This window comes from Bradyrhizobium sp. 45 (assembly GCF_023073155.1).
Classification (GTDB): domain Bacteria; phylum Pseudomonadota; class Alphaproteobacteria; order Rhizobiales; family Xanthobacteraceae; genus Bradyrhizobium; species Bradyrhizobium canariense_D.
Genome location: NZ_JADPIX010000100.1, coordinates 279,827 through 328,371 on the forward strand (window position 1 = coordinate 279,827; position 48,545 = coordinate 328,371).

49 protein-coding genes and 1 tRNA gene (1 of these 50 cut by a window edge) are annotated in these 48,545 nt (G+C 63.8%); 14 read left to right on the forward strand and 36 right to left on the reverse strand.

The window, feature by feature from the left end:
- Window positions 1–465 carry the 5' end (the start) of a polysaccharide deacetylase family protein gene (locus tag IVB42_RS16270; protein ID WP_018455127.1) on the reverse strand. Its footprint begins 579 nt before the window's first position, so 465 of the gene's 1,044 nt are visible here — the first part of the coding sequence; it begins with the start codon at window positions 463–465; its stop codon lies beyond the left edge, outside the window.
- Between the two features lie 126 nt (window positions 466–591).
- Between IVB42_RS16270 and IVB42_RS16275 the strand changes: the two genes are divergently transcribed.
- Window positions 592–1,773 carry a GNAT family N-acetyltransferase gene (locus IVB42_RS16275; protein WP_018455128.1) on the forward strand — a complete coding sequence of 394 codons (1,182 nt, stop codon included), beginning with the start codon at window positions 592–594 and terminating at the stop codon, window positions 1,771–1,773.
- A 183-nt stretch (window positions 1,774–1,956) separates the two neighbouring features.
- On the opposite strand, the gene IVB42_RS16280 is transcribed toward IVB42_RS16275, so the two are convergent.
- On the reverse strand, window positions 1,957–4,233 hold the full coding sequence (locus tag IVB42_RS16280) for an exopolysaccharide transport family protein (protein ID WP_018455129.1): 2,277 nt from the start codon (window positions 4,231–4,233) through the stop codon (window positions 1,957–1,959).
- A 203-nt stretch (window positions 4,234–4,436) separates the two neighbouring features.
- Here IVB42_RS16280 and IVB42_RS16285 point away from each other — a divergent pair, with 203 nt between their 5' ends.
- From IVB42_RS16285 to IVB42_RS16295, 3 genes are all read left to right on the forward strand, one after another.
- On the forward strand, window positions 4,437–5,570 hold the full coding sequence (locus tag IVB42_RS16285; protein WP_026232882.1) for a glycosyltransferase family 4 protein: 1,134 nt from the start codon (window positions 4,437–4,439) through the stop codon (window positions 5,568–5,570).
- Between the two features lie 120 nt (window positions 5,571–5,690).
- Entirely contained in the window at window positions 5,691–7,241 is a 1,551-nt protein-coding gene (locus tag IVB42_RS16290) for an undecaprenyl-phosphate glucose phosphotransferase (protein WP_018455131.1), read from the forward strand.
- 180 nt (window positions 7,242–7,421) lie between these two features.
- On the forward strand, window positions 7,422–8,678 hold the full coding sequence (locus IVB42_RS16295; RefSeq protein WP_026232883.1) for an O-antigen ligase family protein: 1,257 nt from the start codon (window positions 7,422–7,424) through the stop codon (window positions 8,676–8,678).
- On the opposite strand, the gene IVB42_RS16300 is transcribed toward IVB42_RS16295, so the two are convergent.
- Window positions 8,647–9,123 carry a MarR family transcriptional regulator gene (locus IVB42_RS16300; RefSeq protein ID WP_051112981.1) on the reverse strand — a complete coding sequence of 159 codons (477 nt, stop codon included), beginning with the start codon at window positions 9,121–9,123 and terminating at the stop codon, window positions 8,647–8,649. The genes IVB42_RS16295 and IVB42_RS16300 overlap by 32 nt on opposite strands.
- Before the next feature lie 146 nt (window positions 9,124–9,269).
- Here IVB42_RS16300 and IVB42_RS16305 point away from each other — a divergent pair, with 146 nt between their 5' ends.
- Complete coding sequence (locus tag IVB42_RS16305) at window positions 9,270–10,466, forward strand: FAD-dependent monooxygenase (RefSeq protein WP_018455134.1); 1,197 nt, start codon at window positions 9,270–9,272, stop codon at window positions 10,464–10,466.
- A gap of 158 nt (window positions 10,467–10,624) precedes the next feature.
- On the opposite strand, the gene IVB42_RS16310 is transcribed toward IVB42_RS16305, so the two are convergent.
- Genes IVB42_RS16310 through IVB42_RS16320 form a run of 3 tightly spaced genes read right to left on the reverse strand, consistent with a single transcriptional unit; the run spans window position 10,625 to window position 13,404 of the window.
- Window positions 10,625–11,803 carry a saccharopine dehydrogenase NADP-binding domain-containing protein gene (locus IVB42_RS16310; protein WP_018455135.1) on the reverse strand — a complete coding sequence of 393 codons (1,179 nt, stop codon included), beginning with the start codon at window positions 11,801–11,803 and terminating at the stop codon, window positions 10,625–10,627.
- Between the two features lie 14 nt (window positions 11,804–11,817).
- Complete coding sequence (locus IVB42_RS16315; protein ID WP_018455136.1) at window positions 11,818–12,600, reverse strand: DUF169 domain-containing protein; 783 nt, start codon at window positions 12,598–12,600, stop codon at window positions 11,818–11,820.
- A gap of 54 nt (window positions 12,601–12,654) precedes the next feature.
- On the reverse strand, window positions 12,655–13,404 hold the full coding sequence (locus IVB42_RS16320; RefSeq protein WP_245288410.1) for a YdcF family protein: 750 nt from the start codon (window positions 13,402–13,404) through the stop codon (window positions 12,655–12,657).
- A gap of 182 nt (window positions 13,405–13,586) precedes the next feature.
- Here IVB42_RS16320 and IVB42_RS16325 point away from each other — a divergent pair, with 182 nt between their 5' ends.
- From IVB42_RS16325 to IVB42_RS16335, 3 genes are all read left to right on the forward strand, one after another.
- On the forward strand, window positions 13,587–14,528 hold the full coding sequence (locus tag IVB42_RS16325; RefSeq protein WP_018455138.1) for an acetamidase/formamidase family protein: 942 nt from the start codon (window positions 13,587–13,589) through the stop codon (window positions 14,526–14,528).
- Window positions 14,529–14,728: 200 nt separating this feature from the next.
- On the forward strand, window positions 14,729–14,926 hold the full coding sequence (locus tag IVB42_RS16330; RefSeq protein ID WP_007603456.1) for a hypothetical protein: 198 nt from the start codon (window positions 14,729–14,731) through the stop codon (window positions 14,924–14,926).
- A gap of 73 nt (window positions 14,927–14,999) precedes the next feature.
- Entirely contained in the window at window positions 15,000–15,479 is a 480-nt protein-coding gene (locus IVB42_RS16335) for a GcrA family cell cycle regulator (RefSeq protein ID WP_018455139.1), read from the forward strand.
- Between the two features lie 304 nt (window positions 15,480–15,783).
- Here IVB42_RS16335 and IVB42_RS16340 read toward each other — a convergent pair whose 3' ends face one another.
- Window positions 15,784–17,340: a porin gene (locus tag IVB42_RS16340; RefSeq protein ID WP_247404835.1), complete on the reverse strand. Its 1,557-nt coding sequence runs from the start codon at window positions 17,338–17,340 to the stop codon at window positions 15,784–15,786.
- A gap of 406 nt (window positions 17,341–17,746) precedes the next feature.
- Between IVB42_RS16340 and IVB42_RS16345 the strand changes: the two genes are divergently transcribed.
- Window positions 17,747–18,253: a MarR family transcriptional regulator gene (locus IVB42_RS16345; RefSeq protein ID WP_007611061.1), complete on the forward strand. Its 507-nt coding sequence runs from the start codon at window positions 17,747–17,749 to the stop codon at window positions 18,251–18,253.
- Window positions 18,254–18,263: 10 nt separating this feature from the next.
- On the opposite strand, the gene IVB42_RS16350 is transcribed toward IVB42_RS16345, so the two are convergent.
- The 3 genes from IVB42_RS16350 to IVB42_RS16360 form a co-directional block, all read right to left on the reverse strand.
- On the reverse strand, window positions 18,264–19,382 hold the full coding sequence (locus IVB42_RS16350; RefSeq protein WP_018455141.1) for an alpha/beta hydrolase: 1,119 nt from the start codon (window positions 19,380–19,382) through the stop codon (window positions 18,264–18,266).
- A 275-nt stretch (window positions 19,383–19,657) separates the two neighbouring features.
- Window positions 19,658–20,629 (reverse strand): SDR family NAD(P)-dependent oxidoreductase, encoded by a 972-nt coding sequence (locus IVB42_RS16355; RefSeq protein ID WP_085353399.1) that lies wholly within the window; start codon window positions 20,627–20,629, stop codon window positions 19,658–19,660.
- 142 nt (window positions 20,630–20,771) lie between these two features.
- Window positions 20,772–21,680 (reverse strand): dihydrodipicolinate synthase family protein, encoded by a 909-nt coding sequence (locus tag IVB42_RS16360; protein WP_026232886.1) that lies wholly within the window; start codon window positions 21,678–21,680, stop codon window positions 20,772–20,774.
- Between the two features lie 331 nt (window positions 21,681–22,011).
- On the opposite strand from IVB42_RS16360, the gene IVB42_RS16365 reads away from it, so the two are divergent.
- On the forward strand, window positions 22,012–22,251 hold the full coding sequence (locus IVB42_RS16365) for a hypothetical protein (RefSeq protein WP_007603449.1): 240 nt from the start codon (window positions 22,012–22,014) through the stop codon (window positions 22,249–22,251).
- A gap of 330 nt (window positions 22,252–22,581) precedes the next feature.
- Here the strand turns inward: IVB42_RS16365 and IVB42_RS16370 are convergent, their stop codons facing one another.
- The 3 genes from IVB42_RS16370 to IVB42_RS16380 form a co-directional block, all read right to left on the reverse strand.
- The gene (locus tag IVB42_RS16370) at window positions 22,582–22,968 is read right to left on the reverse strand and encodes a hypothetical protein (protein ID WP_157642930.1); all 387 of its coding nucleotides are present in this window, start codon (window positions 22,966–22,968) and stop codon (window positions 22,582–22,584) included.
- Window positions 22,969–23,202: 234 nt separating this feature from the next.
- Window positions 23,203–23,550 carry a hypothetical protein gene (locus IVB42_RS16375; RefSeq protein ID WP_018455146.1) on the reverse strand — a complete coding sequence of 116 codons (348 nt, stop codon included), beginning with the start codon at window positions 23,548–23,550 and terminating at the stop codon, window positions 23,203–23,205.
- Between the two features lie 665 nt (window positions 23,551–24,215).
- The gene (locus tag IVB42_RS16380; RefSeq protein WP_247298245.1) at window positions 24,216–24,689 is read right to left on the reverse strand and encodes a hypothetical protein; all 474 of its coding nucleotides are present in this window, start codon (window positions 24,687–24,689) and stop codon (window positions 24,216–24,218) included.
- Window positions 24,690–24,725: 36 nt separating this feature from the next.
- On the opposite strand from IVB42_RS16380, the gene IVB42_RS16385 reads away from it, so the two are divergent.
- The gene (locus IVB42_RS16385; protein WP_018456779.1) at window positions 24,726–25,154 is read left to right on the forward strand and encodes a hypothetical protein; all 429 of its coding nucleotides are present in this window, start codon (window positions 24,726–24,728) and stop codon (window positions 25,152–25,154) included.
- Between the two features lie 61 nt (window positions 25,155–25,215).
- Here the strand turns inward: IVB42_RS16385 and IVB42_RS16390 are convergent.
- The 7 genes from IVB42_RS16390 to IVB42_RS16420 form a co-directional block, all read right to left on the reverse strand.
- Window positions 25,216–25,293: transfer RNA gene (locus tag IVB42_RS16390), tRNA-Pro, on the reverse strand.
- Between the two features lie 110 nt (window positions 25,294–25,403).
- Entirely contained in the window at window positions 25,404–25,982 is a 579-nt protein-coding gene (locus IVB42_RS16395; RefSeq protein WP_018456840.1) for a MerR family transcriptional regulator, read from the reverse strand.
- A gap of 27 nt (window positions 25,983–26,009) precedes the next feature.
- Window positions 26,010–26,351: an integration host factor subunit alpha gene (locus IVB42_RS16400; RefSeq protein WP_018456841.1), complete on the reverse strand. Its 342-nt coding sequence runs from the start codon at window positions 26,349–26,351 to the stop codon at window positions 26,010–26,012.
- A 133-nt stretch (window positions 26,352–26,484) separates the two neighbouring features.
- Window positions 26,485–27,465, reverse strand: a complete 981-nt coding sequence (locus tag IVB42_RS16405; protein ID WP_026233249.1) for a beta-ketoacyl-ACP synthase III — start codon at window positions 27,463–27,465, stop codon at window positions 26,485–26,487.
- Window positions 27,462–28,523 (reverse strand): phosphate acyltransferase PlsX, encoded by a 1,062-nt coding sequence (gene plsX / locus IVB42_RS16410; protein WP_247397072.1) that lies wholly within the window; start codon window positions 28,521–28,523, stop codon window positions 27,462–27,464. Before plsX ends, IVB42_RS16405 begins: the two co-directional genes overlap by 4 nt.
- Before the next feature lie 297 nt (window positions 28,524–28,820).
- Complete coding sequence (locus IVB42_RS16415) at window positions 28,821–29,384, reverse strand: DUF177 domain-containing protein (protein ID WP_247397069.1); 564 nt, start codon at window positions 29,382–29,384, stop codon at window positions 28,821–28,823.
- Window positions 29,381–29,932 carry a ubiquinol-cytochrome C chaperone family protein gene (locus tag IVB42_RS16420; RefSeq protein WP_026233251.1) on the reverse strand — a complete coding sequence of 184 codons (552 nt, stop codon included), beginning with the start codon at window positions 29,930–29,932 and terminating at the stop codon, window positions 29,381–29,383. Before IVB42_RS16420 ends, IVB42_RS16415 begins: the two co-directional genes overlap by 4 nt.
- A 98-nt stretch (window positions 29,933–30,030) precedes the next feature.
- Between IVB42_RS16420 and bamE the strand changes: the two genes are divergently transcribed.
- On the forward strand, window positions 30,031–30,516 hold the full coding sequence (gene bamE, locus IVB42_RS16425) for an outer membrane protein assembly factor BamE (RefSeq protein WP_018456846.1): 486 nt from the start codon (window positions 30,031–30,033) through the stop codon (window positions 30,514–30,516).
- An 85-nt stretch (window positions 30,517–30,601) separates the two neighbouring features.
- Window positions 30,602–31,603 carry a tripartite tricarboxylate transporter substrate binding protein gene (locus IVB42_RS16430; protein ID WP_026233252.1) on the forward strand — a complete coding sequence of 334 codons (1,002 nt, stop codon included), beginning with the start codon at window positions 30,602–30,604 and terminating at the stop codon, window positions 31,601–31,603.
- Window positions 31,604–31,681: 78 nt separating this feature from the next.
- Here the strand turns inward: IVB42_RS16430 and IVB42_RS16435 are convergent, their stop codons facing one another.
- From IVB42_RS16435 to IVB42_RS16510, 16 genes are all read right to left on the reverse strand, one after another.
- Window positions 31,682–31,954, reverse strand: coding sequence for an acyl carrier protein (locus IVB42_RS16435; RefSeq protein WP_007603436.1), 273 nt, complete (start codon window positions 31,952–31,954; stop codon window positions 31,682–31,684).
- Window positions 31,951–33,429, reverse strand: coding sequence for a hypothetical protein (locus IVB42_RS16440; RefSeq protein WP_026233253.1), 1,479 nt, complete (start codon window positions 33,427–33,429; stop codon window positions 31,951–31,953). The genes IVB42_RS16435 and IVB42_RS16440 overlap by 4 nt, the downstream gene beginning before the upstream one ends.
- A gap of 35 nt (window positions 33,430–33,464) precedes the next feature.
- Complete coding sequence (locus IVB42_RS16445) at window positions 33,465–35,015, reverse strand: amino acid adenylation domain-containing protein (protein WP_018456849.1); 1,551 nt, start codon at window positions 35,013–35,015, stop codon at window positions 33,465–33,467.
- Window positions 35,012–35,920, reverse strand: a complete 909-nt coding sequence (locus tag IVB42_RS16450) for a class I SAM-dependent methyltransferase (RefSeq protein WP_245288454.1) — start codon at window positions 35,918–35,920, stop codon at window positions 35,012–35,014. The genes IVB42_RS16445 and IVB42_RS16450 overlap by 4 nt, the downstream gene beginning before the upstream one ends.
- Window positions 35,921–36,570: 650 nt before the next feature.
- A complete protein-coding gene (locus IVB42_RS16455; protein WP_026233254.1) occupies window positions 36,571–38,691 on the reverse strand; it encodes a sodium-translocating pyrophosphatase in 2,121 nt (706 codons plus the stop codon).
- A 235-nt stretch (window positions 38,692–38,926) separates the two neighbouring features.
- Window positions 38,927–39,925: a thiamine-phosphate kinase gene (thiL, locus tag IVB42_RS16460; protein ID WP_026233255.1), complete on the reverse strand. Its 999-nt coding sequence runs from the start codon at window positions 39,923–39,925 to the stop codon at window positions 38,927–38,929.
- Window positions 39,926–40,101: 176 nt separating this feature from the next.
- Window positions 40,102–40,599 carry a transcription antitermination factor NusB gene (nusB, locus tag IVB42_RS16465; RefSeq protein ID WP_007611091.1) on the reverse strand — a complete coding sequence of 166 codons (498 nt, stop codon included), beginning with the start codon at window positions 40,597–40,599 and terminating at the stop codon, window positions 40,102–40,104.
- 2 nt (window positions 40,600–40,601) lie between these two features.
- Complete coding sequence (gene ribH / locus IVB42_RS16470) at window positions 40,602–41,093, reverse strand: 6,7-dimethyl-8-ribityllumazine synthase (protein ID WP_018456854.1); 492 nt, start codon at window positions 41,091–41,093, stop codon at window positions 40,602–40,604.
- Window positions 41,094–41,165: 72 nt separating this feature from the next.
- The gene (locus IVB42_RS16475) at window positions 41,166–41,789 is read right to left on the reverse strand and encodes a riboflavin synthase (RefSeq protein ID WP_018456855.1); all 624 of its coding nucleotides are present in this window, start codon (window positions 41,787–41,789) and stop codon (window positions 41,166–41,168) included.
- The gene (gene ribD, locus IVB42_RS16480) at window positions 41,789–42,937 is read right to left on the reverse strand and encodes a bifunctional diaminohydroxyphosphoribosylaminopyrimidine deaminase/5-amino-6-(5-phosphoribosylamino)uracil reductase RibD (protein WP_018456856.1); all 1,149 of its coding nucleotides are present in this window, start codon (window positions 42,935–42,937) and stop codon (window positions 41,789–41,791) included. Before ribD ends, IVB42_RS16475 begins: the two co-directional genes overlap by 1 nt.
- On the reverse strand, window positions 42,934–43,416 hold the full coding sequence (gene nrdR / locus IVB42_RS16485) for a transcriptional regulator NrdR (RefSeq protein WP_007603426.1): 483 nt from the start codon (window positions 43,414–43,416) through the stop codon (window positions 42,934–42,936). The genes ribD and nrdR overlap by 4 nt, the downstream gene beginning before the upstream one ends.
- A gap of 29 nt (window positions 43,417–43,445) precedes the next feature.
- On the reverse strand, window positions 43,446–44,744 hold the full coding sequence (glyA, locus tag IVB42_RS16490; protein WP_247470566.1) for a serine hydroxymethyltransferase: 1,299 nt from the start codon (window positions 44,742–44,744) through the stop codon (window positions 43,446–43,448).
- A gap of 247 nt (window positions 44,745–44,991) precedes the next feature.
- Window positions 44,992–45,213 (reverse strand): hypothetical protein, encoded by a 222-nt coding sequence (locus IVB42_RS16495; RefSeq protein ID WP_018456859.1) that lies wholly within the window; start codon window positions 45,211–45,213, stop codon window positions 44,992–44,994.
- Window positions 45,214–45,250: 37 nt separating this feature from the next.
- Entirely contained in the window at window positions 45,251–45,487 is a 237-nt protein-coding gene (locus IVB42_RS16500; RefSeq protein ID WP_026233256.1) for a hypothetical protein, read from the reverse strand.
- Window positions 45,488–45,690: 203 nt separating this feature from the next.
- A complete protein-coding gene (locus IVB42_RS16505) occupies window positions 45,691–46,209 on the reverse strand; it encodes a MarR family winged helix-turn-helix transcriptional regulator (RefSeq protein ID WP_018456861.1) in 519 nt (172 codons plus the stop codon).
- Between the two features lie 406 nt (window positions 46,210–46,615).
- Window positions 46,616–47,113 (reverse strand): DUF6163 family protein, encoded by a 498-nt coding sequence (locus tag IVB42_RS16510; RefSeq protein ID WP_007611119.1) that lies wholly within the window; start codon window positions 47,111–47,113, stop codon window positions 46,616–46,618.
- A 122-nt stretch (window positions 47,114–47,235) separates the two neighbouring features.
- Between IVB42_RS16510 and hemB the strand changes: the two genes are divergently transcribed.
- The gene (gene hemB / locus IVB42_RS16515) at window positions 47,236–48,297 is read left to right on the forward strand and encodes a porphobilinogen synthase (protein WP_018456862.1); all 1,062 of its coding nucleotides are present in this window, start codon (window positions 47,236–47,238) and stop codon (window positions 48,295–48,297) included.
- The last annotated feature ends 248 nt before the right edge of the window (window positions 48,298–48,545 follow it).

Consider the following 48,545-nt stretch of genomic DNA (forward strand, 5'->3'; position numbering starts at 1 on the left):
CTCGCCCATCAAGAGACTGACACGGCTCTCGCGCGCGATCACCTGTTCGAGTCCGAGCCACCAGGCCTCACCGACGCCGTCGGGAAACGCCGTGGGCACATAGATCGTGAAGGGCACGGCGTGGCGCGCCAGCACCGGATAGGCAAAGTCGATCAGATCCTTGCCGGCGCCGTCGAAGGTGAGTGCCACGAAGCGCCGCTGTTCCGACAGCGTCACCGCGCGCCGGCAGACCTCGTCCATGCCGACGAAATCATAGTTCCACCGCTTCAGCGCGCGAATGGCGCGATCGAGGAAATGCGGCGTGATCTCGTTCTCGCGCAGCGGCTGAAACCCGCCGCGCCGGCGCGACCGCACATGCGCAAAGCGCAGGATGGCGCCGGCTCCACGACTGCGCAGCGCAGCCTGGCCCGTGAACCAGGTCAGCTCAAGTCGCAGCCGTTCCAGCCATCTGTCGTCGGATGCCAATGTCCCACCTCGCGCCCGTCGGCGGCCGGTCCCCTCTTGTAGTCATTACCCTTTGTTGACATTTCTTTGCAAAGGTCGGCCACAGGCCGAATTACGCATATTTTTGATTTCTCGACAGGTTCGCGAATGACCATGGCTGCGGCGATGCAAAGCCGGACGGCAGAATTGCCAGCGCAGTCGAAAGCGGGCCGCATCGCGCATGTCGATATCGTGACCGATCTCGGCGCGGCCGAGGCCGTCTGGCGCGCCTTCGAGCAGCCCGGTCATCTCTTCACGCCCTATCAGCGATTTGATCTGCTCAGTCCCTGGCAGCGTCTGGTCGGCGAGCAGGAACGCGCCCGCCCCTTTATCGTCATTGCCCGCGACTCCGAGCATCGGCCGCTGCTGCTGCTGCCGCTCTCGCTGCGCCAAAGCCACGGCGTGCGCACCGCCTGCTTCATGGGCGGCAAGCATACGACCTTCAACATGGGCTTGTGGAACGCCGAATTTGCAGCGCAGGTCGCCAGCGGTGATCTCGACGCGCTGCTTGCGCCGCTCAACGAACATGCCGACGTGCTCGCACTGACGCAGCAGCCGCTGCACTGGAACGACCAGCAGAACCCGTTCGCGCATTTGCCACGCCAAAGCGCGATCAACGGCTGCCCGCTGCTCACGATGGAACCGGGCGGTCCGCCGGCATCGCGGATCAGCAACTCCTTCCGCCGCCGCCTCAAGAGCAAGGAGAAGAAGCTCCAGGCGCTCGCCGGCCATCGCTATCATTTGGCGACCACCGATGCGGACATCACCCGCCTGCTCGACTGGTTCTTCCGTATCAAGCCGGCTCGGATGGCCGAACAGAAGCTGCCCAACGTCTTCGCAGAGCCCGGCGTCGAGCAATTCGTCCGCAGCGCCTGCCTTGCACCACGCGGCGACGGCCGCGTCATCGACATCCACGCGCTCGAATGCGACGACGAGGTGATCGCAATCTTCGCTGGCGTCGCCGACGGCCAGCGCTTCTCGATGATGTTCAACACCTACACGATGTCCGAGCACGCCCGCTACAGCCCCGGGCTGATCCTGATGCGCTACATCATCGACCGCTGCGCCGAGCGCGGCTACCGCTCGCTCGACCTCGGCATCGGCTCGGACGAGTACAAGCGGATGTTCTGCAAGGACGACCAGGACATCTTCGACAGTTTCGTTCCGCTGACGTCACGCGGAAAGCTCGCGGCCATGGCGATGTCCTCGCTGAGCCACGGCAAGCGGCTGGTGAAACAGAACCAGATGTTGTTCGACCTGGCGCAGCGGCTGCGGCGAGCGTTCGGGTAGCTCTCGCCATTGCACGACTGCCCACCTTCTCCCCTTGTGGGAGAAGGTGGCGCGAAGCGCCGGATGAGGGGTTGTATCAGCAAGTCAAAATGCGAGAGGCACGCGCGGAGAGAGACCCCTCACCCGTCTCGCCGCTATCGCGGCGAGCCACCCTCTCCCACAGGGGGAGAGGGTAAGAAACGCCTACGCCGCCACGACGCGCGGCGCGTCCCTCGCATCCGACGGCTGCACGGACCTGCTCAGCATCGTCACTTCATTGAATCCGACGGCGCTGAGCTGCTCGCACATCAGTGCGCGCGCATCCGGCGCCATCGACGCGTCGGGCACGACGACGGCGCGGGCATTCGCCGTCAGGAGCTCCGCAGGAAGGTCGGAGGCACTGCCGGCATCGAGCAGCACGTGGTCGTAGGCGCGCAGCAGCGCGTCGATCGCGAGCGTCACGCGGGGCGACTGCAACAGGCTGCGATCGAAGCCGGGGCGGCCTGCCATGACCAGATGCAGCCGCGAGAGCTTGTCCCGGGTGATGATCTGCGCGAACGACGCCTCGCCCTGCATCAGTTCGGCGAGGCCGCGTGCCGAGGCATCGACGGACACGGCGGCCATGGTCGGCGAGGACGCGGCGAGATCGACCACGACGACCCGCGCATCGCGCGCCAGGTGCCGGGCCAATGTCAGGGTCGACAGCGTGATGGCTTCGCCGCTCGCAGTGCCGAGCACCGTGACCTTCTTCGCCATGGCTCCGGCGGCGCGCAGGCTGTCGGCCAGATGCTCGATCTCCGCGAATTCGGCGACATCGGCATCGGCCGTCATCTCCGGCTGCAGCGGCGCGGGTTCTGCCATGACGGGATCGACGACCGGATCGGCGAAGGGCTCGACGACCTCCGGTTGGACGATTTGTTCCTGGCGAGCCGACGCCCGCGTCAGGGCTGGCGTGAACACCGCCACCGCACGGGGCGCGGTCTGGCGCAACAACTCTCCGGTGACGACGACGCCGGACGAGAGCAGCAGTGTCGCGATCGTCGCGATCAGCACGATCGGCAGCTTCTTCGGATAGGCCGGCGTGTTCGAGACGACGGCGCGCGAGATGATGCGGCCATCCGTCGGCGCGGTGTCGATGGTCTCGCGGGTGTTGGCCTCACGGTACTTCGCGAGATAGGTTTCGAGCAGGTCGCGCTGCGCCTTGGCCTCACGCTCGAGGGCGCGGAGCTGCACGTCCTGGCCGTTGGTGGCCGTCGCCTGCTTCTTGAGCTGCTCGAGGCTCGCCGACAATTCCTGAACGCGCCCGCTGGCGGCGCGCGCATCGTTTTCGAGCGTGCGGGCGAGCTTGGCGGCCTCGTCGCGGATCTGGGTGTCGAGGTCGGCGAGCTGCGCCTTCAACTCCTTGATGCGCGGATGGTTGCCGAGCAACGTCGACGATTGCTCGGCCAGCTGGGCCCGCAACGCCACGCGCTGCTGCGAAGGCGTGCGCATCGATTCCGAGTTCAAGATTTCCGACGATTCGATCGGTTTGCCGCTCTGGATCATCTCGCGGATCAGGCGCGCCTTGGACTCGGCATCGGCCTTGAGCGCGCGCGCATTGTTGAGCTGGGTGTTGACCTCGCCCATCTGCTGGTTCGATAGCGTCGTGTTGTTGGTGCCGACGAACAGGCTCGACTTGGAGCGGAAGTCCTCGGCCTTCGCTTCGGCCTCGGAGACATTCCGTCGCAGCTCGTCGATCCTGCCGGCATACCACTGGCTGGCGTTTCGGGCCTGGTCCTGGCGCGCATCCTGCTGGAGCACGAGATAGCCGTCGGCGATCGAATTGGCGACGCGCACGGCGAGATCGGGATCGGCAGACTGGAATTCGATCACGATGACGCGTGACTTGTCGACAGCGTAGGCCTGGAGGCGCTCGTAATAGGCGTCCAGCACCCGCTCTTCCGGCGTCATCGAGAACGGATCGCGGCCGATGCCGACCAGCGCCGCAAGAGACTTCAGCGGCGAAACGCCTTGCAGCACCGGATCGAACTCGGGCCGCTCCGCAAGCTTGTTCTTCTTGATGATCTCGCGCGCGAGATCGCGCGACAGCACGAGCTGCACCTGGCTGGTGACGGCTTCGGCGTCGAGCGCCTGCCGTTCCTCGGCGCGATCGCTATTGGGCCGCAGAAACACGTTCTCACGGCCGTCGATCAGGATACGGGATTCAGACTTGTAGCGCGGCGTGATGAGATTGACGATTGCGATGGATGCGACGAGCGCCAGCACCGTCGGAACGATGATCCAGCCGCGCTTGCGCGCCAATGCCGCGCCGAGCGCGTGCAGGTCGATGTCGCCGGATTCGACTGGCGCCGGCCGCGGAGCAACGGGCGCAGGCTTTGCTTCAAAGCTGGACTCGAGTTCAGCCCGCTTGGCTGCTGCCTTCGAGACAGCCCGCTTGACCACCGCCTTGTCCTTGCCGGCACGCCAGAACGCTAAACGCATCGAACACTCCCGCAGGCGCAACGCCACGAACCTACCTCAACCAGGGCGATTACACTCCATTAAGGTTGCCGCTGGGTTAATCGCAGCGTCGGGCGGCTCGCGCAGGTGCGTCCGTCACCGTTTGTTAACCACGAGGCCTCTTAATCCGTCTCGATATTTCGTCAGATTGTTCGAGCATTCGCCGTCGAGCGCTGGTTTTGATCATGCCCCCCTCTCCCGACCAGCCGCTTCGCATCCTGCACGCCGTGCGCGCTCCGGTCGGCGGCATCTTCCGCCACATCCTCGACGTCGCCAACGGCCAGGTCGATCGTGGCCATCATGTCGGCATCCTCGCCGACAGTCTCACCGGCGGTGAGCGCGCCGACAAGGCCCTTGCCGAGCTCGCACCGCGGCTGAAGCTCGGCGTGCACCGGATGGCGATCCGCCGCGAACCGTCGCCCGACGATGTGCTGGTCTGGTTCCGCTTGCGGCGCCTGATCGCCACGCTCAAGCCCGACGTCATGCATGGCCACGGCGCCAAGGCCGGCGCTTTCATCCGCATGCGGCGGCGATCCGACGACACCATCCGCATCTACACCCCGCATGGCGGCTCGCTGCATTATCCCCTCAACACCCTCAAGGGCGAGTTTTACGCGCGGCTCGAGCGTGCGCTGATGGACGCGACCGACCTGTTCCTGTTCGAAAGCGCGTTTGCCCGCGACACCTATCAGCGCATCGTCGGCAAGCCGAAGGGCGTGGTGCATTGCGTCTTCAACGGCGTGACGCCGGAGGAATTCGAACCTGTCGTCATGGCCGACGACGCCACCGACCTCGCTTATGTCGGTGAGTTCAGGCACATCAAGGGCGCCGATCTGCTGGTCGACGCGGTGGCGCGCCTGCACGAGGGCGGTAAGAAGGTCACGCTGACGCTCGGCGGTGACGGCGAGGAGACCGCGGCGCTCAAAGCGCAAGTCGAGAGGCTCGGCCTCTCCAGCGCCATCCGCTTCATCGGTCACGTCAAGGCACGCTACGGCTTTTCCAAGGGGCGGCTGCTGGTCGTTCCCTCGCGTGGCGATTCCATGCCCTATGTCGTGATCGAGGCCGGTGCCGCCGGGATACCGATGATTGCGTCCAAGATCGGCGGCATTCCCGAGATTTTCGGCGCGGAGAACCCGGCTCTGTTTGCGCCGAGCAACGCGGAAGCCATGGCGGAGGCGATCGCGGCCGCGCTCGACAATCCGCTGGGAACAGCGCAGCGCGCCTTGTCGCTTCGCGAGCGCATCTCCGCGCATTTCTCGCAGCAGGCGATGGTCGAGGGCGTGCTCGCGGGCTATCGCGACGCATTTACCAATCACTAACCATTCTTAAGACCCGCTTTAGAGAATCTTCCGATTTGTCCGATAACCCAAGCGCCAGGGGATGCTCGCCCGGGACGCAAGGACGTGGCCCGCGGGTTTTTGGAATGGACGTGGACGCCCGTGGAACCGCTCAACGCACGCTCGATGCTCGATGCCGCGACCAGCGCCGCGGCGAAGCCGGCTGACCGGCCCTTTGTGGAGCGGCGTCAACGGCTCTCGGCCGCCGCGCTCGACGTCGTCAACCAGAAGGTCGCCCGCGCCTATTCGCCGATCGTGATCACCGGCTTCGTGCGCCTCGCCGATTTCGCGCTGCTGAGCCTCGTCGGCATTGTACTCTATCTCGGCTATGTCATGCCGCACGCCGGCTCGTTCAGCTGGATCTATCCCGCGCAGATCATCGCCGTCGCGGTCTCCGCCGTGGTCTGTTTCCAAGCCGCCGACATCTATCAGGTGCAGTTGTTCCGCGGTCAGCTCCGGCAGATGACGCGGATGATCTCGTCCTGGTCGTTCGTCTTCCTGTTGTTCATCGGCATCTCCTTCTTCGCCAAGTTCGGCAGCGAAATATCGCGGCTCTGGCTTGCCGCCTTTTACGTCCTCGGGCTCGCCGCGCTCCTCTGCGAGCGTCTGGTGCTGCGCTCGCTGGTGCGCGCCTGGGGGCGCGAGGGCCGGCTCGACCGCCGCACCATCATCGTCGGCTCCGACCGCAACGGCGAACAATTGGTCGAGGCGCTGAAGCAGCAGGAGGATTCCGACATCCATGTGCTCGGCGTGTTCGACGACCGCAACGACAGCCGCGCGCTCGACACCTGTGCCGGCGCGCGCAAGCTCGGCAAGGTCGACGACATCGTCGAATTCGCCCGCCGCACCCGCGTCGATCTCGTGCTGTTCGCGCTGCCGATCTCCGCCGAGACGCGCATCCTGGAGATGCTGAAGAAGCTCTGGGTGCTGCCGGTGGACATCCGCCTCTCCGCACACACCAACAAGCTGCGCTTCCGCCCCCGCTCCTATTCCTATATCGGCGAGGTGCCGACGCTGGACGTGTTCGAGGCGCCGATCACCGACTGGGACCTGGTGATGAAATGGCTGTTCGACCGCGTGGTCGGCACCCTCGCGCTGCTCGTGGCCTTGCCGGTGATGGGATTGGTGGCGCTGGCCGTGAAGCTCGACAGCCCCGGACCCGTGCTGTTCCGCCAAAAGCGCTTCGGCTTCAACAACGAGCGCATCGACGTCTACAAGTTCCGCTCAATGTACCATCATCAGGCCGATCCGACGGCCTCGAAGGTCGTGACCAAGAACGACTCGCGCGTCACCCGCGTCGGCCGCTTCATCCGCAAGACCAGCCTCGACGAGCTGCCGCAGCTCTTCAACGTGGTCTTCTCCGGCGATCTCTCTTTGGTCGGCCCGCGTCCGCATGCGGTGCAGGGCAAGCTGCAGAGCCGCCTGTTCGACGAAGCCGTCGACGGCTATTTCGCCCGCCACCGGGTCAAGCCCGGCATCACCGGCTGGGCCCAGATCAACGGCTGGCGCGGTGAGATCGACAACGAAGAGAAGATCCAGAAGCGCGTCGAGTTCGACCTCTATTACATCGAGAACTGGTCGGTGCTGTTCGATCTCGTCATTCTGCTGAAGACGCCGATCTCGCTGCTGACCAAGAACGAGAACGCGTATTGAGTTGAATTTTTCCGTCATGCCCCTCCTTGTGCGCTGTTGCGCACTGGGGCGGGGCATCCGGTACTCCGCGGCGCCGGCCGCTTCCGCAATAGACGCCGCGGAGTACTGGATCGCCCGGTCAAGCCGGGCGATGACAGCGGTATTTGTGGCGTACCAGTTGCGTAAACGTATGAGCGTGTGATGGCGTATGCGGCAACAGCCGGGGAGATGAATGCAGCGGTTCGGGCTGCGCCCGGCGTGTTGGCGCTCCAGCGCGCGCTGGTATGGCTGGTCGGCGCCTCCGGCGCGATCGTGTTCATCGAGCCGAGCCCCTACGAGATCGTGACGCTGCTGGCCACCGTCACCTTCTTCGCCACCGGACTGCGTCTGCGGCTCGCTTTGATGCCGCTGGTGCTGATGCTGGTCCTGCTCAATATCGGCTATACGATCAGCGCGATCCCGCTGTTCGAGCAGTCCGAGGTGGTGAGCTGGATTGCGACCTCCTGGTACATGGCGGTCACAGTCGTGTTCTTCGCCATGGTCACGTCGGAGGACACCGCCGCCCGGCTCGATATGCTCCGCCGCGGGCTCGTGATCGGCGCGATGGTCGCCTCGCTGTCGGCGGTCGCCGGCTACTTCCACCTGGTTCCCGGCGGCGACGACCTCCTCACGCTGTACGGACGCGCGCGCGGCACCTTCAAGGATCCGAACGTGCTCGGCGCCTTCCTGATCCTGCCGGCACTGTTCTCGCTGCAGAGCGTCGTCTCCGACAAGTTCGGCAAGGCGTTTCGCAACGTCATCGCCTTCGGCATCATGTCGCTGGCGATCCTGCTCGCTTTCTCCCGCGCCGCCTGGGGCGGGCTGGTGCTGACATCCGCCTTCATGCTGGCGCTGATGGTGCTGACCAGCCGCACCAACGCGCAACGCTCGCGTATCATCGTCATGGCGATCCTGGCCGCGGTGCTGGGCCTTGCGCTGATCGCGGTGTTGATGTCGTTCGATTCCACCGCCGAGATGTTCAAGCAGCGCGCGAGCTTCGATCAGAGCTATGACGAAGGCCGCTTCGGCCGGTTCGGGCGGCACATCCTGGGAGCGGAGATGGCGCTCGACCTGCCGTTCGGCATCGGCCCTCTGCAATTCCACCGCTTCTTCCCCGAGGACACCCACAACTCCTATCTCAACGCCTTCATGTCCGGCGGCTGGCTGTCAGGCATCTGCTATCCCGCGCTGGTCTTCACGACCGTCATCATGGGTGTCAGGCACATCTTCGTGCCCGTGCCCTGGCAGCGCGCTTATCTGGCGGTGTTCTCCGCCTTCGTCGGCACCGTCGGCGAAAGCTTCGTGATCGACACCGACCACTGGCGGCACTTCTGGATGATGCTGGGCGCGATGTGGGGCATGATCGCGGCTGCACAGATCTACAAGGCTAGGTCTGGCGACGAAGCTTCTTCAGCTTGAGATCGGGGCGTTTCTCCGGCGGCGTGTCGAGCAGGCCCTTCAGCGCCGCGGTCGCCGCGAGCACGCCCTTGTAGCCCTCATTGGCGAAGCGCAGCAGCAGGCGCAATTCCTGGTCGGAATAGCCGCCAAAAACCTTCTCCATCGCCTGCTGCATCGGCACGTAGAACTGGCCGAGCCTTTCGATCGCCTCCGGCACGACGGCAATGAAGACCTTGCGACGATCGGCATCGTCGCGCTCACGACGGACCAGGCCCGCCTTTTCGAGCCGGTCGACCACGCCGGTGATGGCGCCGGTCGTGAGCCCCGTGACTTCGGCGAGCCGGCCGGCGGTGACGCGGCCTTCGAGGTACAGGATGTCCATGCATTCGAGGTCGGAATTGGCGATTCCGGCAACGTTCGCAACGGTCTGGCCATAAAGCACGCCCTGCGCGGACGACCTGCGCATCGCCTCCTCGAGCTCCTGCAGCAGCGCGGCGCGCGCCTTCGTCCTTGACAAGGCAAACCTCGTATCTTAGTCGATATATATCTTAGTCACTAAGAGATTTAGCGACTGTAATTCTCCTAGCACCACGGAAACGTCGGGAGCAAGCCATGTCCTATCGTCCTCGCAAGGCCCTGATCATCGGCGCCGGCATCGCCGGCCCCGTCGCGGCGGTCCTGCTGCGCCGCGCCGGCATCGAGTCCGCGATCTACGAAGGCTGGCCCTATTCGAAAGGCATCGGCGGCGGCCTTCAGATCGCGCCGAACGGCATGCAAGTCATGGACGAGATTGGCCTTTCCAATGAGCTGATCAGCCGCGGCTCGATCGCGGAATCGTTCGACTTCTATTCGCAAGCCGGAGAGAGGCTCGGCTCGATCAATCGCGACATGGCGCGGCGCTTCGGCCAGCCCGCGGTCAATGTCTGCCGCGCCACGCTGAACGAGATGCTGATCGACAAGGCCTGGTGCGCATGCGTTTCGCTCTATTTCGAGAAGCGCCTGATCAAGATCGAGGATCGCGCCGACCAGCCGATCATCGCCTACTTCGCCGACGGTACCACGGCCGAAGGCGACTTCGTGATCGGCGCCGACGGCGTGCACTCGGTGACGCGGCGCCAAGTCGTCCCGGACGGGCCGCAGCCGTTCGATACCGGACTGATCGGCTTCGGCGGCTTCGTACCGCACGCCGTCCTCGATGGCCGGCCGATCGGCCGGCACGTCGAAACCACGTTCGGACAGAGCGGCTTCTTCGGCTACGGCTATTGCAGCCCCGATCCGAACGACGGCGTGATGTGGTGGAGCACGCAACCCGCGCACGGCATGGACGCGGCGATGTTTCGCGCGCTCGACCATGCAACGCTGAAGCAGCACCTGCGCGGCTTCCACCGCGGCTGGCACGATCCGATCCCTGGCATCATCGAGGCAGCCGAGAACATCGTGGTCACCGACACGCTCGACGTCGCCACCCTGCCGACCTGGTCGCGCAAGCGCTCGTTGCTGATCGGCGATGCCGCCCATGCGACCAGCCCCCATGCCGGCCAGGGCGCCTCGCTCGCGCTGGAGGATGCGATGCGCCTCGCCCGGTTGATGCAGCAAGGCCGGGAGCTCGGCGCCACCTTCCAGGCCTTCGAGGCCGAACGGCGCCCGCGCACGGAAAAGATCGTCGCCATGGCCCGCCGCAACGGCAACAACAAGCGCGAGTTCAGCGCCACCGGCGCGTGGATCCGCAATCAGATGATGAAGTGGCTGCTGCCGCTGGGCGCGAAAAGCATGGAGTTCATGTACGCCTACGACGCGCGGGCGGTGTAGTGGCACGAACGCTGTCATGCCCGCCTTATGCGCACTTGCGCACTGGGGTGGGCGTCCAGTACGCCGCGGCCTCTCGATTCGATCAGAGCCGTCTCTGGAATACTGGATCGTCCGGTCGAGCCGGACGATGACACCGTGATTGCGGCAAGTGAGCGCCTCTACTTCTCCACAGCGAACGTCAGCCCTGCATTCTCCTGAAGCCGCTTGATCAGCTTGTGCTGCATCGCCGCGCCCGGCGTCCAGAAGCCGGCTGCGACGTCGGTCGTGTCCCGCAGCATGCAGATGGCGCATTCGGAGATCATCTTCGAGGTCGAGCCGTAGCCGGGATCGCGGTCGCCGGTGACGCCGGCGCGAACCATGCGGCCATCGGGTGCGATCGCGACATAGAGCAGATCGAACAGACCGTTTTCACGCTCTTCCTTCGACGGCCCCTCGCCCGGCTTCGGTGCGTCGGGGCCGGTCTTGCCCGCATTGGCAGCCATCACGAGCTTGGCGTTGGCCTCGCCCTTCTCGCCGGGACCGGTCAGGACCATCTCGTCGTAGACGAAGTCCTGGCCGTAGGGGAATCCCATCAGCATGTTGGAGCGGTGAACGTTGCGCGTGTTGATCAGCGCCATCGTGAACGGCGCGGCCCAGGATTGCAGATCCTCCTCGAAGGCGGCCCTGTTGCCTTTCGGCTGCTTCGGGCCGGTGAAGCCGGGCGTCAGCGCAAAATGATCGTTGAGAATGGCGACAAGGCTGAGATCCTTGGCCACCGCATCGAAGGTCGCCTTAGCGCTGGCGGCGGTGCCGCCCGAGAGCGTGCCCCGCATGTCGCGCACACGCCCTTTCACCCGCGGGGCCGGCGCGCCGAAGACACGTTTAGCCTCTTCCTGGACGAAGAATGTACCGAGCTCGAACGGCACGGAATCGTAGCCGCACGACAACACGATCCGCGCGCCGCTCTCTTTTGCAGCCGCCTCGTACTTGTCGATCATCTGGCGCATCCAGATCGGCTCGCCGCAGAGATCGAAATAATCCGTGCCCGTGGCCACGCAGGCCGCGAGCAACTCCTCGCCGTAGAGCTGATACGGGCCGACGGTGGTGATCACCGACATGGTCTGCTCCGCCATCGCCTTCAGCGAAGCCGCATCCGACGCATCCGCGACAATCAACGCCGTATTCCCGGGCGCGCCGATCGCATCGCGGACCGATTTCAGCTTGCCGAGGCTGCGGCCTGCCATCGCCCATTTGAGCGCGTGGTCGCTCTTGTAACGCTGGGTCAGGTATTCGGCGACGAGCTGGCCGGTAAAACCGGTCGCGCCATAAACGACGATGTCGAATTTCGCAGAGCTCATGATCCGCCTTTGCTTTACTTCTTCGCGTAGCTCACGCCCATGCCGGCACGGACGTCGCTTTGAATACCATAGGGCGGGATCGGATAACGCAGGCCGTTCTTGGCCAGCGCCTTCATGCCCACAACCGCCTTGGCGAGATGTTCCGGCTTCAGGGCCATCAGCATCTCCTCGTCCGGCACGCCGCCATAGCGCCGTTCGGCGTAGCATGGCAAGGACAGGCTGGGCTCACCGCTCTTGAGCGCCCTGCCCCAGGAATCGGCGCAAGCGGTCTCGCCGACCACGCCCCATTCGAACTTCTTGTAGCCGGTGTATTGCAGCCCGTTGATTAGGATGATCATCTGCCCCGGCGTGGCATAGACGAGACAAATGTCCGGCGGATCGAGCCGGCCGCTCGCCAGCGGACTGACCGCGAGCGCCTGATATTGCCCGAACGGAACCACGTCCAGCGCCTCCTGGCGCTTGCGTGCGTCCTCCGCCGTGCCGTGCCAGACCCCGACATAGTTTTCGCCGGCGAGCCATTTTTCGTCCTGCGGTGCAAGGCCGATCACCGCGCGGCATTGCGCGCCGACGAGATCATCGGCCGTGATGCCCACGGTCCAGCCCAGACGCGCGGCCATGCTGACGATCTGGTCGGTGGTGTGGACCGCGTTCGGCCGCCGGACTTTCGGGATTGCCTCCATGTCCGCGGTCCGCGCGAACAGCTTCATGCCGATCACCGTGGTCTTCAGTCGCAACAGGCTGTTGAGATCGGCGACGAGGCCGGCAAGATCGATGCTGTCTGCACTCTGCTGTTGCATGGCGTCCTCCCGGCCGGCAGTGGCGCGCCGGCTGTTATTGCTTCTTGAACGGTTCTAGTCCTTCGCCGGTCCCGGGAGCAACTCGCCAGTCCGGCCCATCAGGCGGTAGGCGACGAGCCCGATCCATTCGCGCACGGCGACCTCGGTTCGGCCGAGCCCGTCCGTGCCGACATTGGTGAAAGAGAAGAGATCGTCACGCCCGCCCATTCGCCAGTCAACCGGATAGGCTTCGACGTCAAATCCCGCCTTGCGAAAGATCCCCATCGAACGCGGCATGTGAAAGGCCGACGTGACCAGGAGCCAGCGTTCGCCCGCCTTGGGCGCCACCAATTGTTTGGTGAAGATGGCATTCTCGTAGGTGTTGCGGGAGTCCCGCTCGAGGATCAGGCGCTGCTTCGCGATGCCCAGATTCTCCAGGATGGGCGCGGAGTAGTCGGCCTCCCGGGAGTCCGTCGAAACCAGGTTCGCGGTGCCCCCGGTGAAGACAATGCGCGTGTTCGGATAGCGGCGCGCGAGCTCGGCCGGCGCAAACAGGCGATCGGCCGCGTGCGCGACGACCGGCGTGCGGTGCGCCGCCGACAGATCGGTGTCGATCGAGCCGCCGAGCACGATGATGCCATCGGGCGCACCGCGCGACGGATCCCACGGCGGAAAACGCGACTCCAGCGGATAGAGCAAGAGGTTGCCGAGCGGCGAAAACGCGGCGAGCGCCAGCAGGATCAGCGTGGCCGCGGCGAGCTTGCGGCCGAAGGCGGCAAAGCGCGTCGCCATCAGGACGACCGAGACGATTCCGAGCTCGATCATCAAGTTGATCGGCAGCACCGCTGCGCCGAGGGTCTTGGACAGGACAAAAAGCAGGGGAGCCTCGCTGGAATGATCGTGCCTGTTGCGCGCGGGCTTGACCCGCCCGTCGATCTTCAGAAAGCTTCTTGGAAGAGGATCGATTGCCTGGTCAAGCCCGGGCCTGTGAAACGGACGGACGCCACATGACCCATCACCACCTGCATTCCAGCCCCGAGACCTGCCATTGGGGGTTCTTCGAGGCTGCGCTCAAGCCCGTCCTCACCATCGCGAGCGGTGACGAGGTCACGGTCGACACCATCAGTGGCGGTCCGGACATGCTGCCCGACCGCAGCAAATTTCACATTCCGCCCGAGATGCACGAGGTTCATGCCCAGAACGAGCGCATGCTGCCCGGCCACATCCTCACCGGCCCGATCGCGCTCGAGGGCGCCGAGCCCGGCGACGTGCTCGCGGTCGAGATCCTCGACGTCCAGCTCCGGCAGGATTGGGGCTGGAACATGATCAAGCCGCTGTCCGGCACCCTGCCCGACGATTTCCACGAGACGCGCATTCTGAACATCCCGCTCGACCGTTCCCGGATGGTCGCCCGCATGCCGTGGGGGCTGGACCTGCCGCTCAAGCCGTTCTTCGGCGTGATGGGCGTTTCGCCGCCGCCGGCCTGGGGCCGCATCTCCTCGCTCGTTCCTCGCGCCATGGGCGGCAATCTCGACAACAAGGAGCTTGGCGCCGGGGCGACGCTGTATCTGCCGGTGTTCGTCCCGGGCGCGCTGTTCTCCTGCGGTGACGGCCATGGCGTGCAGGGCGACGGCGAGGTTTGCGTCACCGCGATCGAGACCGCGCTTCAGGGCCGCTTTCGCCTGACGCTGCGCAAGGACCTCAGGCTCGATTATCCCCGTGGCGAGACGGCGACGCATTACATGACCATGGCGATGGACCCCGATCTGGACCAGTGCGTGGTGCGGGCGCTGCGCGACATGATCGTGCTGCTCGGCGAGAGGCGCAATTTGTCGCGCGAGGACGCCTATACGCTGTGCAGCCTGGCGGCCGATCTGCGGGTGACCCAGACCGTCAACGGCTCCAAGGGCATCCATTGCATGATCGAAAAGACGATCGTGCACGGCTGAGCCGACCAGCCCACTCCTGACCGGTCGAAGCCACGCCGCCGCCGGCCTGCCGCGCGGCGTGCCTTGTCATGCCTAAATTTCCCTCGCGATTCCAACGGGCTGACCAGGCGCCGCAGCCTGCATTTGACTTCTGCCTCCAAACCTAAATAGAGTCTTAATCGTAACTTTTATGTACCTGAGTAAGAGGCTAGCGTTCGGCCATGGCCACCGAAAAAGCCGAGACTGACCGCATTCCTGTAACCTTGGCGCTCTCGACCATCACCTATCTGGAGAAGCTGGTGAGACAGGGCACCCACGGCACCAGCGTTCCCGGCGTCGCACGTACCTTGATCGAGGAAGGCATCCGTCTCGCCATCAAGGACGGGCTTTTGTCGATTCGCGACAATGGCAGGACGTGAGCGCGCGCCGAACGTGAGGCGGACGGATCTCGAGAGGCGGATGGCCGACATCTGCAACCTGGGACCGTTACACATGCCTGTTCTCTCACCCACCTGGACCGACGAACGCATCGAACTTCTGAGGCAGCATTTCGAGGCCGGGCTCTCCTGCCGCGAGATCGCCGCCGACATTGGCGTCAGCCGCAACGCCGTGATCGGCAAGCTGTCTCGCCTCAATCTCACGCGCGGCCGAACCATCGACGATCGCAAGGTTCACGACAGGGGCCTGGCGCCGGCGCGCGCGCCGCGGACCGTGCCGCGGCTGCAATATGAGATGCTCGCCACGATCTACGGCGAGACCGGTGCGCCGATGGTCACCGGTCCGATCGACGATGCCAATCGCTGCTCGCTACTCGAGCTTGCCGAGAACCGCTGCCGCTGGCCGATCTCGACGCCTGGCGCGGACGATTTCTGCTTCTGCGGCAACTCCGCACCCGACGGCCAGTCCTATTGCGCCGGCCACAGCCGCCTCGCCTACCGGCCGAATTCCCGCGCGCGCGTCATGCGCGGCTAGAGCCAAGTCCTGGAGGCGAGTCCTGGAGCCATGCCCAAAACGAAAAACCTCCGGCAGGGCATTGCCGGAGGTTTCTGGAGGTTTAGCATCAAGTCAGAGCCGCAACTTTCGTCATCGGCTGGGAGCTATATAGCTTAGTAGCTCAGGTAAGTAAATAAAGTTGGGCCGATCGATTCGCATGGCTCGTCTTCGTCGCCCGCACGTGCCGCCGGATTTCCGAACGCCCGCTCGCAAAGAAGCCCACCTCATAAAAAAGCCCCGGCGGTGTCCCGCCGGGGCTGCGTCCTATCCGAAGGTCTTGAGCTTACCAGTTGCGCTGGGCGCGAACCAACAGGCTGTAGGTGTCCTGGTCCTTCAGCTCATAGGTCGCCGCGGGCTTGGCAACGCTGGTGAGCGCCGGCGTGGTGATCACGCCCGAGTACTTCTGGTCAAGATGGCTGTAGGTGAAGTCAGCCGAGAAGGTCAGGTTCTTGACCGGGGTCCAGCGGGTGATGACACCGATCTGGCCGATGTTGAAGTCCGGGTTGCAGGTGCCGGTCAGGGTCGCGAACGCGGCGCTGCCGCAGATCATGCCCTTGGCGGTGCCGCTGTAGTTGACGGCAGCCCACGCACCATAAAGCGCCGAATTCCAGTACGGGCTCCAGTTGTGAGTGTAGGCACCACGGAAGCCGTAGGTCTTAGTCAGCTCGAGGCCGCTGCCGGGTGCGAACACCGCGTCAGACACGCCGGCGAAGCCGATGCTCTGATACGCGCCGCCCGAACCGCCGAACATCGAGTAGCTGGTCGCTGCCAGCTCCTGGAAGTTGTAGCGGCTCGCGCCGTCGGTGTAGACGCCCGAGATGTTGATCACGTCGCCTGCACCGGTCGGGATGTTCTTGATCGACAGCGCCAGCTGGACGGCCCAGCCCCACTTGTCTTCAGGATGACCGGTTACTTCGCTCGCGCCGTAATAGCCGACGTGGTTGTCGTGCGCAGCGACCGAGGCCTGGAACAGGCCCCAGGCCTGGTCGACACGGAGCGTGCCGACGAGATCGGGGGAGCGGGTGCCGCCGAGATCGTTGGAGCCGTAGGCACCGCCGAGGACGCCGGCGGTGGACATGCCGGCCGTATTCCAGAGCGCGGTCTGGAACACCTGCGTCTGGTCCTGGGCCGAGACGATCGCCGTCACGCCCTGGCCGAGATCGGCAGTGTAGGTGAACTGGGCAACACCGTTGGTGGTGCCGCTGCCGCCGACGAGCTGGTCGAAGTTGTTGCCGGGATAGTTGATCCAGGGCGCGTCGAACTGCGACACGGCCTTACCCATGGTGAAGCCGGCGAACTGGATGAAGGCGTAGTAGACGCCGAGCGCGCCGCCCGAGATCGTGCCGTCGGTGCCGTTGACGGCGCCGCCGCTGGAGCCGATCAGGCTCGTGCCTGCGGCGTTGAGGCCGAGCGTACCGCTGTACTGGGTCGCACCCGTTCCCGAACCGGCGCCGACATAGTTGCCGGTCGTCCAGGTGAAGACCGCATCGAAATAGGTGCGGACCACGCCGTACTCGGTTGCGGTGCGGGTGTCGATGTTGAGATCTTCACGAGCGCGCATCGAGTAATAGTTGGTCAGGCGGTTGTTGGCCGCGAAGACGTTGTTGTACTGGGCGCTGTAATTGCCGCCGGCATTGAGCGCCACTTCGGCACGCAGATAGCCGCCCAGCTTGATGCAGGTGTCGCTGCCCGGGATGTAATAGAAACCCGCGCCGTAGAGCGAGCAGACCTTCACATACTCGACCGCCTTGGCCTTGACCGGAAGATCAGCCGCCTGAGCTCCACCGACGGCGATCAGACCCGCCGCAGTGCCGAGCAAAAGGCTCTTCACCACTTTCATATTAAAACCTCCAAGTTGCTCATTTTACGAAGACCGGACCGTGAGGCCCCCCAAGATCCCCGTCTTTGAAATCCGCTCGGCCGCTTTGCGCTTCGGACACACCCTCTTTCGACGCGAGGGACGTGAGCAAACCACCTGCAACGGGACGATCGAGTACCCCCCACCGCCACGAAGCAATATGCCTGCGCCTTTCGGTAATCAAAATACCTTATTTAGTCAGCTTTGTTGGTTTTGCTAAACCTGTGCCCCGTTCGCAACACCATTGCGAACCGATTCCGTGAGCTGATCATCTTTGTAGTTTTACTGACAAAATTACCCTGCTCTGCACTTGCGTCAGAGCAGGCTTGCGTGGACTATGGCTTGCACGACACCGGCCGCATACAAATCAGATCACGGGAGTGACGCTGTGTCAGCGACGAGGAAAGAAGGGGCGCGCCTCCGCACCATCGGCAATCTGGATATCATCAGGCGCTTCACCTGGGAGATATCGTCGATCAACATGTATCTGGAGGAGCTGCGTCAGTTCTGGGCGAGAACGCTCGGCATCAGCGGCCCGCAATGGCTGATCCTGATGGCGATCTCCGACCTCGACAAGGACGACGGCATTCCGGTCAACGTCGTCTCGAAACTGCTCCACGTCGATCCGTCGTTCGTCACCACCCAGTCCAAGCTGCTCGAGAAGAAGGGCCTGTTGCGCCGGCGCCCCTCGCCGACCGACGCAAGGGTGGTCCGACTATCACTGACCGAGAAGACGCAAAAGCACCTGGCGAGCCTCAACGAGCAGTACAAGACGATCAAGGAATTCGTCTTCCAGGAGTTCGACGAGAAAGAGCTGACGGAATTCACCACCAAGCTCGCGATGTTGAAGACCCGTCTCGAAAAGGCCTGCGTCCGCCTGACCCTCGACTTCTGAGGCGACGTCCTCAGATGCGCCCCGCGGCGCCGAGCCGCGATTCCAGCCAATCGAAGATATATTCATTGGCAAGGCTCGGATTGTCCGCATGGGCCTGCGCCGCGCCAGTTTCGGCCGCGGTGAACACCTTCAACATGACATCCGAACTGCCGAGCCGGGAGGTCTGGACGATCTGACGCGCCCGATCGGCCTTGAGCCAGCCGTCCTCGCCGAGCGTGATCAGCACCGGACAGTCGGCGCTGGAGGCCATCAGCGGAGCATGCGGCACCGGAACGATGCTGACGTCGCTCATCGCGAATCGGCTGGCAAAGAAGGCCCGCTCGTGCAGGTCCCATAGGCCGCCATCGCAGACGGCGGCGGCAAGCCGCGGCTCCTGCAGCACCGCGCGCGCCACGAAGGAAGAGCCCCAGCCATCGGCGACGATCGCGACGCGCTCGAAATCGACCTCGCTGCACGTCTCCAGATAGTCCATGACGCACGGAATCGCACTCTCGAGATCCCGGCGCCGCAACAGCGCGTCGAGATAATCGTCGCGCTGGTCGCCGAACAGGTCCAGCGCCAGCAGCGAAAAGCCGCGCTCGCGCGCGTGCGGCGCGAGCTTGAACAGAAACTCTTCCTTGCGATGGCCGGGCTCGCCGATGCAGATCACGGTCGGGGCTCGCACGCGTCCCAACGGCGCGTGCGCGGGCAGGAAATAGCCCTGCAACGAATGTCCGTCGAGCCAGGGTATCGTCACGACTTCCCCGGCAGGGTCGCGCGCGGCGAGGAAGCGGCGGGCGCAATCCTGCATCGCGAGGACCGCGACCCAGCGGCGCTCGTCCGCCTGATCGAGCGGCATTGCGGCCGCGCTGTAGTAATTCATGGCGCGGAGCCAATTGCGCTGCGCGGTCGCCCTGTGACCTTCCGCGAACGCGGCCTCGGCACGATGGCGATTGGCCTGCGCCAGCTTCTTCCACTCGCGATGCCAGGACTGGTCGTCGCCCCGCTTCAGCTGCCGCGCGATCATCAGGCATTCGGCGATCGTGGCGCCGCCGTCCTGGGCCGCGGTGAGGAGCCGCGTGAACTCAGCGGAGATGTCCTCTCGCTCCGGGCAAAGGATCCAGTCGTCGGAGAGGCATGCGGGTATCATCGGGAGCTACGCTCTGGTCATCGCCTTACACGTGACTGAATAAACTATTTTGGTTCCCTGACCAAGCTGCGGCGCGCCCAATGAGAGCCGTTCGAGATCACCATCGCTTGAACGCAGGGATGTGTCGCATGCGTGACATTCCAATGCGTCAGGAGTGGCCGACACGGCCAAGAAACGCCGGCAGCGAACTGGCAAGAGGTGGCACGTGAAATTGCCTGCGCGCCTCTTGCCATGATGCGCATCATACCTATATCGGCGCGCGCTCGTCGCCTGCGTCAGCCGAGCCGCCAGCCGACCTCCTGCGTGAAACTTTCGTAGAAGGCGCGGTCGTAGGCCTGCTCCGGCGTAGCACGAACGCGCTCGTCAAGGCGCTTTGCATCCTCACCCACGAGAATGCGCCATTGCTCCGCCTTGACCCCGTCGAGGATGATCCTGGCGGCCTGAGCCGCCGTCGTCGGCGCATCCTCGAGGAAGCTGCGGGCGCGCTCGGCGAACGCCGCCTGGATGTCCTCGTCCGACATTTTGTCGGCATCCGGCACGCCGGCCGCGACCATGCGCTTGCGGGTCAGCGCGATCTCGTCGGCGTTGAGCCGCTCCGAGCCGTCGGCGCTCTGCACCTTGCGCGAATTGGAGACGATCGAGGTGCCGATATGGCCGGGCATCACCACCGAGCATTTGACATGCGGCGCGTGCAGGCGGAGGTCGTTGATGAGCGCTTCGGTAAATCCCTTCACGGCGAACTTCGCCGCGCTGTAGGCGGTGTGCGACTGGTTCATGCCGATGGAGGCCCAGAAGCCGTTGACGCTCGCGGTGTTGACGATGTGGGCCTCGTCGGCCGCGACCAGCATCGGCAGGAAGGTGCGGACGCCGAGATAGACGCCGCCCCAGCAGATGTTGAAGGTGCGCTCCCACTGCTCGCGTGTGTTGGTGAACAGGCTGCCGCCGCCGCCGATGCCGGCGTTGTTGAACAGAAGGTGGATCCGGTCGGTCTTCTGCTGCTCGGCGAGCTCGTCGCGGAATCGCTTGAGATGATCCTCGATCGAGACGTCGGCGACATGCGTCGTGACGCGCAAGCCCTGCGGCAGCTTCTCGACCTCGCACAGCCGCTTGGTCTCGGCCATCGCGGCTTCCGAGACGTCGCACATCGCGACATTGCAGCCCTCGGCGACGAGCTGCCGCGCGAGCTCGCGTCCCATTCCCGTACCGCCGCCGGTGATGACGGCGATCTTTCCTGCAAAATCATTCATGGGACTTTCGGCCCCTCCCTTGTCGGTATGTTTCTTCATGGCTACGCCACGCATCGGAGCGCGCGCAAAATGTAGCAGCGCCGCATCCGCAGGTAAAAGCGGATCGGCGCTGCCGTGCTCATCAGTTATTTCGGGGCGCGGACTATTCGGCCGCCTCGACCCGCCGCCCGTTCAACGCGCCGAGGCCGTCCAGCGCCTTGCGGATCGCCGCCTGCTGCGCGCTTGAGGCCTCCGGCATCGGCGCGCGCGGATAAGTCATGGGCAGGCCCTGCAGCGTCTGCGCATGGCGCGTGCAGGCCGGCAGATTGTCGGCGATGACAGCGTTCCACAGCGTCAGCAGCTTCTTGTGCAGATCGAGCGCGCGCGGATGATCACCCGCCTTCACCGCATCCCACAGCGCGACGGAGGCATACGGCGCGGCGGTCAGGATCGCGGCGATCGAGCCATGGGCCCCCAATGTGTAGGACGGATACATCAGGGCATCGACCGCACTGTAGATCAGCTTGTCCGGCGCCATCATCATGAGGTCCGCGAACAGTTTCAGGTCGCCTGCGCTCTGCTTGACGCCAACCACCAGCGGCACCTCGGTCATGATCCGCGTCAGCAGCGCCGGCGACAGGTACGACCACGGCACCACGTTGTAGATGATGATGGGCATGCCGGTCTCGTCCGCCATGGCGCGGAAATGCGCCACCATCGCCTCGTCGTCCGGCTTGAACAGATAATGCACCGGCGTGACCTGGAGCGCCGCGACATTCATGTCGCGCACCAGCTTGCCGCGGCGGATCGCATCGCGGGTGGAGTCGACGATGATGCCGGCGATGACGGGAATGCGCCCCTTCACCGCGGCGACCGTCGCCTCCATCAGGTCGCGATATTCCTCGTGATCGAGCGTATGCCCCTCGCCGGTCGAGCCGCCGGCCGCGACGCCGTGTGCGCCGGCGCCGATCATCCAGTCGACCTGGGCTGCTACGAGGGTGTAGTCGATTTCGCCATCCTTCCGGAACGGCGTCGTCATCGGCGGGATTACGCCGGTCGGTCGTGTCTTCATGGTGTGCCCTCGCGTTTCCATATCCCTTGTGGCGGCCCCGCTCTTTTGGCGAGTGGCCACGGTGCTGCGAGCCTACCGGCTGCGCGCGGCCTGTGAAGCGCCACCGACGCGGCGCTGCTCCCAGCATTCGACATCCCTGCGGTTGTTACTGACCCGGTTCCCCGTACTTGCCCGGCTTCGGTTCAGGGGCAATTTTTTTACAATCCGAATCGTTAAATGGAGTCCGGACGCTGGGTCGAGTCGGCCAGGCCAGCGTGTTGTTTGCGTCACAGGCTCTGGCACTCCGCTTGCATCCTCTTCGTGGTCAGAAACTACCGATGAGGTGACTGGAATGTTCGTGACCGTCGTTGCCGTGCTCTGCCGGCTGAGTGCAGCCAGCTCAGGCAGTTGCATCGAGGAAATCGTGACCGACAGCAACATGACGCCCGAGATGTCGATGATGCAGTGTGCGATCGGCGCACAGGCTCCATTGGCGAAATGGATGGGCGAGCATCCGATCTACCACGCCAACTGGCGGCTCGATCGCTACAAATGCGTTCCGGGTCGCTACGAGATCAAGGGCCACGCCTAAGGCCCCGCAAAACTACCGACACCAAGACGACGAACGAGGAAACGCCCCGGAGGCCGCATCGTCCTTCCGCGCGGGCATCGACAGCGCCAGCCCCATTGCGGCGGCACGCTTGTGACAACGATCACACCTTCCCCTTAAGCCACCGCTCGCAGAATGATCGCACGCGCGCGTCGCCCTCCGGCGTCGGCATCAGCGCGTAATTGTGCGGCTGTTCGCGGAGCAGATGCAGCTCGACCGGCACGCCCGCCGCCCTCGCCCCGGCATCAAACTACAGAGTGGCTGATCCAGGTTTGAGTCGAGGGAGCCCATCAATTACTCGAGCGACGACGCTCAGCATGCTAGTCGCAAAGATTCGAGCCTCGACCAGTCTTTCGTCTTGTCAAGGTCCAGCTGTAAGACTGACGCTAACCATTCGGCCTTGTTTCTGCGGGAAAAGCTCCTGCAAAAGCCTTCTAGCTCTCCCTCCCTTAAGATCAGAAGACCTATGGCCTGCGACGCAACACATATCTTCTCGAAGGCATTGATCAAATCTGAATCGGCAAATCCTCGATACCCGTCTTCTTTGATCCTTTGCCAAGGTGAAGCGCTCTTTCCCATCTCAGCTATTTGCTTCCGAGATTGGTCCGCAATGGCTTGGCTATTCCGCAACACAGCAGCGATCCGTTCAAGCTCCAGCGCGACTTCTATGGTTGAAGGCTCCAATCGTTTTGATTTCACTTTGGTTATCCCTATAGGTGAACCAGTGAACCAACGACATGAGTCAACTTGGAAGTGAATTGAAATGGACAGGACACTAATGTGTAGACAGGAAAAAGAGAGAGAAAATAGAGCACAAGAGAGACCGCGCCCAACTGCCCGGGGTACGGCGACGGTGGTAAATGGTAAGGGCGGGGCTACAACGCAACAAATAGAAAGAAATCGCTGCGCCGCCCGACGTAGGCTTCACAATCGTTATCGCCTGGGCCAGCCTATCAAGAAGCCAGTGGCCTTGTTTCTGAAGGTAGAAAGGGTAGGAGCAGCGAGCACACCCCGAAGCGGATCCATAATCGCGATGTAGTCGGTGTTGTCCCGCTGAATCCCATAAGCGACGACTACATGAGCTGGGTTTTTCCCTTCCATTACTATGTAGAGATGGTTCCCGGACGTCCCCGCCAGAGGAAACATCTTTTCGTATACATAGTCGAACGTGAGGTCGGCTCTGTCGATTTCCTCGTAATCCATGTTGATCGAGAGGCTGTTTGCAATCTCACCAAAGTACGCAAGATCGAGCGCATTTCCATTGCAGTACATCTGAAACATTTGGATGATTGAGCTATATGACCAACTGACCCCGCGAGTGGCTTCAAGCCAGGAGCTAAGGGCGCAAGCCCAACACACGGGCAGTGAAACTTCGTCGTCGCCAGTTCCTACCGATGGTTGCTTTACAATTCCGGGTTTCGATAGACGATACGTGACCATCTGATACCCTCATTCCCGACAGCATGATCCCCAGATCAAAGCCCGTACTAATGTGTCTTCATTGTGCTGCTAAGTTCAAGCGCAGGCAAGAATTGTATTGCGGCCAACCGAAGCCGTTCTTCAATCCGCTCGAAGCCCTCGAAGCCGTCCATTAATCCGCGCGCTCGTTCGCACCGAATCGCAGCGCCCTCGCGCGCTGGATTGCAGCGCCTTAGTTCTGCTGACTAGTGCTCCGTTACGCTGCGTTACGCTAATTGCAGCACTTTTTCATGGATTCGAACCCCTTCTTTTCGAGGGCTTCCAGAGTTGCGTAAATCGTCGCCATCGGAACCGCCTTGCGCACCGCAGAAGGGCATACGTCGCCTGGCCGTTTGCCGTTTAGGGCCGCCTCCAATGCGGCAACCTTTTCCTCAAGCGCCTTCGTCCGATCAGGTATCGTCCCGAGTTCCTTCCATAGCGGTACGTCGTTTAGCCACTTACGGACGTCGTCGATTACTCCGATTGCCCTACCGCCTGGTGTGCGACTTGGAAATCAGATAGGTGAGGAACGATGCGCATGCTCCGATAAAGAAGATCGCGTCAGCTTCATCAACGTCCGCTTCAGCCTCACTTAAGAGCGCATGTCGGATGCCCTTCTCATCGCTCGTATATCCATAGAGTGATAGGAACGCCTTTTTAAGCGCCGGATGGAGAGCAATCCTCTGTTCTAATCCCGACAATGCCTTCGAAAGATCGCCAGTAGGTTCGAGCACGCGCGCAACTGACTCCGCTGCGCTGATACTTTCACGAACGCTTGCTGGGTAATCTCCTTCGGTGAGTTTCGAAGCAGCATTTTTTAAGTGAGTTTTTGCGCCACCGAATTGCGAAGCAGATAATGCTGTGTTCGCCTGGATAAGCGCGTCGGCTTCCTCTGTTGAGGCAGTCGGCCAGAACACACCGTCTTCAATGCGGTAAGCCGCGCGGCAGTTCTCTAATACCAACTGAACTGCTGGACCGAGATCAGGCGGACAATTTGGGTGCCGAAGAACAGCCTAAAGCCAACCGTACACCTTGTGGCATTCGGCTTTTTCGAACAAGTCACCGATCTTGGTGACGATCCCGTTCGGATTGAATTTGTCGATGCGAACGTGGTGGTGGTCGACATGCAGATCCTTCAGAATTCTGGACCAGTTTCCACGATAATGGAGAATGTCGGTGTAGGCTCGATCAAGCCTTGCATGAATGCAGGCCCAAAGCTTCGCCCGAAGTTCTCGACTAAGTTCCTTGCGGTCGAGCTGCGCCGGGAGAGGTGCCAAACCCTCGCTTGTTCAAAGGTCAGCGATCTACGATCCGAGGTGCCCATGTGCCTGGCTCCGGGCGAATCAACGCGCGATGGTGGTACGCCCCACGTACACGCGGGCAAGCTGTCGTTGGTTATCCGGGCTATTCACATCCCGGCGACATAAGCCCGTTACCCTATCCGTTACCCTTGAGAAAATCCGGACGCCCTGAAATCCGGCTAAGTTTTGGTCGGAGCGAGAGGATTTGAACCTCCGACCCCTAGTCTCCCAGACTAGTGCGCTAACCGGGCTGCGCCACGCTCCGAACGTCGTTCCATTAGCTAGGATCGCCGCTTTGCGCAAGGCGAGGTGACACCATTTTGCTGTCTCCGCCGAAAGGCCTCGGAACTGGCCCAAAGCCGACGGAGTCCGGCGTCAGGCGTCCTTCAATGCCTGATCCAGCATTTCGCGGCAGGCGATGAGCTCGGCGAGCACCCGTCCGAGGCGCTCCCGGTGGATGGCGCTGGGGCCTGCGGGCGCGGCGGGGGTGCCGCCCTTGCGGAAGGTGGTGAGGATTTCCTCGTCATCGGTCTCGGAGAAGCGGAAGTCGATGCCCTCCTCCTCCTCGCCCTGGTAGTCGTCATCGTCGCTGTCGCGGGCGCCGCGGACGCCGGTCTCCTCCTCGGGCTCCATCAGGCTGGCGCCGACGGCGTCCTCGATGGCGCCGAACGAGACCGCGGCCGCGCTGTCGGCGAGGCCCTGCACCGATTTGACGCCGTGCTCTTTCAGGATCCGCTGCACCCCGCGGATGGTGTAGCCCTCCCCGTAGAGCAGACGGCGGATGCCCTTGAGCAGGTCGACGTCGTCGGGGCGGTAATAGCGGCGGCCGCCGCTGCGCTTCATCGGCTTGATCTGGGAGAATCGGGTCTCCCAGAACCGCAGCACGTGCTGCGGAATGTCGAGTTCCTGCGCTACTTCGCTGATGGTTCGGAACGCATCCGGCGCCTTGTCCAAATGCCAAATCCTTATCCAGAGGGCGGATTACGCCTCGGGTTGCGCCTTGCTGGCGTCGCCATTGGTGCGGTGCTGGGCGTTGATCCGCTGCTTCAGGATCGCCGACGGCTTGAACACCATGACCCGGCGCGGCGAGATCGGCACCTCGGTGCCGGTCTTCGGGTTGCGACCGATGCGCTGACCCTTCTTGCGGACCATGAAGGAGCCGAACGAGGACAGCTTCACCGTCTCGCCCTTCTCAAGGCAATCGGTGATCTCCTTCAGCACGAGTTCCACGAAGGCAGACGATTCCGTGCGCGACAGCCCCACCTTCTGGTAGACGGCTTCGCACAGATCGACACGCGTTACGGTTTTACTTTGATCGGTCATCGCCCTGCCCCACATCACGGCGAACAATTGTTGTCTGAAATTATGAGCTTACGATACAGCGGTCAACAGCGCTCATCAATGCAGGCGCATCGATAATCCGCGCTGATTCGGGCAAAATTTTACCGAGTGTGGCTTACCAGCGCACCAGCGCGGAGCCCCAGGTGAAGCCGCCGCCCATGGCTTCGAGCAGAACCAGGTCGCCGCGCTTGATGCGGCCGTCCTTGCGCGCCACCGACAGCGCCAGCGGGATCGAGGCCGCCGAGGTGTTGCCGTGAAGGTCCACCGTCAGCACCACCTTCTCCGGCGCGATATGGAGCTTGTGCGCGGACGCGTCGATGATTCGCTTGTTGGCCTGGTGCGGCACGAACCAGTCGATGCTGTCGGCATTGAGCCCGGTCGCCTTGAAGGCGTCGACGATCACGTCGGTGATCATGCCGACCGCGTGCTTGAAGACCTCGCGGCCCTCCATGCGAAGATGGCCGACAGTCTGGGTCGAGGACGGGCCGCCGTCGACGAACAGCTTCGCCTTGTGACGGCCGTCGGAGCGCAGATGCGTGGTCACGATCCCGCGGTCGGTCGCGGCATTGCCCGGCTGCTCCTGCGCCTCCAGCACCACCGCACCGGCACCGTCGCCGAACAGCACGCAGGTGCCGCGATCGGTCCAGTCGAGGATGCGCGAGAAGGTTTCCGCGCCGATCACCAGCGCGCGCTTGAAGGCGCCGGTGCGCAGGAAATTATCGGCGGTGGCGAGCCCGAACACGAAGCCCGAGCACACCGCCTGAAGGTCGAAGGCCGCGCCATGGTTGATGCCGAGCCCGTGCTGCACGGCGACCGCGCTCGCGGGGAAGGTGTTGTCAGGCGTCGAGGTCGCGAGCACGATCAGGTCGATCGACTGCGCGTCCACGCCGGCGTCCGCGAGCGCAGCCTGCGCCGCCTTCAGCGCCAGATGCGAGGTGAACTCGCCCTCGGCCGCGATATGCCGCTCGCGAATGCCGGTGCGTTGCACGATCCACTCGTCGGACGTGTCAATGCGCGCCGCCAATTGGGCGTTGGTCACCACCTGCTCCGGCAAATAAGAGCCGCAGCCCAGCACGACCGAACGAATTTGAGTCACGAAACAGCCTCCTGCGCGGCCTGCACGGAACTGAGTGCACCACCTTCGCGATTGAGCATCTGATTGATCTTGTTGAGGAGATCGAATTTGACCATCTCATAGCCAACATCGATCGCATAGGCAAAGCCTTCGGCAGCGATTCCGCCATGGCTCTTGACCACGATCCCGTTCAACCCCAGCAACACGCCGCCGTTGGATTTGTTCGGATCCATCTTGTTGCGCAGGGCCTGGAAGGCGTTGCGCGCAAAGAGATAGCCGAGCTTTGACAGCCAGCCCCGCTTCATCTCGTCCCGGAGCAATTCCGCCATCTGCCGCGCGGTTCCCTCCGCGGCCTTCAGCGCGATGTTGCCGCTGTAGCCCTCGGTGACGATGACATCCGCCACCCCCTTGCCGATGCCGTCGCCCTCCACGAACCCGAGATAGTCGAGCTCGGGCAGGTTCCTGGCGCGCAGGATTTCGCCGGCCTCGCGAATCTCCTCATGCCCCTTGATCTCCTCGACCCCGATATTGAGCAGGCCGACCGTGGGACGCTTTTTGTTGAACAACACGCTGGCCATCGCCGCGCCCATGATGGCGAGCGACACCAGATGATGCGTATCGCCGCCGATGCTGGCGCCGAGGTCGAGGACGACGGAATCGCCGCGCCTGGTCGGCCACATGCCGGCAATGGCCGGACGGTCGATGCCCGGCAGCGTGCGCAGGTGGAAGCGCGACATCGCCATCAGCGCCCCGGTATTCCCGGCGGAGACCGCAACATCCGCCTCGCCCTTTTTCACCGCATCGATGGCAAGCCACATGGACGAGGTCCTGCGGCCGCGCCGCAGCGCCTGGCTCGGCTTTTCCTCGCCGCTGACCGCGACATCGGTGTGGATGATCTTCGAGGCCGCCTTCAGCGCGGGGTGGCGGTCGAGCTCGGGTTCGACCTTGGCGCGGTCCCCGATCAGCAGGAATTCGATCTCGCGATGCCTTTGGAGCGAGATGGCGGCGCCTGGGATGACCACCGCGGCGCCGGCGTCGCCCCCCATGGCGTCAAGCGCGATGCGAACCTTGCTTGGCATAAAAGTCCTGGAAACCTGGGTCTGGTGCGGTCTTGAACGAGCGGGGCCGCAAATGGGTTCGCCACGAACATGGCGGTCGGTCAAGCGCCACGCCGCACCCGGACCGGGGCGCGACAATAGCGTTTTGTTATCCCGAAACAACCTCTTGCCCCCAGCCTTTTGCATTCGGGAGCATCGGGCTGCGGACGGACTAATTCACAAGAAGTACATCAAAATCAAACGGATAATCGAGCTTTTCAAACCACCGCCGCAAACATCTCGCCCCGTCCCGAAGCGGTCCTCTGGAGAAGGTGGCACCTATTTGTCTTTCTTCCCGTCCTGAAGTGCCTTCAGGACCGCAAAGGGGTGGTCCTCCGGATCGGGGGCGATAACCTCGGGCTCAAACACGACCCCCGGCTTGCGCGGATAGGGATCGACCGCCAGGAACAGGGCATCGGTGGCAAGCCTCCCAAGGTCGATGATGCCATTGACGATCGCCTCCGGCGGGTCGGCGACCTGCTCCCGATCGTCGTGCCCCTCCTCCATCAGGTCGGCCAGGCGGCGGACCTCGGCCTCGGGGGCGAATATCAGGTCCACCTCCTCGTCGATGTCGCTCTCCATCGGGTCAAGCGTGACCCCACAGGTCTGGCCGATCCGGGCGCGAACGTGCCCCGTGACCTGGATCCGGTTGCCGCTTTTCGGCACGACATCGAAATCGGCCTGGACCGAGATAACCTCGCGCAAGCCTGCCGTCTCAGCCATGGCCTGCCGCTCGGCGGCCGAGGCCTCGAGCTTGCGATGCAGGCCGGTATCCGGGATCTGTGCAACGATGACGGGCACCCGCCAGGGATCGGGCCCGGATGCTGGTATCGGTCGGGTCATGGCGTCACATCCTCAGGAAGCGCTGGAGGAAACTTGAAGGACGCACCCAGCAGTGCGGCCTCGCCGGTCTGGGCGAGGTTGGCCTCGGCCGCCCTGGCATAGGCTGCGAGCTGCTGCGCCTGGTCCATGCCGGCCCCATTCAAGATATTCTTGCAGATCGCGGATGCCAGCGCCTCGCCGCCGCCTTCCATGGCCTGATCGTAGGCCTGGACCCGGCCGTAAAACGCCTCGCCGAAGGCCCGCATCCGCTTCGGCACGGTCTGGTCGCCTATCCCCATCTCGCGCAGATTGTCGTCCATGTCCTCGCAGAAACGGTCGAACAGCGCCTGCGACAGCTCGGTGGCGCTCTGGACCGTGCGCAGGCGGCGCAGCAGCAGCCAGAGGTGCAGCAGCAACAGATCGAAACGCCCGTTAACGGTATCCGGCACGCCCAAGTCGCGGTAAAACATGGGTTCTCGCGCCTGCGTCACGATCATGCCATAGATGGCTTCAATGGTGCCCGGCGAGGCTAGGCGGGGTTTCCTGAAGTGATTGAACGGCCAAAGCATTGTGGTTTCCGCAAGCGGGCGCGCCCGTGTTGCATTCAGAGCCTCCGCCCGGTACTTCAGCGCCTCGCGCGACGCAAGGGGACGGAATCAGTTCCGCTATGACGATAACGAACCAGACCAGCCTGCGTGCAGACAAGCCGCGCGGCCTTCATGCACGTTGGCGCGGCTTGCGCCTTTTCGCGGCCGCGGCCCTGGTTGGCGCCGCGCTTGCGGGCTGCACCGGCGAGCAGTTCCAGAAGGGTTACATCCTGCCGCCCGGCGCACTGGAGCAGATCCCGATCGGTGCGAGCCAGGACCAGGTGCTGATCGTGATGGGCACCCCCTCCACCGTCGCAACCCTCGACGGCGAGGTGTTCTATTACATCTCCCAGCGCTCCGAGCGCATTGTCGCCTTCATGAACCAGAGGGTGGTCGACCAGCGCGTCATCGCGGTCTATTTCGACAAGAACCGGCGTGTGCGCCGGCTTGCGAATTACGGTCTCCAGGACGGCAAGATCTTCGATTTCATCAGCCGGACGACGCCGACCTCGGGCCAGGAGATGAGCTACCTCACGCCGATCTTCAAGCTGCTCAGCTTTAACTGAGCCTTCAGCCTGCGGCTTCGTGCGGCTTGCCGTTGCGCATACGCTTCCATACGCTCCTGCAAAATAAGATGCAGGGAGTGGATTCGTGCCCAATCAATTGCTGTCCCGCCGTCGCGTGCTCACTGGCGCTGCCGCTATCTCGGCCGCAGCGATCCTGCCGCGATCGAGCCTGGCGGACTGGAAGCCGACCGAAAACGTCCGCCTCGTCGTGCCGGCTGCCGCCGGCGGTTCGACCGACGTGATGGGTCGGCTTCTGGCGGCGCATCTGCAGGCCGCCTGGGGCCAATCGGCCGTGGTGGAAAACCGGTCCGGCGGCGGCGGTACGATCGGCACGGCCGAGGTGGTCCGCGCCAAGCCGGACGGCCACACCATCCTGATCGGCAATCCCGGCCCGAACGCGATCGCCTACAGCATTTTCAAGAACCTCACCTACAAGCCGGACCAGCTCCAGCCGGTCTCCAACATGATCCGGATCCCGAACATCGTCTCGGCGCATCCCAAGACCGGCATCAAGTCGATCGCCGAGCTGGTCGCCTATCTCAAGGCCAATCCGGACAAGCTCAGCTACGCCTCCTCCGGCGTCGGCCAGAGCCCTCACCTCACCGGCGCCTGGTTCCTGCAGCTCACCGGGCTGAAGATGACGCACATCCCGTTCCGCGGCGCCGGTCCCGCGCTCCAGGCGGCGCTCGCCGGCGACATCCAGATCCTGTTCGACAACCTCTATCCGAGCCTGCCGCAGGTACAGAACGGCACCCTCACCGGCCTCTGCGTCACCACGACGGAGCGCAGCGACCTCGCGCCGAACCTGCCGACCATGCGCGAGAGCGCGCCGGAGCTTGCGGCTTTCGACGTCTCGTCGTGGTTCTCGGTGTTCCTGCCGAAGGGTGTGCAGCCCGCCGTTCTCGAAGCGCTCAACCTTCAAGTGAAGGCGATGCTCGAGCGCGACGACATCAAGAAGAACATCCTGGCCATGGGGGCCCGCGCCGACTACGGCACGCCCGACCAGTTTGCCGCCTTCGTGGACGCCGAGACGAAGAAGTTCGCCGGCATCATCCAGAAGGAAGGGCTGCAGATGGACGTGCAGTAGCTTTCGCATCCGCGGACGCGGCCCAACATGCAGCGCCGGGCCGCGCTTTCGCGTTGAGTGCGTGGCGACCCTCGGTTGCTATGCAAGCTCGGCCGACGGCTGTCCCACCAAAGCGGCAATCGCCGAAATCGAGTCCAGGCGCGTCAAATCGAAGCCGATGTCGGAGAAGTTGATCCCGTGGTCGGTCTCAATGCTCATGATCAGCTCGACCGCGTCGAGCGAATCGAGGCGGCCGCTGGTGAACAGCAGATCATCGTCACCAAGCGGCGCGCTGTCGCCCTTCATCAGCAGCCGCTGCACGATGTAGCGTCGCATCTGCGATCTGACTTCAGGGCCGGCTTTCGTGGTCATGTCGAGACTCCCAGGAGATAGAACAGGAATTCGGCGCGTTGCCCGAGCGAATGCTCGCGGTCGAGCGGCGCATCGAAGACGTGAATGAGACAAAAGAAGCTCGACACCCACAGGCAAGGCAGCAAGCGGCCACGCAGCCATCCTCGCGGCGCCAGTTGCGGGGCGCGGCGCATCTGCGAGAGCCCGACACTGATGGCCAGGACAAACGTGTAGAACGCGTGCGATTGCTGACCGACCACCGCCCGCCAAAGGCCCATTTCGCCGACGAAATGAATATCGCGGATGAAGTGAAACAGCAGGTTGCCGACACAGGCCGCGGCAAAGGTGGCGAAGAACATGCGAAGCCGGCGATGGCCGCGGAGGCAGCGAACAAAGGTGGGGTAGAAGAAATGGTCGACGAGCAGTTCTTTGTAATAGAAATAGTAGCGATTCCAGAATTCCGCCAGCGTCGTTGACTCCAGAGGCCGGTAGGTGTTGCGCAGCAGGCGAAAGCCGGCAAGTCGCGCCGTGGCGATGATGACGCCGCCGAACACGGTCATGCTCAGCAAGTCCTCGACGAAGAAGCTGACGAGGCTCGCCCATCCGACGAAACGCGGCCAGGGATGGCGCGCGAGATATTGCAGCAGGTTGTCGTCGAACATTGGAAGCTGCAAACGTCCGTGGACGATCTCGACGAGACAGACTCTGACGATGGCGAGCACAAGGATCCAGACCGCAAGCTTGACGCCCTTGAGCTGCGTCACTGCAAGCTCCTCGGGTGTCTTGGCCTCGAAGCGGTCGAGATAAGACAGCCCCTTCCCGAACGGCGTCAGCGACGATCCCCAGAAGGGGTGGAAAACGCTCAGGTGCCGCCACACCGGAGATCGCTTCCTGCCCGCATCGGCCAAACCATAGGCAAGAAACCACAAATAGGGCTGGAACGTCATCAGAAACGACCACAGCAGAACACGCGGCAGGCCGGCCATCATCGTGGCCTGCGTCAGCGCGACGAGTGCCAGGAACGCCAGCAACAGGCTGAGCGTCGGGCGGCGGAAGACCACCGTCCCTGGCCCCTGCATGATCAGCAGGCCCGCGAACAGCGCAAACACGACGACCAGCATGACCGCTTCCAGCAGCGGCTGATGGATCCGGTCGCCGACGCCTTCGTCGATCGTCAGCCGTTCGAGAAAACCGCGGTCGATCAGGAAGCCGCTGCGATAGAGCAGCAACAAGGTTGCGAGCAAGATCAGGACGCGCCGGTACCGGCCGGCATAGGCGCACACCAGCGCGAGTCCCGCCGCTGAAAAATCGATACCTATCTGCCGAAACAAAACCGCGAGCAGTCCGACCGCGCAGCAGAGCAGCACGCGGCCACCGATGTCCTGGACCCCCGCCACGAGCCTCGGGTCCCGATCGATCTTGGGGATCAACCGCCACGACGGCTTCGCAAGAGGACCCGATGGCGCGTAGCCGTAGGGCTGGCTTTCAACACTCATCGGACAACGCGCGCGATCACTACGAGCTGTTGCATCTACGAGGCCCTTGCAACAGCTTCGCCGAGCAGTGACGCTACCGAGCGCCGGTCCGCCTTGCCATTGGCATTGACGGGAATGTCTTCCATCCAGATGAACCGGCCCGGCACCATGTAGGCGGGAAGGTGCGCAGTGCAGTGCTGGCGCAGATCGCTTTCCGCCATTCTTGCACCCGAATACGCGGCCAGCAGCCGACTGGCGCCACTGGCGTCGTGCTGCACCACGGCGAGCGCACGGGTTATTCCCCTGCACGCCATCAGCGCGTGGTCGATCTCCTCCAGCTCGACCCGATACCCCCGAAGCTTGACCTGATTATCCGCGCGACCGCGGAAACGCAGGACGCCGGTTTCAAGGTCGGCCTCCACGAGGTCGCCGCTCCGATAGAGGATCGACCGATAGCCGTCGATCAGAGGGTCCTGACAGAAACGGCGGGCGGTCTCTTCCGGGTTGTTGATGTAGCCGAGCCCTACCCCAGGGCCTCCCAGCCACAACTCGCCGGCAGTGCCCGCAAGCGCCGGCTTCATCTCTTCGTCCAGGATCCGGTAGCTGAAATTGGGATTGAGTCGCCCCAGCGGGGCCAACCCGTCCTTGGACTCAAAAACGGATTCGACGATCTCGAAACCGCTGCAAATGCAGCTCGTCTCGGTCGGGCCGTAGCAATTGATCAGCTTCGCCTTGCCGGCAAACGCGTCGTGGAACCGACGAAGCCGGGCCAGCGGAAACCCCTCACCGCCGAACATGAATCGGCTGACGCTCGGCAGCCAATCCGGGCTCAGAAGGTGCATGGAGTCCAGGAACATGAAGAGGGTCGGCACGGCGAAGAAGAACGTGCACTGATGCTTGGTGATCTCCGACACCAGCTCTGCGGGGGGCCGCCCCTTCTGCGCGTCCAGCGCGACAACCGCCGCTCCGTTCAGGAAGCCGGCATAGATGTCGAAGACCGAATTGTCGAAATAGATCGGGTTGACATTCGTCAGCCGGTCACCGGGTCCAATTCCAAGATCGCTCTTCGCCCAGGCGATCAGGTGAAGCACCCCTTGATGGGGGATGACCACGCCCTTCGGTTCGCCCGTCGATCCCGAGGTGAACATGACATAGGCCGGATCGGCCCCGGTGATCAGGGATGTCAGCGGCAGATTGTCGTCTTCAAGCTGCGACAGGGCATGATGCAAGGCAGCCCGGGCAATTGCATCGCCGATCAATGTCCGCGGCCCAGCTCCCTCGCGCACGCTGACGATCAGCGCGGGCCGGCATCGCTCCAGCATCAGCCGGGCACGTTCCTCGGGGGCCGCAGGATCGAGGAAGGCATAGGGTGCTCCGATCTTGATGCAGGCGATCGCGAGCGCATAGGCCTCGGCGATTTTCGGCAATTCAAGGCACACGACGGCGCCCTTGTTGACGCCACGCGATGTCAACCAGCGCGCCAACCGGTTTGCCAATCGGTTGAGCTCCGAAAAGGCAAAGCTGTCGCCTTCGCACAACAGGGCGACGGCGTCCGGCGAGGACGCAACGGTCTCTTCGAAACGCAGCGCCAGATTATGGGCGGTCATACCGACGCCTCGATCAATTCATTGTCGCCGGGATTGCCCGGCGCGTTCGACGAGGCCTGCACGATCTCGGCAAAATCTCGCTGGTTGAGCGCGATCACGGCCGCGGGCAATTTCGCGTCCGGAAACTGGGCCTGCAACACGTCCCCGAGCTCCATGCCGAGATGCTGAAGGAACGCGGCGGCCATCGGATCGGTCGCCAGCGGCCTGCCCTCACTTTCCCCTTGCTTCATGTCCGGCACGAGGCTGCTGTTCTCGCTGTCAGCTGAAGCAGCTTCGCGATCGACACGCAGCACCACGTCGTAGCGATAGCGGGTCAGTTCGTAGCTTGATCCGCGCTTGAGCAGGATTTCCGCACCCGATATCCGCCGGATGGATCCGGAAATACCCTGAAAGTAGCGGGGGTCGATCACCAACTCGCGCTCCTGGGCGATCGACAGGAAGATCTTTCGCGCGAGCGCGGCATCCGTGGCTCCCGAAACTTTCGCGGATTGAACTTCGCGATGGAAGACCGGCAGGAGCTCGAGGTTACGAACGTCGCCGACGAAGATGTGCCCCCCAGGAGCCACCAGGCCTGCGGCTTGCTCCAAGACTAAGTGCAGGTATTCGATGCCGGGAAAGTATTGCACGACCGAATTTAGCACCACTGCATCGAACGAATTCAGCGGCAAGCCGCTCAAATCGGCGGCTTCCCGCTCTAGAAACTCGACATGCCGAAGCTCGGGCTTCGACTGCGCGAACGCACGCAGCCGCTGAACGGCCACCGGCGAGAGGTCGGTCCCGCAATATACGTCACAGCCGGGCGCGAGCTTTTCGACGAGCAAGCCGACGCCGCACCCGATCTCCAACAACCGCCTTGCGCCAAGAGCACGAATTTGCAGGATCGTATGATCGAGCCAATCGACCATATCGGGTTCGGGAATGGGCCTGTTGGTGAAGTTGCTGGTCCAACCGACGAATGACGGCACAACACCGTCGGCGTCATGGCGATATGCTTGATCGAAAGCGCGACGCCATTGCGCAACTCTGCGATCCGACTCGGCCTGGAGATGCTTCGCCTTGCCGGCGCTCAGATGATCGGGGTCAATTGCGACGAAAGCGACCTCGGACTGACCGCCGTGGCCAGGCTCGGCGCTGAGGAAAGCATCCGCCACGCCCGGATGCGCCATCAATGCCCGCTCAATCTCGTTCACAGGCCGTGCAGGCAACGGAACCTCCCTCTCGCGGCGGGCAGCGAACCCCTGAGCATGTCGAGAGCGCGCCGCGCGCGGAGCACCACACGCGTGCTGCGGAGCTCCCTAAGATGCCGCTGACAGTCTCTCGTATTTCTAGAACTCGGCCGGTTAAGCAACCCTAAATGTGCGCACGCGTAGGGTGCACATTTTCGGGCGGCTTACGCCCTCGGCATCGATGGATCGCTCTGATGACCGCATTGTTGCGTTCCGCGTCCCGCCGGGCGGGTTTCATGTTCAGATGATGCGCCGGCCTCCGGCAGCACACACGCAAAGAAAGACCCCGCAGGCCTGCGCCGCGGGGTCTTCGTTCAGCAACGTCTACCTCAGTGCGCGAGGACTGCCAGCAGCAGCAACGCCACGATGTTGGTGATCTTGATCATCGGGTTCACCGCCGGGCCGGCCGTGTCCTTGTAGGGATCGCCGACGGTGTCGCCGGTCACGGCCGCCTTGTGGGCGTCACTGCCCTTGCCGCCGAAATGACCGTCTTCGATGTACTTCTTGGCGTTGTCCCAGGCGCCCCCGCCCGAGGTCATCGAGATCGCGACGAACAGGCCCGTCACGATCACGCCGAGCAGCATCGCGCCCACCGCCGAGAACGCCGCCGACTTGCCGGCCGCCCCGCCCCCCGCGATCGCATAGATCACGAAGTAGACGAAGATCGGTGACAGCACCGGAAGCAGCGAGGGGATGATCATTTCCTTGATCGCCGCTTTGGTCAGAAGGTCGACCGCCTTGCCGTAATCCGGCTTGTCGGTGCCTTGCATAATGCCCGGCTTCTCGCGGAATTGTCGGCGGACCTCCTCGACGATCGCGCTCGCCGCGCGGCCCACGGCGGTCATGCCCATCGCGCCGAACAGATACGGCAAGAGACCGCCGAACAACAGGCCTACCACGACGTAGGGATTGTTGAGCGAGAAGTCCGGTTTGACGCCGGCGAAGTAGGCGTGGTGCGCGGAGTCCGCAATGAAGAACTTGAGATCCTCGTTGTAGGCCGCGAACAGCACCAGGGCGCCGAGACCGGCGGAGCCGATCGCGTAGCCCTTGGTCACCGCCTTGGTGGTGTTGCCGACTGCATCGAGCGCGTCGGTCGACTTGCGAACCTCCTTCGGCAGGCCCGCCATCTCGGCAATACCGCCGGCGTTGTCGGTCACCGGACCGAACGCGTCGAGCGCGACGACCATGCCGGCGAGCGCCAGCATCGTGGCGGTCGCGATCGCGATGCCGAACAGGCCGGCGAGGCTGTGGGTGACCAGGATGCCGGCGATGATGACGATCGCGGGCAGCGCGGTCGCTTCCATCGAGATGGCGAGGCCCTGGATCACGTTGGTGCCGTGGCCGGTCACCGAGGCCTGGGCGATCGACTTCACCGGACGATAGTCGGTGCCGGTGTAGTATTCGGTGATCCAGATGATCAGCGCGGTGACGGCAAGGCCGACCACGCCGCACTCGAACAGCGCCATGCCGGTATAGTCGACGCCGGCGAGCTTGCCGAAGCCGATCAAGTAATGGATCACACCGGCGATGCCGACCAGCGAGAGGACGCCGGTTGCGATCAGACCCTTGTAAAGCGCGCCCATGATCGACTGGCTCGGCCCGAGCTTCACGAAGAAGGTGCCGATAATCGAGGTGATGATGCAGATGCCGCCGATGGCGAGCGGCAACGTCATCATGTCGGCGAGGATCGGCGTCTTGGCGAAGAAGATCGCCGCCAGGACCATGGTGGCGACCGCGGTCACCGCATAGGTTTCGAACAGGTCGGCGGCCATGCCGGCGCAGTCGCCGACATTGTCGCCCACGTTGTCGGCGATGGTGGCCGGGTTGCGCGGATCGTCCTCGGGGATGCCGGCCTCGACCTTGCCGACGAGGTCGCCGCCGACGTCCGCACCCTTGGTGAAGATGCCGCCGCCGAGACGAGCGAAGATCGAGATCAGCGAGGCGCCGAAGCCGAGCGCCACCATGGCGTCGATGACGACGCGGCTGTCAGGCGCAAGCTTCAGCGAATGGACCAGGAAGCCGAAATAGAGGGTCACGCCAAGCAGCGCGAGACCCGCCACCAGCATGCCGGTGATGGCGCCCGCCTTGAAGGCGAGCTCGAGACCACCTGCGAGCGACGTGGTCGCCGCCTGGGCGGTGCGCACATTGGCGCGGACCGAGACGTTCATGCCGATGAAGCCGGCCGCCCCCGACAGGATCGCGCCGATGGCAAAACCGATCGCGACGTAGAGTCCCAGGAAATAGGCAAGCAGCACGAAGATGACGATGCCGACCATCCCGATCGTGGTGTATTGACGCCGCAGGTAGGCCTGGGCGCCTTCGCGCACCGCTGCCGCGATTTCCTGCATGCGCGGAGACCCCGCATCCGCGCTCAACACCGAAGACGTCGCCCAGATCGCGTAGACGACGGAAAGCACTCCGCAGAGCACAATCAACCATAATGCTGTCATGTGATTTTTTGCCTCAGATCCTTGATGAACGTACCCCCGGCGCCTTTTGTTTTCCGTCGTGCGGTGCGGCGCCTTGATTTTGAAGAAGGCCGCTCCTTGCCCGAAGGCGCGGCCTTAGTCGGTCACGACCTTGCCAAAATCAAATTGAGGGTGCAACGCCAGATAAGGCCGAAAAGCCGATCTCGGCAGGTATTTAGCCTGTCTTGGCAGCCGGGACGCCGGTTTGGAGCAATTCCTAGAAGTGGCTGTAGGAGAGCCGCTTCAAGACCAGCTCCTGGCCCTGCCCGTCCAGGAAGCGCGGCCGCTCATGGCCCGCGACGATCGTGCCGATGGCCGTGACGGCAAGGCCTGCCGCACGCCCCAAGGCAATCAGCGCGTTGGCTTGCGCTGGCGGAGCGGTGCACAGCACCTCGTAATCGTCCCCTCCGGCCAGCAGCGTCTCGACGGAAACGACCTTGCCTGCGATCAGGCCGGCGGCAGCGGCCGAGAGCGGCACGCTCGTCACGTCGATCGTGGCCGAGACGCCTGATGCCGCACAGAGCTTGGTCAGATCTCCAGCAAGGCCGTCGGAGACATCCATCGCAGCCGTCGCATGGTCACGCACGGACTGCGCGAGAGCATTGCGCGGCTGCGGCACGCGATAGCGCGAGATCAGCGTCTCGCGCGCGTGCGGATCGGAGGCCAGCGCATTCGCGACCGCGCCGCCCTTGAGCACGTCAAGGCCAAGCGCGGCGTCGCCGATCGTCCCCGTCACCAGGATACGGTCGCCCGGTTGGGCGCCGGTGCGGCCGACCATCCGCCCCTGCGGCACGCGGCCAAAGGCGGTAATCGAGATCATTTGCGGCCCCGGCGTCGACACCGTGTCGCCGCCGAGCAGCGGACAGACGAAGGTTTTCGCATCCTCGCCGAGCGCGTCCGCGAACGGCCTGAGCCAAGCGTCTTCCTTGCTGCGCAGCGCCAATGTCAGCACGAAGCCGGCCGGCACGGCCCCCTTGGCGGCGAGATCGGACAGGTTCACCCGCAGCGCCTTGCGCGCGATGGTATCGGGCGGATCGGTGGCAAGATAATGCACGCCCTCGACCACCGCGTCGGTGGTGACGACGATGTCGCTGCCGAGCGCCTGCAGGATGGCGGCATCGTCCACCAGCCCCAAGGCGCCGGGATCAGTCGCCAGCGGCTTGAAATAGCGCGCGATGAGGGAGTCTTCGGCGGAGGGATTGTGCGGGTTTGTCATCAGCGTCAGCCACACACTTCGCTGTCATCGCCGGGCTTGACCGGGCGATCCAGTATTCCAGAGACGATCGTGTGACATCGATAGGCCGCGGCGTACTGGATCACCCGCCTTCGCGGGTGATGACGGCGGAATATGGGGCAGCCACATCGCATCAATTCACCGCCCTGCGCCTCAATTCACCCCCGCCCGAACTCGTCACCGCGAAACTGGCGGCCGATCTGGTCGAGCACCGCGTTGACCATGCCGGTCTCCTCGCGGTCGACGAAGGCATTGGCGACGTCGACATATTCGGACACGACGACGCGGCCCGGCACGTCCTTGCGGTGTTCCAATTCGTAGGCCCCTGCCCGCAGCACCGCGCGCAGGATCGCTTCGATGCGCTTCAATGGCCAGCCCTTCGACAGCGCCTCGTCGATCAGCGGATCGAGTTTCTTCTGGTCGCGCACGACGCCGGAGACGACGTCGCGGAAGAACGCCGCTTCCGCCGGGAGATATGTGTCGCCCTCGACCTCGTTGCCGAGCCAGTGGCTCTCGAACTCCGCAAAAATGTCGTTGATGCCGGCACCGCCGATATCCATCTGGTACAGCGCCTGTACGGCTGCGAGCCGCGCCGCACCGCGCCGGTTCGCCTTCTTCTCCGTGCCGGCCGGCGGCTTCTTGTTGTTATCGGCCATGATCAAGCCCGCGCCAGCCGGCGCTTTATGCGCAGCATCGCAATCGCGGCCCGCGCGGCATCGCCGCCCTTGTTCAGCTCGCTGGCGCGCGCCCGCGCCCAGGCCTGCGCCTCGGTGTTGACGGTGAGGATGCCGTTGCCGAGCGGCAGCTTTCGCGCCACCGCCAGGTCCATCAGCGCGCGCGAGGATTCCTGCGAGACGATCTCGAAATGGATGGTGTCGCCACGGATCACGCAGCCGAGCGCGATCGCGGCATCATAGGGCTTGCCATTGGTCGCCGCGGCGTCAACCGCGATGGCGATCGCCGCAGGAATCTCCAGTGCACCGGGAACCGTGATGACGTCGTGGGTCAGACCGGCCGCCTTCAGCTCGGCCACCGCGCCTTCGAGCATCGCGTCCTGGAGATCGTCATAGAACCGCGCCTCGACGATCAGCGCGCGTGCGCCGGAAACGTCGGTCTGGTCCTTCAGGGGTGCGCGCCGCGCGTCTGCCATCGTCAAATCCGTTCCACAGGGGTTGGCGCTATGTAGTCGCCACCAGCGGGTAAGCCAAGTTTAAAGACGCCGTCACTTCATTTCCGTCAGCCGCGCCGCGTAGCGGGCCATCAGATCGACCTCGATATTGACCTCATCTCCCGCCTTCCAGCCGCCGATCGTCGTGACCGTCAGGGTGTGCGGGATGATCAGCACCGAAAAGGTCACGTCCTTCACCGTATTAACCGTCAGCGAGACGCCGTCGAGCGTGATCGAGCCCTTGGTCGCGATGAACCGCGCCAGCTCCCGCGTCGTGGAGAGCTCGAACCGCGCCATGTCGGGCAGGTCCTCGCGGCTGACGAGGGTCGCGATGCCATCGGCATGGCCGGCGACGATATGCCCGCCAAGCTCGTCGCCGATCTTGAGCGCACGCTCGAGATTGAGCCTGGTGCCGACCCTCCAATGCTTTGCGGTCGTCAGCGCCAACGTCTCGGCCGCGGCATCGACGTCGAACCAGGTCCTTTGAGCAGAGTCCTTGCCGCCTTCGACGCCGGAAGCAACCACCGTCAGGCAGACGCCGTTGCAGGCGATCGAGGCGCCGTCCGCAATGGTGGTCTGCTCGTAGCGGCAGGCGATGCGCAGCCGGTGCAACTGGCCCTGCGCCGTCGGCGTGAAGCCGACGATCTCGCCGATATCGGTGACAATGCCGGTGAACATCACGCGCGCTCGTAGATGGTGAGAGTATCCTGATCGAAGGTCTCGCTAGCATGAACCTTGTAGGCCTGCGACTGCGTGATTTTCGACAGGGGCAATGCAGCGAGCGCATCCACCCCGTCGGCGCCCACCGCTTCCGCGCCGTGGAACAGCCAGATCTCGTCAACGAGGTCCGCGGCGGCGAAGGACGCCGCGACGCGGCTGCCGCCCTCGACCATCAGCCGCGTGATGCCCTTGCCGGCCAATGCATGCAGCACGGCCGCAAGATCGAGTCCCGAGGCATTGCCGGGCGGCACGCGGATCACCTGCGCACCGGCCGCACCGAGCCGCGTGGCGGCCGCGGCCTCCGCGAGTTCAGAACCCACCACCCATAGCGGAATCTCGCGCGCGGAGCCCACGAGCCTGCTTGCGCCGGGAATACGCAGATTCTGGTCGAGCACCACCCGCACCGGCGAGCGCACCGCCATGCCCGGCAGGCGGCAGTCGAGCTGCGGATCGTCCGCCAGCACGGTGCCGATGCCGACTAGGATGGCGTCGCTTTGCGCGCGGAGGAGATGCACCCGGTTGCGCGCCGCCTCGCCGGTGATCGCGACCGGCTTGCCGCCGGCCGCGCCGATCTTGCCGTCGGGCGAGACCGCGAGCTTCAGGATCACATGCGGGCGGCGATCCCTGATGCGACGGAAATGCCCGGCGTGATCGAAGGCGGCTTCGCGCGCGCACAGACCCACATCCACCATGATGCCGGCGGCGCGCAGGCGTGCGTGGCCCTGACCGGCGACTTCCGGATTGGGATCCTCGATCGCGGCCACCACGCGTTTGATGCCGGCGGCGATCACGGCGTCCGCGCACGGTGGCGACTTGCCGAAATGCGAGCACGGCTCCAGCGTGACGTAGAGCGTGGCGCCTCGCGCGGCCTCGCCTGCGCGCCGCAGCGCTTCAGGCTCGCCATGCGGCCGTCCGCCAGGTTGGGTCCAACCGCGGCCGACGATCACGCCGTCCTTGACGATGACGGCGCCGACGGCGGGATTGGGCCAGGTACTTCCCTGCCCGCGCCGGCCGAGCGCCAGCGCAAGCTCCATGAAGCGCCGGTCGGCATCCCTGGACTCGCGCGCCTTCTGCGCGAATTGATCCTCCAGGATGCGGAAGATCATTTGCGGATCGCGGCGAGCCGCGCTTCCTCCTCGCCGGAGAGCTCGCCGAGCACGTCGGCGAAATCCTTGGCCTCGCGGAAATTGCGGTAGACCGAGGCGAAGCGGACATAGGCGACGTCGTCGAGCGTGCGCAGATGCTCCATCACGGTCTCGCCGATCACCTCCGAGGAGATTTCAGCCTCGCCCCCGGTCTCGAGCTCGCGCACGATGGTGGAGACCATCTTCTCCACCCGTTCCGGCTCGACCTGCCGCTTGCGCAAGCTGATCGACACCGAGCGCATCAGCTTGTCGCGGTCGAACGGCACGCGGCGGCCGTTGCGCTTGATCACCGTGAGCTCGCGCAGCTGCACGCGCTCGAAGGTGGTGAAGCGGAAATTGCAGGCGACGCACACGCGCCGCCTGCGTATCACGGAAGAGTCCTCGGTCGGACGCGAGTCCTTCACCTGCGTATCGAGACTGTTGCAGTTCGGGCAGCGCATCCGTTGACCTTGACCGGTTTTCTTGAGCCTTACTGATAGATCGGGAAACGGTCGGTGAGCACCTTGACCCGTTCCTTGATCGCGGCTTCCACCAGCGGCGCCTTGCCGTCGTCGGACTGCGCGATCGCGTTGAGGACTTCGGCGATCATGCCGCCGACCTGCTGGAATTCAGCGACACCAAAGCCGCGCGTGGTCGCAGCCGGCGTGCCCAGACGAATACCGGAGGTGACGAACGGTGACTCGGGATCGAACGGAATGCCGTTCTTGTTGCAAGTGATGGCGGCGCGAACCAGCGCCTTCTCCGAGGCGTTGCCCTTCAGGCCCTTCGGCCGGAGGTCAACCAGCATCAGATGATTATCGGTGCCGCCCGAGACAATGTCGAACCCGTGGCCCTTCATCGCCTCCGCCAGAGCCTTGGCGTTCTCGACGACGTTCTTGGCATAGACCTTGAAGTCCGGCCGCAGCGCCTCGGCGAAGGCGACCGCCTTGGCCGCGATGACATGCATCAGGGGGCCGCCCTGCAGGCCCGGGAAGATCGCCGAGTTGAATTTCTTGGTCAGCGCCTCATCATTCCACAGCATCAGGCCGCCACGCGGACCGCGCAGCGACTTGTGGGTCGTGGTGGTGGTGATGTGCGCGTGAGGCACGGGCGAGGCATGCACGCCGCCGGCGACGAGACCGGCGAAGTGCGCCATGTCGACCAGGAGATACGCGCCGACGCTGTCCGCGATCTCGCGGAAGCGCTTGAAGTCCCAGGCGCGCGAATAAGCCGAGCCGCCGGCCACGATCAGCTTCGGCTTGACCTCCTCGGCCTGCTTGGCGACCGAGTCCATGTCGATGATCTGGTCCTCGCGGCGCACGGTGTAGTGCGCGGCCTTGAACCACTTGCCGCTCATGTTGACCGGGGAGCCGTGGGTGAGATGGCCGCCGGCCGCGAGATCGAGGCCCATGAAGGTGTCGCCGGGCTGAAGCAGCGCCAGAAACACCGCCTGGTTCATCTGGCTGCCGGAGTTCGGCTGCACGTTGGCGAAGTTGGCGCCGAACAGCTTCTTGGCACGATCGATCGCGAGGTTCTCGGCGACGTCGACCCACTCACAACCGCCGTAGTAGCGCGCGCCCGGATAGCCTTCCGCGTATTTGTTGGTCATCACCGAACCCTGCGCTTCCAGCACGGCACGGCTGACGATGTTCTCGGAGGCGATTAGCTCGACCTCGTGGCGCTGGCGGCCGAGCTCGCCCTTGATGGCGGCTGCGATTTCCGGGTCAGCCTGCTCGAGCGAGGCGGTGAAAAACGAATCGGGCGCGGAGGCGGTTTTGGCGAAGGTCATCTTGCGAATATCTCCACCGCCGCAGCCTTTTGGCGGGCTACGGGCGGGTCTGGTGTGGCGATCGGAAGCGGCGAGCGCGATCTACCACATCGCCCGCAACAGGCCAAGGGTTTGCGGGTCGGACCTGTGATTTATGCAAGATATGGTGGGATTGGAGGATTGGGACGACGGGGTGGTATCCGGCGTCCATGTCCAGGAAAGGTCCGCTTTGGACTCGAAAGGCCGCGCGGGTGCGAGCGGCCGGCCTCTACAGCCCGGTATACCCCGCCTTCACGGGATCCACGCTACCGTCGAGCTGCCGCAGATAGGTCAGGCCGCAAACCGTCAACCTGTGGGTGTCCTTCTCGCCGGCTTCCATCAAGGTGGTGATGTAGTTCGTGACCTTTTCCCGCGCCTCCGCGCTCGCCGCGGACGTGCGGTTGGCGAGCAAATCGTAGGTATGCATGATCCGGTCGATGGCAGCTTCCATGGCACCCTCTGGTTCTTGCCGCGTTTGGGACTTGAGATCAGGCAACCGCTTTGGCCTCGGACTGCGCCTCGAACCTGACAATGGCCTTGTTGGCCAGCCTGATCTTGTTGAATTCGCCGTGCTGGAGCAACTTGATGACGATCTCGAGCAGGCGCTCGTCGGTGACGAGGGTGTCCCGGATCGCGCCGGAGCGGCGAAGATAGTTCGCGGCGATGGCGTAGGCCTCGCTCACGAGTTCCACGTTCATCACCCCCACGCCACGCTCGACCAGCATCGTCAACCTCCGATCCGGAGGAGATAAGCATCGAACCGGGAACTCGTTCCCTGGTGTCGGGGATTTTTTCGCAACCGCGAAATGGAAAAACGCACCGGTCCGGACACACAGCCGGGCCGGCGCGCTCGGGGAAGCTCAGGCACGTTCGGGAGGCTTGCCGGTCTTGTTGCGGGCCGGCTTGGCCTTGTCCCGTCGAAAAGAACTCAGAGACGATACAGGATTTGGTCGGTCCAGAACCGCTCGAGGCGGTGCAGCGATTTGTTCAGGGTCGAGAACTCCTCGCCCGAGATGCCGCCGACCTGTTCGACCGTCTTGACGTGCTTCTGGTAGAGCGAGTCGACGATGCGGCGGATTTCCTGGCCCTGCGGCGTCAGGCGGATGCGCACCGAGCGGCGATCGACGCGCGAGCGCTGATGGTCGAGGAAGCCGAGTTCGACGAGCTTCTTCAGATTGTAGGAAACGTTGGAGCCGAGGTAATAACCGCGCGTGCGCAGTTCGCCCGCGGTCAGCTCCTTGTCGCCGATGTTGTAGAGCAGCAGCGCCTGCACCGAGTTGATGTCCGCACGGCCGCGGCGATCGAACTCGTCCTTGATGACGTCGAGCAGCCGGCGATGCAGCCGCTCCACCAGAGTCAAAGCTTCCAGATAGAGCGTCTGCACCGAACCCTGCTGGCCGGAGACGCGCTCTGCGGTATCTGCCGCAGTTGCGACGGCTTTCATCATGACACTTCCCCTGTTGTCGTTTTTATCGACACTCATTCGACGAAACTTGTGTCCCGTCTGATAGGTGCAACTTAAGGGGCTCGTTTGAAGATCGGCTTAAATAAGAGAATAAAGAGATCATGAATTTAAGACAGTGAATTGCGGATTAAGCCTGTCCCACAAGCACTTTTCGCAACAGTCTGTTGACTCTCGCAAGGTCCTGTTCACCCTCCGTCCGCCCCGATTGTCGCATTCCAGAACAGCCCCGCCCCGTTTCGAAACGGCCGCGTAAGAGCTGTGGCGGAACACGCTGGTTAGCGAAAACTTACGTCGAATTTTACGCAACCAACCGTCAACCAAGCGCGACAATCTCGTGTCCCGGACCAGCACAGCGAAGCCGAGCGCAGAGTCGGGGCAAGAGAGTTTGCTATGGCGGTCGTTCGCGTGCGGCCATCCAGGCGAGCGCGAGATAGGCCGCCAGCATGAAGGCTTCGACGCCGACCACGACCAGGCTGCCGCCGTAGATGCCCGGGAACATCAGCTCGATCACCGCCATCGACACCACGGTCGTCAGCCACACCACGGCGCCCCAAGGCGTCGCCAGCCACAGCCCGACCGCGGCAACGAGTTCGATCACGGCGAAGTAAATGGTCGAGGCCTGCCAGGCCATCGACTGGTTCTCGAAGGCCTCGTCCTCGCCGCCCACGAAGCCCGTCACCTGCGCCCAATGATAGAGGCCCTTGAGGATCGAGAGCAGCGCCATCACCCGCAGGAACAGCACGAGCCGGCGCGTCCAGACATTGTCGTCGGATTCAGCCCGCTCCGACGAGATCGCCGCCACCGACATGGCGCTGTCTCTGGCATTGTCTCGGACGGCATCCCTGGTGCTGTCGCGGGCCGCATCGCGGGTGGAGATCTCGGACATGCCCCCTTCTGGCTGCTTTGCCCCGCAAAATCAATCGGCTGCCATCTTTTGCGACAGGTCAACCCGCGGTGACGGGAACCATGCGAGCTGGTATAAGAATAATTCCAGCCGGAGGAAAAGTAATGGCGATCAAATACGGACGTCCGATCGAGTTGCGCGAGGTCTCGCGCCGGGATGGCACTGGGGCCTCCCCTGCCCTCGATCTGACCGTCCGCCCGCGCCGCAACCGCAAGGCCGAATGGGCCCGGCGCATGGTCCGCGAGAACGTGCTCACGACGGACGATCTGATCTGGCCGCTGTTTCTGATCGACGGCAACAACAAGCGCGAGCAGATCGCCTCGATGCCGGGTGTCGAGCGTCTCAGTGTCGACCAGGCCGTGCGCGACGCCGAGCGGGCGATGAAGCTCACCATCCCGTGCCTCGCGTTGTTTCCCTACACCGATCCGTCCCTGCGCGACGAGGAGGGCTCGGAAGCCACCAACCCGAACAATCTGGTCTGCCAGGCGGTGCGCGCGATCAAGAAGGAATTCCCGGAGATCGGCATTCTCTGCGACGTCGCGCTCGATCCCTTCACCAGCCACGGCCATGACGGCCTGATCTCCGACGGCAAGATCCTGAACGACGAGACGGTCGCTGTGCTCGTGCGTCAGGCCCTGGTGCAGGCCGAAGCCGGCTGCGACATCATCGCGCCCTCCGACATGATGGACGGCCGCGTTGCCGCGATCCGCGAGGGCCTGGATCGCACCGGCCTGCTCGACGTGCAGATCATGGCCTATGCCGCAAAATACGCCTCCGCCTTTTACGGCCCGTTCCGCGACGCCATCGGCTCGGCCAAGACGCTCACCGGTGACAAGCGCACTTACCAGATGGACAGCGCCAACACCGACGAGGCGCTCCGCGAGGTCGAGCTCGACATCGCCGAGGGCGCCGACATGGTGATGGTCAAGCCCGGCATGCCCTATCTCGACGTCGTCCGTCGCGTGAAGGACACGTTCGCGATGCCGACCTTCGCCTATCAGGTGTCCGGCGAATACGCGATGATCGCGGCCGCCGCCAACAACGGCTGGCTCGACGGCGACCGCGCCATGATGGAGAGCCTGCTCGCCTTCAAGCGCGCCGGCGCCGACGGTGTGCTGAGTTATTTCGCACCGAAGGCGGCGGAGAAGCTGCGGACGCAGGGGTAGGCCCCAAGGTCGTCCCGGCGAAGGCCGAGCGCCCCTGTCTCTAATCGTCGTCCTGGCGAAAGCCAGGACCCATACCGGGTGATCTAGCGAGAGCACGCGGTATCGATACCGGCGAACGTACTAACTTCCAGTTTTCGCCAAGCTTATCCCTGGGGTAATGGGTCCCCTGAGTTCACAAACGAAGTGCAACACTTCCATCTGGAGGTGTTGCCATGGGGCGGACTTACAAACAGCTCTCCCTTGACGAT

What these genes read in the sequence shown, in the direction of transcription:
- IVB42_RS16275 (WP_018455128.1), top strand. Translation starts at nt 592, where the DNA reads ATGACCATGGCTGCGGCGATGCAAAGCCGGACGGCAGAATTGCCAGCG.
- IVB42_RS16280 (WP_018455129.1), bottom strand. Translation starts at nt 4,233, where the DNA reads ATGCGTTTAGCGTTCTGGCGTGCCGGCAAGGACAAGGCGGTGGTCAAG.
- IVB42_RS16285 (WP_026232882.1), top strand. Translation starts at nt 4,437, where the DNA reads ATGCCCCCCTCTCCCGACCAGCCGCTTCGCATCCTGCACGCCGTGCGC.
- IVB42_RS16295 (WP_026232883.1), top strand. Translation starts at nt 7,422, where the DNA reads ATGGCGTATGCGGCAACAGCCGGGGAGATGAATGCAGCGGTTCGGGCT.
- IVB42_RS16300 (WP_051112981.1), bottom strand. Translation starts at nt 9,123, where the DNA reads ATGCGCAGGTCGTCCGCGCAGGGCGTGCTTTATGGCCAGACCGTTGCG.
- IVB42_RS16305 (WP_018455134.1), top strand. Translation starts at nt 9,270, where the DNA reads ATGTCCTATCGTCCTCGCAAGGCCCTGATCATCGGCGCCGGCATCGCC.
- IVB42_RS16310 (WP_018455135.1), bottom strand. Translation starts at nt 11,803, where the DNA reads ATGAGCTCTGCGAAATTCGACATCGTCGTTTATGGCGCGACCGGTTTT.
- IVB42_RS16315 (WP_018455136.1), bottom strand. Translation starts at nt 12,600, where the DNA reads ATGCAACAGCAGAGTGCAGACAGCATCGATCTTGCCGGCCTCGTCGCC.
- IVB42_RS16320 (WP_245288410.1), bottom strand. Translation starts at nt 13,404, where the DNA reads ATGATCGAGCTCGGAATCGTCTCGGTCGTCCTGATGGCGACGCGCTTT.
- IVB42_RS16325 (WP_018455138.1), top strand. Translation starts at nt 13,587, where the DNA reads ATGACCCATCACCACCTGCATTCCAGCCCCGAGACCTGCCATTGGGGG.
- IVB42_RS16330 (WP_007603456.1), top strand. Translation starts at nt 14,729, where the DNA reads ATGGCCACCGAAAAAGCCGAGACTGACCGCATTCCTGTAACCTTGGCG.
- IVB42_RS16335 (WP_018455139.1), top strand. Translation starts at nt 15,000, where the DNA reads ATGCCTGTTCTCTCACCCACCTGGACCGACGAACGCATCGAACTTCTG.
- IVB42_RS16340 (WP_247404835.1), bottom strand. Translation starts at nt 17,340, where the DNA reads ATGAAAGTGGTGAAGAGCCTTTTGCTCGGCACTGCGGCGGGTCTGATC.
- IVB42_RS16350 (WP_018455141.1), bottom strand. Translation starts at nt 19,382, where the DNA reads ATGATACCCGCATGCCTCTCCGACGACTGGATCCTTTGCCCGGAGCGA.
- IVB42_RS16355 (WP_085353399.1), bottom strand. Translation starts at nt 20,629, where the DNA reads ATGAATGATTTTGCAGGAAAGATCGCCGTCATCACCGGCGGCGGTACG.
- IVB42_RS16360 (WP_026232886.1), bottom strand. Translation starts at nt 21,680, where the DNA reads ATGAAGACACGACCGACCGGCGTAATCCCGCCGATGACGACGCCGTTC.
- IVB42_RS16365 (WP_007603449.1), top strand. Translation starts at nt 22,012, where the DNA reads ATGTTCGTGACCGTCGTTGCCGTGCTCTGCCGGCTGAGTGCAGCCAGC.
- IVB42_RS16375 (WP_018455146.1), bottom strand. Translation starts at nt 23,550, where the DNA reads ATGTTTCAGATGTACTGCAATGGAAATGCGCTCGATCTTGCGTACTTT.
- IVB42_RS16400 (WP_018456841.1), bottom strand. Translation starts at nt 26,351, where the DNA reads ATGACCGATCAAAGTAAAACCGTAACGCGTGTCGATCTGTGCGAAGCC.
- plsX (WP_247397072.1), bottom strand. Translation starts at nt 28,523, where the DNA reads ATGCCAAGCAAGGTTCGCATCGCGCTTGACGCCATGGGGGGCGACGCC.
- IVB42_RS16415 (WP_247397069.1), bottom strand. Translation starts at nt 29,384, where the DNA reads ATGACCCGACCGATACCAGCATCCGGGCCCGATCCCTGGCGGGTGCCC.
- IVB42_RS16420 (WP_026233251.1), bottom strand. Translation starts at nt 29,932, where the DNA reads ATGCTTTGGCCGTTCAATCACTTCAGGAAACCCCGCCTAGCCTCGCCG.
- bamE (WP_018456846.1), top strand. Translation starts at nt 30,031, where the DNA reads ATGACGATAACGAACCAGACCAGCCTGCGTGCAGACAAGCCGCGCGGC.
- IVB42_RS16435 (WP_007603436.1), bottom strand. Translation starts at nt 31,954, where the DNA reads ATGACCACGAAAGCCGGCCCTGAAGTCAGATCGCAGATGCGACGCTAC.
- IVB42_RS16440 (WP_026233253.1), bottom strand. Translation starts at nt 33,429, where the DNA reads ATGAGTGTTGAAAGCCAGCCCTACGGCTACGCGCCATCGGGTCCTCTT.
- IVB42_RS16445 (WP_018456849.1), bottom strand. Translation starts at nt 35,015, where the DNA reads ATGACCGCCCATAATCTGGCGCTGCGTTTCGAAGAGACCGTTGCGTCC.
- IVB42_RS16450 (WP_245288454.1), bottom strand. Translation starts at nt 35,920, where the DNA reads ATGGTCGATTGGCTCGATCATACGATCCTGCAAATTCGTGCTCTTGGC.
- IVB42_RS16455 (WP_026233254.1), bottom strand. Translation starts at nt 38,691, where the DNA reads ATGACAGCATTATGGTTGATTGTGCTCTGCGGAGTGCTTTCCGTCGTC.
- thiL (WP_026233255.1), bottom strand. Translation starts at nt 39,925, where the DNA reads ATGACAAACCCGCACAATCCCTCCGCCGAAGACTCCCTCATCGCGCGC.
- nusB (WP_007611091.1), bottom strand. Translation starts at nt 40,599, where the DNA reads ATGGCCGATAACAACAAGAAGCCGCCGGCCGGCACGGAGAAGAAGGCG.
- ribH (WP_018456854.1), bottom strand. Translation starts at nt 41,093, where the DNA reads ATGGCAGACGCGCGGCGCGCACCCCTGAAGGACCAGACCGACGTTTCC.
- IVB42_RS16475 (WP_018456855.1), bottom strand. Translation starts at nt 41,789, where the DNA reads ATGTTCACCGGCATTGTCACCGATATCGGCGAGATCGTCGGCTTCACG.
- ribD (WP_018456856.1), bottom strand. Translation starts at nt 42,937, where the DNA reads ATGATCTTCCGCATCCTGGAGGATCAATTCGCGCAGAAGGCGCGCGAG.
- nrdR (WP_007603426.1), bottom strand. Translation starts at nt 43,416, where the DNA reads ATGCGCTGCCCGAACTGCAACAGTCTCGATACGCAGGTGAAGGACTCG.
- glyA (WP_247470566.1), bottom strand. Translation starts at nt 44,744, where the DNA reads ATGACCTTCGCCAAAACCGCCTCCGCGCCCGATTCGTTTTTCACCGCC.
- IVB42_RS16495 (WP_018456859.1), bottom strand. Translation starts at nt 45,213, where the DNA reads ATGGAAGCTGCCATCGACCGGATCATGCATACCTACGATTTGCTCGCC.
- IVB42_RS16500 (WP_026233256.1), bottom strand. Translation starts at nt 45,487, where the DNA reads ATGCTGGTCGAGCGTGGCGTGGGGGTGATGAACGTGGAACTCGTGAGC.
- IVB42_RS16505 (WP_018456861.1), bottom strand. Translation starts at nt 46,209, where the DNA reads ATGATGAAAGCCGTCGCAACTGCGGCAGATACCGCAGAGCGCGTCTCC.
- IVB42_RS16510 (WP_007611119.1), bottom strand. Translation starts at nt 47,113, where the DNA reads ATGTCCGAGATCTCCACCCGCGATGCGGCCCGCGACAGCACCAGGGAT.
- hemB (WP_018456862.1), top strand. Translation starts at nt 47,236, where the DNA reads ATGGCGATCAAATACGGACGTCCGATCGAGTTGCGCGAGGTCTCGCGC.